Below are 55061 nucleotides of genomic sequence, written 5' to 3'. Positions count from 1 at the left end.
CTGATCACGGCGCGGATGGCGGCTGAACAGGGCCGCGAGGTGTTTGCGGTGCCGGGCTCGCCGCTCGATCCGCGCGCCGCCGGCACCAATGATCTGATCAAGCAGGGCGCGGCGCTGGTCACTGAAGCCGGCGACGTCATCAACGCCATTCAGCCGATCCTGGAGCGGCCGGTCGTGCTCGAGGCGCGTGAAGGCGATGACGAGCCGCTCGACTTCGACATCGATCCGGGCGTACGCAAACGCATTGTCGCGCTGCTCGGGCCGAGCCCGGTCAGCCTCGACGATCTGATCCGGATGTCGGGCCTCTCGCCCACCATCGTCCGCACGGTACTGCTCGAACTCGAACTGGCCGGCCGGCTGGAGCGCCATGGCGGCGGCCTGGTGTCGCTGCTCTAGAATCCCGTTTCGATAGAATCGAAACGGGACTCTAGATTCTTTGACGCGTTTTCTTAACGCGAACCGGTTCCCACCCCGGATCAAGTCCGGGGCAGTCTTTCGCTTGAAAACGCTCTAACCCTTCTCGTTGCGCGCGTCGAAATTCGTCCGCGCGCCCTCGATCTCCGGCAGGTGCGCGAACGCCCATTGACCGAGCGCCTGCACCGGCTGCGCCAGCCCGCGGCCGAGATCGGTGAGTTCATAATCGACCCGCGGCGGGATGGTCGGAAAGATCGTGCGCGTCACCAGCCCGTCGCGCTCCAACCCGCGCAAGGTGAGCGTCAGCATCCGCTGCGAGATGCCGCCGATCTTGCGCTTGAGCTCGTTGAAGCGCATCGGCCCGTCGATCAGCATCATGATCACCAACACGCTCCATTTGTCGCCGACGCGAGCCAGCACGGAAGCCACCGCACGGCAACTGCCCTCGGCATGCGGGCCCGGAGGCATGGCAGGCACTTTTTTGTGCTCGGGTCTCATGGATGTGCTCGGGTGTAAAAAATGTGCGTTCTTGCGGGGTTTTGCCACGGTCACTCATATAGCGCCAGTTACAAACCTATACCAAAGGGTGACATCAACCATGAAACTTCTGCACATCGACTCCAGCGTTCTCGGCCCCCACTCCGTCAGCCGCCAGGTTTCCGCCGCCATCGTCGAACGGCTGCGCCAATCCACTCCCGGCCTCGAAGTCAGCTATCGCGACCTCACGCTGACGCCCCTGGCGCATCTCACCGGTTCACACCTCGCTGCTGGCCAGGGGGCCACCCCGGAAGCTTCGCTGCGCGAGGATATCGCCGCCGGTCTGGCCGTGCTGGAAGAGTTTCTGGCCGCCGACGTCATCGTGCTCGGAGCTCCCATGTACAACTTCACGATTCCGAGCCAACTCAAGGCCTGGATCGACCGCATCCTGGTCGCGGGCAAGACGTTCAAATACTCAGCGCAGGGCGTCGAAGGTCTGGCCGGCAACAAGCGCGTCATCGTCGCGATCTCGCGCGGCGGCTTTTATGGCCCGGGCACGCCGGCCGCGGTCGGCGAGCATCTGGAAACCTATTTGCGCTGGGTGTTCGGCTTCATTGGTATCAAGAGCCCGGAATTCATTTCCGCTGACGGCATCCAGGTCGGTCCCGAGCATCGTGAAAAAGCCGTGGCCGGCGCGCTGAAGGCAGCGAGCGACCTGAACGCCGCCTGAGTTGAGGCGACAGCGGCTGCCGTCGCCCGGCGGCAGCCGCTTGCGTCCGATCGCGAAAAGCCAGTTCAGAAAATGCCGTTCATGCGGCAGAGAACGATAACGAGGGAAATCAAAAGACCGACGCCGGAGAACAGCGCAATTGAAACGAACTGAGCGGTGTCCGAATCCTGCAAGGCGGGTGAGGAGACGTCGACCTTTTTCGGCATGACTGCTCTCCAGTTCTCTTTGGTCAAAAAACTCCCATCCTTCGAATGTCCGGCAATGACGACCGACGTTCAATGCGCCCTTCCGGCTCAGCGCCAATCCGCCGCAGGGCGGCGGGCTGGCCGGATGTCAATTACGGAAGTCCGCGTCACCCCCGATAGATCGGCGCGCCGCTCGGAGAGGCGGTGGCGCCGCCGTCGACGAACAGTTCCTGGCCCTGCACATGCGCGGAATCGTCCGAGGCGAGGAACAGTACCGTCTTCGAGATATGATCGGGCTCGCCGATGCGGCCGAGCGGTGTCGAGAGCGCGATCCGCTTTTCAAAGGCCTTTTCGGCCTCAGGCGTGGCGATCGCCGCGCCCCAGATCGGGGTACGGATCGCGCCGGGCGCCACGACATTGACGCGGATGCCGCGCGGCGACAATTCGGAGGCCATGATCCGCGCCATTGCCCTCACGCCGGCCTTGGCCGCGCCATAGGCCGAATAGCCGGGGATGCCGAGCACGGAGATGACAGAGCCGTTGAGAATGATCGAGGCGTTGTCGTTGAGATGCGGCAGCGCGGATTGCACGGTGAAGAACACGCCCGTGAGGTTGGTGCTGATGACCTTCTCGAACGCCTCGACGGTCGAGCCGCCAAGCGGCGTGCCTCCCGCGATTCCGGCATTGGCGAACAAGATGTCGTACTTGCCGAACTTTTCGGCCCCCTTCCCGATCGCGGCGTCGGTGGCAGCGACATCTGTCGCGTCGGCCACCACCGCGAACGCGTTCGGACCCAGTTCCTTGGCGGCGGCGTCGAGCGTCGCCTGATTTCGCCCTGTTATGACGACCCTGGCGCCCTCGGCCACGAATACTCTTGCGGTCGCAAGACCGATCCCGCTGTTGCCTCCCGTGATCAGTGCCGTCTTGTTCGCGAGCCTCATGGCCGTCTCCGATGGTTGCATTATTAAACTAGATTGCCTAGCTAGAGCATCTGGTTTAATATTGCAACTACACAAGACGGTGATCGCCGCAAAAGCGTTTTCAAGCAAAAGCCTGCCCCGACTTGATCCGGGGCGGAGACCGGTTCGCGTGAAGAAACGCGTCAAATAAGGATTCGACGGAGCCCGCCATGGTGAAACGAACCAGCTTTGAGCACGACGATTGCCCGATCGCGCGCTCGCTGGATGCGATCGGCGACTGGTGGTCGATGCTGATCATTCGCGAGGCTTTGTTCGGCATCAGCCGCTTCGGCGAATTCCAGAAGAGACTCGGGCTCGCCAAGAACATTCTCACGATGCGACTGCGCGCGCTGGTCGATCAGGGCATCCTGAAGACCGCGCCGGCCTCGGACGGCAGTGCGTATCAGGAATATCTGCTGACGCCGAAAGGCCGCGGCGTATTCCCGATCCTGGTCGCCTTGCGGCAATGGAGCGAGGAGTTCGACGAGCGCCCGGAAGAAATCGCCACCATTCTCATCGACAAGGAAAAGGGTAAGCCGGTCCGCAAGCTCGAACTCTATTCGCAGGACGGGCGGCTATTGCGTGCGGGCGATACCGCGCTGAAGCCGCGGCCAGCGGGGAAGCAAGGCAGGCGCGTTACGGCGTAGCGAAGCCGCGCGACTCACGACAGCTTGTGCTTGCTCCTTGTGCGCAGCCGTTCTTCCGCCTCGAGCTGCGCCATGCCGAGCAAATGGCTGAGCACCTCGAGCCGATGGCGCTCCGCCAGCTTGACCAATTCGGCAACGGTCTCCGCGATAAAGGCAACGGCCTCGTCAGGGCCGCCCTCCTCGCCTCGTTCAGCGGTACGTTCATCGGTTGGCGAGTTCCGACGTTTGCCCGAAGCTTTCCGCTTCCGGCCGCCTCCAGCTTTGCTCAAAAAAATGGCACCTAACGACACAAAGTATTGCCCAGAAATAACCCCTTTGGTAACGCAACTCTAGGCAGCATTTCGTACCTTTGTGGATATAAAGTCGAAGCCAAAGGTTCCCTGCTCCCTTACTGCGGATTTGACAGGGGCCGCCTCACCACCCATGTTCGGGTCCAATCGGTAGGCCGCGAGTCTCGCGGAACCCACCTTTATCTTTTCCCGTAAGCCATTGGAATGACATGAATATCGTCATCGTGGAGTCGCCGGCGAAAGCCAAGACTATCAACAAGTATTTGGGCGCCTCCTACGAGGTTCTGGCCTCGTTCGGTCATGTCCGCGACCTCCCCGCCAAGAATGGTTCCGTCGATCCGGACGCGAATTTTCAGATGATCTGGGAGGTCGACCCCAAGGCGGCCGGCCGACTCAACGACATCGCCAAGGCGCTGAAGGGCGCCGACCGCCTGATTCTCGCAACCGACCCTGATCGGGAGGGCGAAGCGATCTCCTGGCACGTGCTGGAGGTGATGAAAGAGAAGCGCGCACTGAAGGATCAGAAGATCGAGCGCGTGGTGTTCAACGCCATCACCAAGCAGGCCGTGACCGACGCGATGAAAGCGCCGCGGCAGATCGATGGCGCGCTGGTCGACGCCTATATGGCGCGCCGCGCGCTGGACTATCTGGTCGGCTTCACGCTCTCGCCGGTGTTGTGGCGCAAACTGCCGGGCGCGCGCTCGGCCGGCCGCGTGCAGTCGGTCGCGCTGCGGCTGGTCTGCGACCGCGAACTCGAGATCGAAAAATTCGTTCCCCGCGAATACTGGTCACTGGTCGCGACGCTGACGACGCCGCGCGGCGACACGTTCGAGGCGCGCCTCGTCGGCGCCGACGGCAAGAAGATCCAGCGTCTCGACATCGGCTCCGGCGCGGAAGCCGAAGACCTCAAGAAGGCCATCGAGGCCGCGAACTTCACGGTTACGACCGTGGAAGCAAAACCTGCGCGCCGCAATCCGCAGGCCCCCTTCACCACCTCGACGCTGCAGCAGGAAGCCAGCCGCAAGCTCGGCTTTGCGCCCGCGCACACCATGCGGATCGCGCAGCGGCTCTATGAGGGTATCGACATCGGCGGCGAGACCACCGGCCTCATCACCTATATGCGGACCGACGGCGTGCAGATCGACGGCTCCGCGATCACGCAGGCCCGCAAGGTGATCGGCGAGGATTACGGCAGCGCCTATGTGCCTGACGCGCCGCGCCAGTACCAGACCAAGGCCAAGAACGCGCAGGAGGCGCACGAAGCGATCCGCCCGACCGATCTGTCGCGCCGGCCCACCGAGATGCGCCGCCGCCTCGATACCGATCAGGCCAAGCTCTATGAACTGATCTGGATCCGCACCATCGCGAGCCAGATGGAATCGGCCGAACTCGAACGCACCACCGTAGACATTGCGGCGAAGGCCGGCTCCCGCGTGCTGGATCTGCGCGCCTCGGGCCAGGTCATCAAGTTCGACGGTTTCCTTGCACTCTATCAGGAAGGCAAGGACGACGACGCCGACGATGAGGATTCGCGCCGCCTGCCCGCCATGAGCGCAGGCGAAGCGCTGAAGCGGCAGGATCTTGCTGTCACGCAACACTTCACCGAACCGCCGCCGCGCTTCTCGGAAGCGTCGCTGGTCAAGCGGATGGAAGAACTCGGCATCGGCCGTCCCTCGACCTACGCCTCGATCCTGCAGGTCCTGAAAGACCGGGGCTACGTCAAGCTCGAGAAGAAGCGGCTGCATGGCGAGGACAAGGGCCGCGTCGTGGTCGCTTTCCTGGAGAACTTCTTCGCGCGCTATGTCGAATATGACTTCACCGCCGCGCTGGAAGAGCAGCTCGACCGCATCTCCAATAACGAGATTTCCTGGCAGCAGGTGCTGAAGGATTTCTGGGTTGGTTTTGCCGGCGCGGTCAGCGACATCAAGGATCTGCGCGTCTCCGAGGTGCTGGATGCGCTCGACGACATGCTGGGGCCACACATCTATCCGCCCCGCGCCGACGGTGGCGACGTCAGGCAGTGCCCGACCTGCGGCACCGGCAAGCTCAATTTGAAGGCCGGAAAGTTCGGCGCTTTCGTTGGCTGCTCGAACTATCCGGAATGCCGCTACACCCGCCCGCTGGCCGCCGACAGCGAGGCCAGCGCCGACCGCGTCCTCGGCAAGGACCCGGAAACCGATCTCGACGTGACGGTGAAGGCCGGACGCTTCGGTCCCTACATCCAGCTCGGCGAGCAGAAGGATTATGCCGAGGGCGAAAAGCCCCGGCGCGCCGGCATCCCGAAGAACATGTCGCCGGGCGACATGGAGCTCGAACTCGCATTGAAACTGCTGTCGCTGCCACGCGAAATCGGAAAACATCCGGAGACCGGCGAGCCGATCACCGCCGGCATCGGGCGCTTCGGCCCGTTCGTGCGCCACGAAAAGACCTATGCAAGTCTCGAGGCCGGCGATGAAGTGTTCGATATCGGCCTAAATCGCGCGGTGACGCTGATCGCGGAGAAGATCGCAAAAGGCCCGAGCGGTCGCCGCTTCGGCGCCGATCCCGGCAAGCCGCTCGGCGAGCATCCGAGCCTTGGCGGCGTCGCAGTCAAGAATGGCCGCTATGGCGCCTACGTCACGGCCGGCGGCGTCAACGCCACGATCCAGAGCGACAAGACGCCGGACACCATTACGCTCGCCGAAGCCATTGCGCTGATCGACGAGCGTGCCGCCAAGGGCGGCGGCAAGCCGAAGCGCGGCGCGAAGAAAAAGGCCGCGCCGAAGAAGGCCGACGCCAAGAAAGCCGCTGATCCCGACGCACCAAAACCGGCCAAGAAGGCGGCCGCGAAGAAAGCCGCCGCGAAGCCAAAGTCGGAAGCCGTCAGCAAGGCGCGCGCGCCGGTCGCATCCGCGGCCAAGACATCGGCGGCGAAGCCCGCCACAGCACCCAAAACGCCTGCGAAGAAGAGCGCGGGCAAGGCCCGGGGATAAGTGAAGAGAAAACACGACAATGGTTTTCCAAGCCGGGACGCCATCGTCGCCTTTATCCGTGCGAATCCAGGCAAGATCGGCACGCGGGAAATCGCCCGCGAGTTCGGCCTGAAGAATGCCGACCGCGTCGAACTGAAGCGCATCCTGCGCGAACTCGCCGACGACGGCGCGATCGCCAAGCGCGGGCGGAAGATCCACGAGCCCGCCACCCTGCCCCCGACCGTCGTCGCCGACATCACCGGCCGCGATACCGACGGTGAATTGCTCGCCACTCCCACCGAATGGGACACCGAGGAAAGCGGCCCCGCGCCAAAGATCCGCATTCACGTGCCGCGACGGCCGCAACCGGGAACGGCTGCCGGCGTCGGCGACCGCGCGCTGATGCGCATCGAGAAGCTGGATGAGGGTGACGGCGCGCTGTATCGCGGCCGCGTCATCAAGGTGATCGACCACGCCCGCATGCGCCTGCTCGGCATCTTCCGGCCAGCTCCGGGCGGCGGCGGCAGGCTCGTCCCCGTCGACAAGAAGCAGGCCGGCCGTGAACTGAACATCGCGCCATCGGATACCGGCGGCGCCGAGGACGGCGACCTCGTCAGCGTCGATCTCGTGCGCGCGCGCGGCTATGGCCTCGCCTCCGGCAAGGTGAAGGAGCGGCTGGGCTCGCTTTCGAGCGAAAAGGCGATCAGCCTGATCGCGATCCACGCCCACGAAATCCCGCAAGCGTTCTCACCGAGCGCGGTGCACGAGGCCGAGGATGCCCAGCCTGCGAGTTTGAAAGGCCGCGAGGACTGGCGCGATTTGCCGCTCGTCACCATCGATCCGCCCGACGCCAAGGATCATGACGACGCGGTGCACGCCGCGCCCGATCCTGATCCGAACAACAGAGGCGGCTACATCGTCCATGTCGCCATCGCCGACGTCGCCTTCTATGTGCGGCCGGGCTCGGCGCTCGATCGTGACGCGCTGACGCGCGGCAACTCGGTGTATTTCCCCGACCGCGTCGTGCCGATGCTGCCCGAGCGCATCTCCAACGATCTCTGTTCGCTGGTGCCGGGCGCGCCGCGCGGCGCGCTCGCGGTGCGGATGGTGATCGGCCCCGACGGCCGCAAGCGTTCGCACAGCTTTCACCGCGTGCTGATGCGCTCGGCCGCCAAGCTGCATTACGCGCAGGCGCAGGCCGCGATCGACGGACGGCCCGATGATACCACCGGCCCGCTGCTGGAACCGATCCTGAAGCCGCTCTACGCGGCCTATGCGCTGGTAAAACTCGCGCGAGACGAGCGCGATCCGCTGGATCTCGATCTGCCCGAACGAAAGATCCTGCTGAAGGCCGACGGGTCAGTCGACCGCGTCATCGTGCCGGAGCGGCTCGACGCGCACCGCTTGATCGAGGAGTTCATGATCCTCGCCAACGTCGCCGCCGCCGAAATGCTTGAAAAGAAGGCGTTGCCGCTTATCTATCGGGTGCATGACGAACCGTCCCAGGAGAAGGTTCATAACCTCCAGGAATTCCTGAAAACGCTCGATCTGCCGTTTGCAAAAACCGGTGCGTTGCGCCCTGCGCTGTTTAATCGCGTGCTGGGCCAGGTCCGCGGCGAGGATTACGAACCGCTGGTCAACGAGGTGGTGCTGCGCTCGCAGGCGCAGGCGGAATACTCGGCGGAGAATTATGGCCATTTCGGCCTCAACCTTCGCCGCTACGCGCATTTCACTTCGCCGATCAGGCGATACGCCGACCTGATCGTGCATCGCGCGCTGATCCGCGCACTCGGCCTCGGCGAAGGCGCGTTGCCGGAAACCGAGACGCTGGAGACGCTCAGCGAAGTCGCGGCGCAGATTTCGGTGACCGAGCGCCGCGCGATGAAAGCGGAACGCGAGACGGCGGACCGGCTGATCGCGCATTTCCTCGCCGACCGCATCGGCGCGACGTTTCAGGGCCGTATTTCCGGCGTCACCCGCGCCGGGCTGTTTGTGAAGTTATCGGATACCGGCGCCGACGGGCTGATCCCGATCCGCACACTCGGCACGGAGTACTACAATTACGACGAGGCACGCCATGCGCTCGTCGGCTCACGCAGCGGTGCCATGCACCGGCTGGGTGACGTTGTCGACGTGCGTCTGGTAGAAGCAGCGCCAGTGGCCGGCGCGTTGCGGTTCGAGCTGTTGTCGGAAGGCCAGGTCATTCCGCGCAGCAGAAAACGCGACGGTTCGAAAGCACAGGCAAAGCCATCGAAATCGCATCCGGGCCGCAGCCCGCGCGACAAGGTTCGCAAGCCCCACAAGGGCAAGTCGGGCAAAGCGAAGCCCGGCAAATCGAAGAAAGGCAAGTCATGGAAACGGTAAGTCCCACGACATGGACCCGGGATACTGGACACGCCGAGAAGCGCGACCTCTGGACCGCGATGAAGCGCGGTTTCCGTTGCCGCTGCCCGCGCTGCGGCGAAGGCAAGATGTTTCGCGCCTTCCTGAAGACTGCCAATAATTGCTCGGCATGCGGGCTCGATTTCTCGCCGCACCGCGCCGACGATCTGCCAGCCTATCTCGTAATCGTCATCGTCGGCCACATCGTGGTACCGGCGGCGCTATGGATCGAAACCAACTACTCACCCGCGGTGTGGCTGCAACTGGCGATCTATTTGCCGATCACTTTCATTTCGTCGTTGCTGCTGTTGCAGCCGGTCAAGGGCGCGGTGGTCGGCTTCCAATGGGCCTTGCGCATGCATGGCTTTGACGAAAATGCTCCTGGCGACATTCCGCCGGTCTAGCTAAACCGAAAAGAACAAGAGCATCAAACGGGGATGGAATGAGCGAAGTCGCGACTGCCGTACAAGAAGGAAAAGAAGCCGATCACCATCCTTACTTTCGTCCGAAGGATGCCGCGACGCTGATCCTGATCGACCGCTCCGGCGACAAGCCGAAGGTGCTGGTCGGCAAACGCCACGACAAGGTGGTGTTCATGCCGGGCAAATATGTTTTCCCGGGCGGCCGCGTCGATAAAGCCGACAACCGCATTCCCGTTGCCGCTCCTATTTCGGCGGAGCTTGAGGCGAACCTGCTCAAGGGCAGCCCGAAGATCGCGCCTTCCCGGGCGCGCGCTCTCGCGGTCGCCGCGATCCGCGAAGCCTGTGAGGAAACTGGCCTGTGCCTCGGCCGCAAGGTCGACAAGCCGGTGAAGCTCGAAGGCGCCTGGACGCCGTTCGCGGATGCAGGCCTGCTGCCCGATCCGTCCAGCCTGTTCCTGATCGCGCGCGCGATCACCCCGCCCGGCCGCGTCCGTCGCTTCGACACGCGCTTCTTCACGGCTGATGCCTCCAGCATCGCCCACCGCGTCGAAGGCGTGATCCACGCCGATGCCGAACTGGTCGATCTGGTATGGGTCGAGATCGGCTCGCAACCGCTCGCCGACGCGCATGCCATGACCAAGAACGTGCTCGCCGAACTCGACCGTCGCCTCGCTACTGGCCCGCTGCACCATGATGCACCGGTGCCGTTCTTTCATTTCTACGGCGGCAAGATGCAAAAGGACGTGCTGGGGGCGTAAGGCTCCCCTCTCTCCCCGTCATTGCGAGCGTAGCGAAGCAATCCATCTCGACGCCTGGCGCGCTATGGATTGCTTCGCTACGCTCGCAATGACGGTATCGATGTCACGGCAAATATCCTCCTCCAGTCCCTTAAATTGCAAAATCCTTCTCGACGCTGCCCATTGGCGCTGCCCTAATCGCCTCCCTATCTCTTCCCCAACAATAACAGCTACGGAACGGGGCAATGGCACAGCGGCAACTCAAGCTCGGCGCGTTCATGCGGCCGGTCTCCATCCACACCGGCGCATGGCGCTATCCGGGCGCCTGGCCCGATGCCAATTTCAACTTCCCGCGCATCAAGCAACTGATCCAGAAGCTCGAAGCCGGCAAGTTCGACGCCTTCTTCATGGCCGACCATCTGGCCGTGCTGAACATGCCGGTCAATGCGCTCAAGCGCAGCCACACCGTGACCTCGTTCGAGCCGTTCACGCTGTTGTCGGCGCTGGCCGGCGCCACCGAACATATCGGCCTGATCGCCACGGGATCGACGACGTTCGATGAGCCCTATCACGTCGCCCGGCGTTTTGCTTCGCTGGACCACATCTCGGGCGGGCGCGCGGGCTGGAATATCGTCACCACCTCCAATCCGGATGCCGCGCTCAATTTCGGGCTCGACGATCACATGGAGCACGCCGAGCGCTACAAGCGGGCGCGCGAATTCTACGACGTGGTCACCGGTCTCTGGGACTCCTTTGCCGACGACGCCTTCGTGCGCGACGTCGAGGCGGGGCTTTATTTCGATCCCGCAAAGATGCACGTGCTCAATCACAAGGGCAAATATCTGTCCGTGCGCGGGCCGCTCAACATCGCCCGCCCCGTCCAGGGCTGGCCGCTGATCGTGCAGGCCGGCGCCTCCGAAGACGGCAAGCAGCTCGCGGCCGAGACGGCGGAAGCCGTGTTCACCGGCGGCGGCCCCCTCGCCGACGGGCAGAAGCTTTACGCCGACATCAAGGGCCGCATGGAGAAGATCGGCCGCAACCCCGAGCATCTAAAGATCCTGCCCGGCGCCTTCGTTGTGGTCGGCGACAGCGTCGAGGAGGCAAAAGAGAAGCGAGCAAAACTTGACAGCATGGTGCATTACGACAGCGCCATCGCCTCACTCTCGGTGCAGCTCGGCACCGACGCCTCCGGCTTCGATCCCGACGGGCAGTTGCCGCCGATCCCCGAAACCAACGCCAGCAAGAGCGGCCGCCAGCGGCTGGTGGATGTTGCCGCGCGCGACAAGCTCACGGTACGCCAGCTCGCCCAACGCGTCGGCGGCTATGGCGGGCTATCGTTCGTTGGCACGCCGCAAACCATCGCCGACCAGATGGAGGAATGGCTGATGAGCCTCGGCAGTGACGGCTTCAACATCATGTTCCCGTTCCTTCCCGCAGGGCTCGACGATTTCGTCGACAAGGTGGTGCCGGAACTGCAGAAGCGAGGGATTTTCCGGAAAGAGTATGAGGGCCGGACGCTGCGGGAGAATCTGGGGCTGCCGAGGCCGAAAAACCGGTTCTTTGAGGGTTAAGGCACGAACTTTCGACTTGTTGTGCTCCTCGAGCTCCCGTGAAATGATCGCCCGCAAGGGGCGAGAGAACGGTGACTCCAAAACTTCCCGGTGTAGGACCTGTGTCGGCGTTGTTGCTGGCCGCGGTGCTGGTCGTTTGGCTTGGAATAAGCGGTCCGATCAACATTGAGAGTTTGTACCGATGGCAGACTCTCTTAGCCTCGTTTGTTGCCGTCATAGCGGCAACCATCGCTTATATGGCTGCGATGGCAAAGGTGAAGCAGGACAGGCAAATATCCGACGAGCAGATCTTGAGGCGTTCGCTTGCTATCGTCTTGAAACTCGAGTTCGCAATTCAAATACTGCGGCAGGAGGCTAGGGATCTAGAGAAGAAAGTCGGAAACCGGAAAAACCAATCCTACAAGACCTCCGACCTTGCGATTTCCGACCCGCAAGAAATCCTGGAAGCGTGGGATTGTCTCGATCTGCTGCCGGCGGATTTGATCCAAGCGCTGCGCCTTTTGCGGGCATCGTTGATCCTCTACCGAACAGACCTCGCTAGATTTGATCCCCAGACCGATTGGGAAAGAAACACGTTCATGCCCGCCGAGGTTAACCCAACGAGCCGCGCAAACATCGCCGCAAAGATATTGATCGATCAAACGAACGATACTCTTACAACCCTTCGCGCCGGGATCGCTCGTCTGAGGGGCCTTTTGAAGCACTCATGATCCTTTCACGGACTAAGAGACGCGTATTTTGCGCTACAGGGCAAAAGCACGTCCTTTTTGGGCTAAAATGGGTAGATTCCGGCCGGTTTTTGCCCCGAAAACCTTGACTTTGGGCGATCAGAAGCTAGGTTGCGCGGCAAATGCAGGCTGATTTGGCCGGCGCCCGATATCCCCTATTTGAGGTTCTGAACATGGCCAAAGCGGTCACCATCAAGGTCAAGCTCGTTTCCACGGCGGATACCGGCTTCTACTACGTCGCCAAGAAGAACTCGCGCACCATGACCGACAAGCTGGTCAAGAAGAAGTACGACCCCGTCGCGCGCAAGCACGTCGAGTTCAAGGAATCGAAGATCAAGTAACGTCGCAAGCCATTGCTGACGATTTGAACGGGGTCCTTTCGGGCCCCGTTTTGATTCCGGGCTCTCGTGTCCCGGACGCGGCGCAGCGCTCTTCAGCGGTGCACCGCAGAGCCGGGACCCACGGACCCACGATGGACCCCGGATCAGCAGCGCACCACGCCGCAAGACATAGCGTGTCGAAGACGCGCGTGAACGCGCTGTTGGCGCTGCGCAGCATCCGGGGAACGAGCGCTACGCCGTCTGCATCCGCGGCGGCCCACTCGGCCGGATCAGCGCGAACGCGACCTGGATGATGCCACCTGCCAGCCCGAGCGCGACGCCGATCCGCCACGCCATGGTGTAGGAGCCGAGCGCGTCGTACAGCACCCCGCCGCCGAACGCGCCGAGGAAGCTGCCGACCTGGTGACTCATGAAGGCGAGCCCCTGGATCATTGCCTGCCATTTCAGGCCGAACATTTCCACGACCGCGCCCGCAACCAGAGGGCCGACCCCCATCCACAGAAAGCCCATGATGGCGCCGAACAAGAGTGTGGTGGCCGGCGTCGGCGGCAGCGTGAAGTACCATGCGAGCGCGATGGAGCGGAAGATGTAGATGCCGCCGAGCAGCGCCAGCTTGTTCCAGCGCTGGCCGGCCCAGCCGAAGAAGATGCTGCCGAGCACGTTGAAGCCGCCGATCATGCCGAGCGTCTGCGCGCTCAGCATCGGGTCCATGCCGCAGATCGCCAGATAGGACGGCAGATGCGTGGTGAGAAACACGAGCTGCATGCCGCAGACGAAATAGGCACCGGTCATCACCACGAAGGAGGCGTTGGAGAACGCGATCTTGGTGGCGACGCTGGCCGAAGAGTTGCCGATTTCGTCGTCCGCAGGCTTCGGCAACGGAATCTTGTCCACCCTGCCCGCGTACCAGGCCGCCGGAATCATCAGGAGCGCCAGCACCACGAAGCCGGCGAGACCCACGCGCCAGCCGTAGCCCTCGTTGAGGATCTGGCCGAGCGGCGCCGATAACAACGCACCGAGCGATCCCACACCCGACACCAGGCCGAGCACCGTAGAGCGCACCGACGCCGGCACCGCGCGCGCCGCGACCGACATCGCGATAGCCGCCGCGGTACAAGCCAGCGACGCGCCGATCAACACGCCGCCGCCGATCATGACGCTGAGAAAACCGTTCGCGCCCGCCATCAAAGCAAGGCCGGCGACATAGAGCAGCGCGCCTGCGACCATGATGGTCCGAAAACCATAGCGCACCGTCAGCGCACCGGCGAACGGCTGCAAAAATCCCCAGGCCAGATTTTGCACCGCGAGCGCCAGCGTGAAATCGGAGACCGAAATCCGGATATCCTGCGTCAGCGGCTGCATGAAAAGGCCGAGCGATTGCCGCAGGCCCATGCTGATGGTGAGCATGATGGAGGCGCCGATCAGGATGGGAAGCGTGGGCCGCAGGATTTGCAGCAGGGCCATTGTTTTTATTCTCCCGATCGGCCGCGGTTCGAAAGCCGCGTTCTGCAATTGATATCTGAAATAGGTACACAGATCTGTGTAACTAGGCTATAAAGGGGGTGCTGCTGTCAAGCCAAGGTGACCCGCGCATTCGCATGGCTACCCTGCCCGCCAAACCTGACATGAAGGACCGGATTCTGGAAACCGCAGATAGGCTGTTCTATCTGCAGGGAATTCGCGCGATCGGTGTCGACACCATCGCTGCCGAAATCGGCATCAGCAAGCGCACGCTCTACAATCATTTTCCGTCCAAGGACGCGCTGATCTCGGCCTATCTGGCGCGGCGCTTCGTGGCCCCACGGCCTTCCGAAAAATCCCCGGTCGAGCAGATTCTCGGCACCTTCGATTCGCTGGAACGGCGCTTTTCGGCGAAGGATTTTCGCGGCTGCCCCTTCGTCAATGCGGTTGCCGAACTCGGCGAAGACCGCTCGGTCCGAAAGGTTGCCATAGCCTTCAAGGAAAGCCGCCGCCTCTGGTTTCGCGACCTGCTGATAAAGCTCGGCGTCGCGCAGGCAGAAGCGCTTGCAACCCAGCTTGCCTTGCTTGTCGACGGCTCGATCGCGCAGGATCTCGTCCGCAACGATCCCGCGATGGCGCGCGCGGCAAAGGAAGCGGCGACGGTGCTGCTGAGGAATGCGGGGGTGAAGGTGGGCGGGAGTGCGTCGAAGAAGCCCCGGCCTTCGTCAACCGTTTGAGGCGATCAACCCTCCACATCGTCGTCCCTGCCTAGTGCGCAATTGCGCACGGCGCAGGGACACATACGCCGTGGCTTTTCAGTGAGGCGATGTGGTAGTTAGCTTCCCAAGATAATAAGCGCCGGTGGTTATGGGTCCCTGCTCCCGTGCGCAATTGAGCACTAGGCAGGGACGACGGAAAACGCTGCGCAAGAACATGACGGCAAAGGGAGCGACCATGGAAGACCTGAAAGTCACCGCCAACGGTTACGACTTCAAACCGGCGCAGGCGGCGATGCAGCGCTACATCGACAACAACCTGCTATCAGGCATTTCCTGGGCGGTCATGGTCGGGCGCGAGCTCGTGGACGTGAATTGCGTCGGGTGGGCCGACAAGGAAGCGCAGACGCCGCTCGGCACCGACCACATCTTCCGCGTCTTTTCCAATACCAAGCTGGTCACCTCCTGCGCGGCGCTGCTGCTGTTCGAGGAAGGCAAACTCGGGCTCGATGACCCCATTGAAAAATATATTCCGCAGCTCGGAAATCGCAAAGTGCTGCGCTCCGGCGCTACCTCGCTTGATGACACCGAGCCGGCCAGAAGCTCGATCACCGTCCGTCAGCTCCTGAGTCACAGCTCCGGTCTGAGCTACGGCTTTTTCGATCCGGGCACCGCCATCTATGAGGCCCTCAACGAGCGCGGGGTGCACGATCCGAGGACGACGCTGGCTGACATGGTGGACGTGCTGGCCGGCTTGCCGCTGATCTATCATCCCGGCACATCGTGGGAATATTCGCTCGCCACCGACGTGGCGTCGCGGCTGGTCGAGGTCATCAGCGGCCAGAGCTTCGACAAGTTCATTCAGTCGCGGATTCTCGGTCCACTCGGCATGGTCGACACCGGCTTCGTCGTGCCGGAAAAGGATCAGGGACGGCTCGTTGCGTACTACGCTGGCGCCGACCTGATGGAGCCGATGAAGCCGGGATTGACTCGAACCGACAACGCGCCCTTTCCCGGCGCCTATCTGCGCCCGATCGCGAGGCTCAGTGGCGGCGGCGGACTGGTTTCAACGCTGCCCGACATGGTCGCATTGATCCGAAGCCTGCTGCCCGGCGGCAAAACCCTGCTCAAGCCGGAGACGATTGCGCTGATGATGACCAACCAGTTGCCCGAGGGGCAGTGGATCCGCTTTGCCCTGATGGGACCACAGCCCGGCAAGGTGCACACGCTGGCCGGCGGCCTGATCCTGAAGCCTACGCCGTTCGATCACCCCGATTCAGCGGGTGAACTCTATTGGGGCGGCGTCGCGGGCACGCAATGGTGGATCTCGCCAAAGCGCAACATGGCCGGTGTGATGATGGCGCAGCGCCAGATGGCGTTCGTTCACCCGTTCTCATTCGAGTTCAAGCGGCTGGCGTATGAGGCGGTGAAGCAAGACGCCGAAGGGATGCGCGCGTCGGCGTAAGCATCCACACAAGGCTGTCGTCACCCGCCTTGTGCGCAATTGCGCACTGGAGCGGGTGACCCAGTATTCCAGAGACGTTAGTCGTCGAATTGAGAGGCCGCGGCGTACTGGATCACCCGCTTTCGCGGGTGATGACAGCGCGCCAAACTATAAAGAGTCGGGCGCTTACGCCGCCGTCGAAACCACCCTGTTGCGTCCGTCGTGCTTCGCCCGATAGAGCGCCATGTCGGCGCGCTTGAGCACGTCGGCGACCGGCTCGCCCTTGTGGTCCAGCGTCGCCAGCCCGATCGAGATCGTGACGTCGATGCGCTTGGTACCCTTGTTGACCGCGAAGGTTTCGCCGGCGATCGAGCGGCGCAGGCGCTCGGCGACCATGCCGGCGACCGTCAGGTCGGTTTCCGGCATCACGATCACGAACTCCTCGCCGCCATAGCGGCAGGCGAGATCGATGCCGCGGATCGACTTGCGGATGCGCACCGCGAATTCGCGCAGCACGTCGTCGCCGGCGTCGTGGCCGTAGGTGTCGTTGATGGACTTGAAGAAGTCGATGTCGAGGATCATCAGCGCGAGCGGCTTGCCGCGGCTCGAGGCCTGCTCGACCAGCGTCGAGAGATGGCTTTCCATGTAACGGCGGTTATGCAGGCCAGTCAGCGCGTCGGTGATCGCCATTTCGATCGAGTTCTGCACATTGTCGCGCAGATGGTCGGTATAGCGCCGCTTGCGGATCTGGGTGCGGGCTCGCGCCAGCAATTCGTTCTTGTCGACGGGACGCAGGAGATAATCGTTGACGCCGATTTCGAGCCCGCGCAGCAGCCGCGCATTGTTGTCGGCATCGGAGATGGCGAGGATCGGCAACTGGCGAGTGCGCTCCAGCGAACGCGCCTGGCTGCACAGCCGCAGGCCGTCGTAATTTTCAAGGCCGAGCGAAACGATCAGCAAATCGTAATTGCCCTCGGCAGCGTGAAACAGCGCCTCCGCCGGATTGATCTCGACATCGACGGTATGCTCGGCAGAAAGGATCGGCGCCAGCCGCTCGTAGGACGATGGCCGGTCGTCGACCAGCAGGATCCGCCCGCCGACGCCCTTGTCGGCGATCGCGCTGCGTTCGGGCGCCTCCATGCCGATCTCGAGCGAGGTGATGGCGCGCATCCGCAACTCATCGGTCATCATCTTCAGCCGCGTTAGCGACCGAACGCGTGCGATCAGAACGATGTCGGACACCGGCTTGGTGAGAAAATCGTCGGCTCCGGCTTCCAGCCCGCGAACGCGATCCGACGGGCTGTCCAGCGCGGTGACGATCACGACGGGAATGAAATGGGTGGCCGGGTTCGACTTCAGCCGGCGGCAGACCTCGAAACCGTCCATGTCGGGCATCATGACGTCGAGCAGGATGATGTCGCATTCGGAGCGCGAACAGAGGTCGAGCGCCTCGGCACCGTTGGAAGCCGTCAGCACGTCGAAATATTCGGCCGACAGACGGGCTTCCAGCAGCTTGACGTTTGCTGGAACGTCGTCGACGACAAGGATACGCGCAGACATCGAAACTCACTCCTACCCGATAAAACGCCGCACTGTTTCGATAAACTTGCCGACAGAAATTGGCTTGGACAAATATGCCTCGCAGCCGCCCTCGCGGATGCGCTCTTCGTCGCCCTTCATCGCAAAGGCGGTGACGGCAACCACCGGAATGGCGCGCAGCTCCGGATCGTCCTTGATCCAGCGCGTCACTTCGAGGCCCGACACTTGCGGAAGCTGAATATCCATCAGGATCAGATCGGGGCGCAGCTTGCGGACGAGATCGAGCGCCTCGAAACCATTACTGGTGCCCGAGGTCTGATAGCCGTGCGCTTCCAACAGGTCGCGAAAGAGCTTCATGTTGAGCTCGTTGTCCTCCACGATCAGGACGGTTTTTGCCATCCCGTCCCTCCCCTCATCTTAAGGAAACAAGTCCAGCCTGACAGTACGTCGAACACCCCGGCCGGGCTTGTCGAAAAGTGAATTCAAACTAGCGTCAGTTTCGCTCTAAGCAGTTAAATCGATGCGCCAAGTTTTATGAAGCGGTTTCCAATTGCTTGAACGCACTCAACAGACTCGGGCATGATGGTTCCAAATTAGAGCCTATAAGTTAACGGAAAGGCAAACCCGCTGTTGAAAAAGCCTGTTCACAACCCCCGCGAAGTAGCTGAAATCGTTGCAGTTCAGGCGCTGAGTTTTATTGCCAGCGATCCTGAAAGGCTAGGCCTTTTCCTGGCCGAAAGCGGGATCGGGCCGGAGACGCTGCGGACGGCCGCGGCCGACCCGCAATTTCTGGCCTCGGTGCTCGATTTCGTGATGCGCGACGACGCCACCGTGAAGGCGTTTGCGAGCGCCTCGCAACTGCATCCGACCAATATCGCCGCCGCCCGCCAGGTGCTGGGCGACCCGCATTGGGAGCGCGACGTGCCGTGAGCGTGCCCGCGGTGTCCATTGATGGTCCGCGGGCTTTCTGCCGGGATTGCCTCGGCGACCTCGATATCAAGGCCAGGCGATGCGGCGAATGCGGTTCCCCTCGCCTCGTTCGCCACCACGCGCTGCCCTCGCTGACGCTGGCGCATATCGATTGCGACGCGTTTTACGCCACGGTTGAGAAGCGCGACAATCCGGAACTCGCAGACAGGCCCGTGATCATCGGCGGCGGCAAGCGCGGCGTGGTGTCGGCCGCCTGCTACGTCTCGCGCACCTATGGCGTGCGCTCGGCAATGCCGATGTTCAAGGCGCTGGCGCTCTGCCCCCAGGCTGCCGTAATCCCGCCCGACATGGCGAAATATGTCCGCGTCGGCCGCGAGGTGCGCCACGCCATGCAGACGCTGACGCCGCTGGTGGAACCGCTGTCGATCGACGAGGCGTTCCTGGATCTGGCCGGCACGCAACGCGTTCACGGCATGATCCCGGCAAAAGTGCTGGCGCGCTTTGCCCGCGACGTCGAGCGCGATATCGGGATCACGGTGTCGGTCGGCCTGTCCTGCAACAAGTTCCTGGCCAAGATCGCCTCCGATCTCGACAAGCCGCGTGGCTTTGCCGCCCTCGACCAGATCGAGGCGCGCGAGATGCTGGCGGACAAGCCGGTCGGCTTCATCTATGGCGTCGGCCCCGCGACCCAGGAGAAGCTGGTGCAGCGCGGCTTTCGCACCATTGCGGACCTGCAGCGCGCCGACGAGGTCGAGCTGATGAAGCAGTTCGGCGGCGAAGGCCGCAGGCTGTGGCGGCTGGCGCGCGGCATCGACGACCGCAGCGTGGTGCCGGACCGCGGCGCCAAGACCATTTCCAACGAGACCACGTTCGACAACGACATCAAGGATTTTGCAACGTTGGAAAAGGTGTTGTGGCGGCTGTCCGAAAAAGTGTCGTCGCGGCTGAAGAGCGGCGATCTGTCAGGTCTCACCATTACGCTGAAGCTGAAGACCGCGGATTTCAGGCAGCGCACGCGCGCGCAATCGATCCATGCGCCGACGCAACTCGCCGCGAAGATTTTTGCGGTGTCGCGCGAAATGCTGGCGAAGGAGATCGACGGCACGGCTTTTCGCCTGATCGGCACCGGCGTCAGCGCGCTGCGCGAGGGATCTCAGGCCGACGACACCGACATGCTCGACCGCCGTTCGGCCCATGCCGAACGCGCGATGGATAATTTAAGGAAGAAATTTGGCAACGCCGCTGTGATCAGGGGCATTGCGTACAAGGGGCCGGCGAAGGAAGAGGACGAGGAGGAATAGACCGCTCTCTCCCCGTCATTGCGAGCGAAGCGAAGCAATCCACCTCACCACCCGGGGATAGATGGATTGCTTCGTCGCTTCGCTCCTCGCAATGACGGAAAAAAACATCAATCGACGACGGCCACTGCCTCAATCTCGATCAGCCATTCAGGGGCCGCAAGCGCCGTTACGCCGACGAGCGTGCTCGCCGGCGGCTCCATGCCTTCAAAGAAGGCCGAGCGCGCCTTGCCGATGATGGGACGGAGCTCCGGCTTGTAGCCGACGACGAAGGTCGTGATCTTCACGATGTTGCCATAACTCGCACCGGCGGCTTTCAGCGCCAGACCAATATTGTGCATCACCTGCGTCGTCTGCGCGGCCAGATCACCCTCGCCGACCACCCGTCCCTCATCGTCGGTGGATACCTGTCCCGCGATGTAGATCGTGCGCGCACCTGACGCGACGACGACGTGAGAGTAAGCCGGATTGTGGTGAAGTCCGCTTGGCCTGATATGTTCGAGCTTGCTCATGTTTGCGCCTCCCTGACGTGCATGATTGGGGCCGAAGCGTATCCGGGTCCGGCGCTCTCGACCAGACCGATCCTCGCCGATGGCATGACGGAAGGCCAGGCCGCGGCTTGAAGGGATGGTCGAACCGCGCAGCGGCCGTCAGAGCATCTTGCCGACAACCTTGGTCATGTCCGCCGCCGAGAAGGCACGCAACGACTCGGTGCGAACATTGCCAAGGGCGCCAAGACTGAGGCTAAGCGTCATGGCGGAAAATTCATCCGGCGCATCGAGGACTGTCACAACATCATATCGTCCCTGCGTCCAGAACAGCTCCTTTACGGTGATCCCGAAGGTCTCGGCCATTTTCTTGAAAGCCTCTGCCCGCTTCGGTGAGTCCTTGGCAGCGCGGATTCCCTGGTCAGTGAAGTTGCCAAGCACGACATAGGTTGCCATCGTGGCTCTCCCTGGTTGGCGGATTCAGCCGAACTTTCTAGCCGATTGTCGGGCTGCATCGATAGATCAGCGATCTTGACCCGTCGGGCGACATCACGCGATTGGCTTGTTGCCGGCAACAACCAAAGTCACGTTGCTTCGTTCCGCCGCTGGGTCATATGGCCAAGCAAATCCATCGGCAGCGGAAAGACCACGGTCGAGGATCGCTCGCCGGCAATGTCGTGCAGCGCCGCGAAATAGCGCAGCTGCATCGCCTGCGGCTCCCGCGCAAGCGTTCGGCCGGCCTCGACGAGCTTCTCGGCGGCCTGCTGCTCGCCCATTGCATTGATCACCTTGGCGCGCCGCAACCGCTCTGCCTCGGCCTGCTTGGCAATCGCGCGCACCATGGTTTCATTGAGATCGATATCCTTGATCTCGACGGTGGTGACCTTGATGCCCCAGACGTCGGTCTGCTGATCGAGGATCTCCTGGACGTCGGCGTTAAGCCGGTCTCGTTCGGCAAGCATCTCGTCCAGTTCGTGCTTGCCTAGCACCGAGCGCAGCGTGGTCTGCGCCAGTTGGCTGGTCGCGGCCATGTAATCGCCGACCTTGATGATCGCGCGTTCGGGATCGATGATGCGGAAGTAAAGAACGGCATTGACCTTGACCGAAACGTTGTCGCGCGAAATTACGTCCTGCGGCGGCACGACCTGCACCATCACCCTGAGATCGACCTTCACCATCTGCTGCACGACCGGAATCAGGATGATGAATCCCGGGCCCTTCACACCGGTGAAGCGGCCGAGCGTGAACACGACGCCGCGCTCGTATTCGCGCAGGATGCGAATGGCCGAGGCCAGAAACAGGACCACGACGACCGCGAGCGCCCCATAAGTCAAATAATCAAGTATCATGACGTATCTCCTTCGCGGATGGTGAGCGCCGGTCGACGCCGTACCACCAGCGTCAAATCTTTGATGTTGGCCACCTCGACCACCTCTCCGGGCTTGAAGGCTTCGGTGCCGCGCGCCTGCCAGCGCTCACCATGGGCGAAGACGTGGCCTTCGCTCTCGGACCAGTCGAGGATTTCGGCAGTCAGGCCGCGCATGGCTTGCGCGCCGAGGCGCACAGGGCCTTTTTGGGCACGTCGAAGCGAGCCGAGAACAACCAGGATCAGGCCGATGAAGATCGCCGCCGTGACGCCGATCACCGGCCATGACAGCCGGAATCCGGGCGCTTCGGGCTCGAACAACATCACTGCTCCGAGCACGAATGCGACGATCCCGCCGAGGCCGAGCACCACGGTCGGATTGAAGACTTCGATGACCAGAAGCGTGATCCCCAGCAGGATCAGACCGAGGCCCGCATAGTTGACGGGCAGCATGTTGAGCGCATAAAGGCCCAATAACAGACAGATCGTGCCGATCACCCCCGGCGCGACCGCACCGGGCGAGGAAAGTTCGAAAATCACGCCGTAGATGCCGACCAGCATGAGAATGAAGGCGACGTTGGGATCGGTGATCACCCTCAGAAATCGCAAGATCAATCCGGGATCGACCGCTTCACGCCCGGCGTCCCTGGTCGCCAGCTGCCGCGTCTCGCCACCCGCAACCTCGACCGTGCGGCCATCGATCTGCCTGAGCAGGTCGGCCGGATCGCGTGCGACGAGGTCGATGACGTTCGCCTGCAATGCGGCATTGGCGGACAGGCTGGCGGCCTCCCGCACCGCTTTCTCCGCCCAATCGGCGTTGCGGCCGCGCATCTCGGCAAGACTGCGGATCAGGGCGACGGCGTCGTTCGTCGCCTTCGCCGTCATGGCATCCTTTGTCTTCGGCTGCTGGTCGCCGCCGTCCTTCTTGTCCTTACCGCCCTTGTCTGGGGTAGCGTCAGGCAGACCCGGCAGCGGACCGCCGATCTGCACCGGCGTCGCCGCTCCGAGATTGGTGCCCGGCGCCATGGCCGCGATATGCGTGGCGTAGAGGATATAGGTTCCGGCGCTGGCCGCATGGGCTCCGGAGGGGGCAACGTAGCCGACGACAGGAACGCGCGACGCCAGCACGTCCGCGATAATCTCGCGCATGCTGGTTGAGAGACCGCCGGGTGTATTCAAACGCAGAACGACAATTTCGGCATGTCGCTCGCTTGCCTTGGTCAGAGCGTCTTTCACGTAACGGGCCGTTGCCGGCCCGATCGCGCCTTCGACCGAGACGGTCAGCGCAAGGTTGTTGCTGGCTTCCCCCGCCGGGGCGGCAAGGGAAGAGACAACCAGAGCTACCGCTGCAGCGGCCGCAACAAGAGTCGCCTGTACGTTCTGCACAGCAAGGACTCCCTTATCGAGATGATATGGGGGTGTCCTCCTCGAACCTCAATATATCAGGGATTGGCGGTCCGCAGCGTTTCCCGGTGAATCGGGCTCGCGGAGATCAGCTTTCACCGTCGTGGAAACGGCACCGCGTCAGTGGTATATCAAGCCATGGCAAATGGTCAGGTTGTCCTCGTAACAACTGAACCGTTGGGAGGCGGTTCGCCCGTTCGCTCGGTCTACTTTGTGGCTGAACAGGATCCGGCAAAGGCCGAGGCAATTATCGCCGCCATGATGGCCCCGAACGAAAGGGTCGAAGCCTGGGGGCCGCTTCCGGAGCCAGCTGTCAAGGCGCTCGGATTGAAGCCCCGCGACTTCACGCGCGGATGACCGGCAGCCGGTGCCGTCACTTACACGGCTTGGAATCCCTGACGTCGAACCGGCCCATCGCGCCCGCGATCACGAAATCGTTGTAGTCGAGCACCAGCGCGCGGGAGACGCCATTCTCGAACAGCTCGAACGACATCGCGTAAACCGGCGTCTGTTCGCCGTCCTTGGCCTTGGCGTCGCGATCGTAATAGCTCACGGTCACGGGCCAGCGGGTCAGCGTCTTCATCTGGTCGTTGGCGGTCGAGGGATCGGGGGAAGCGATGCTGCGGGTGCCCGGAATCGGCTGCCCGATCACCGACAGCGTATTGTAGACCTTCTCGCCATTGTCGGAGCCGTCATAGACCATCAGCTCCAGCACCGATTTGCCCGCGCGCGCGGCGGCGATGATGTGCTGGATCTGCTCGGTCGGGAATACGGTCTTGCCGTCGAGCTCGAACGTCTTCGCAACGGGCTGTTTCAGCTTGACCGTGATGCGGTCGCCGACACGCTCCGCCATGCCATCGATCGGGGTGGAATCGGCATCGTTCATCCGCGTATCGATCTTGAAACGGTAGCTCTTGCCCGCGCCATCTTCCCAGGAATGCGAGCGCAGATCGCTCAGCGTCAGCTTGCCCTCGCCACTGTCGAGCTCCGACACCTGGCGAAATTCGGACGTGTAGCCCTCGCAGGCGCTGCCCGAAAAATTGTAGAGGATGCGCCCGCGCGCACCCGATATCGCGTTGGACCCGCGCGACTTGACCAGCTTCAATTCATACAGCGCCTGATGGGAGAGAAACGGCCCGCTGGCGCCGGCCATCGCCGGTCCGCTTGCGAAGCCGGATATCAGGGTCGCGGCGGCTGAGAACACCAAAGCACGGACCGGAATCGGGAACGAGCTAGCCATGTCCAGTTTTTTCCTCGAGGGAGATTCGGTCACATTAGTGATGGCTCCATTGCGTCGCAACTAGGGCGGGGTCACGAAAACGCAAGAATTAGATGCCGAAGCACCGTGTTTTCCGGCATTTTCGGCAGGATCCGCCTCGATCGCGGCGCGGGACGCGGATCCACCGTCACTTGCAAGAGAAAGCGCGATGCGCGAAACAATGCGCGCCTGACGGTTGGTCAGGAACGGTCACATCAAGCGGGGACGGAAAACAATGGCGGGTACGGTCGAACAGAAGCTGACGGCGCAAGGCATCGTCCTGAACGAGCCGCGCACCCCGATGGCGAATTACGTCGGCTTCGTACGATCAGGCAATTTGCTGTTCATCTCCGGCCAGGTGTGCGCCAACGCGGAAGGCAAGCTGATCGCCAAGGGCAAGTTAGGCGCCGGCGTCACCATCGAACAGGGCTACGCCGCGGCGCAGGGCTGTGGCGTCAACCTGCTGGCCCAGGTCAAGGCCGCGCTCGGCGATCTCGACAAGGTGGTCCGCGTGGTCAGGCTCGGCGGCTTCATCAATTCCGCGCCCGACTTCCTCGACGGACCCAAGGTGCTCAACGGCGCCTCCGACCTGATGGTAACGGCTTTCGGCGACAAGGGCCGGCATGCCCGCACCACCGTCGGCGTCGCTTCGCTACCCTCGGATGCCGCCGTCGAGGTGGACGCCATCTTCGAGGTGTCCTGAGCGGAGCGCCCCTGATGCGTGCTCCGGACTGGCTGACGGCGCGTCCGGTCGCCCACCGCGGCCTTCATGATATTTCGCGCGGCATCGTCGAGAACATGCCGGCGGCCGCGCAGGCCGCCGCCGACGGCAATTTCGCCATCGAATGCGACATCCAGCTTTCGTCTGACGGTGAGGCGATGGTGCATCATGACAATGCACTCGGCCGCCTCACCGAGGGCTCCGGCGCGTTGCTCGGCAAGACCGCGGCCGAACTGAAGGCGGTTGCGTTCAAGAACACGCCTGAGCGGATGATGACGCTCGGCGATCTCTGTTCGCTCGTCGCCGGCCGCGTGCCGCTGGTGATCGAGGTCAAAAGCCATTTCGATGGTGACCGCCGGCTGGTGAAGCGGATGGCGGAGGTGCTTCGCTCCTATTCCGGACCTGCGGTCGGCATGTCCTTCGATCCGGACCAGGTAGTGGCGCTGCGCGAATTGATCCCGGGCCGCGCGCGCGGCATCGTGGCGGAGCGCGAATATACCGCCGAGGAGTGGCCGGAAGCCTCCGCCGAACAGCGCCACGGCATGACGCATCTGCGCCACGCCTTCCACAGCCGGCCGCATTTCGTCGCCTATTGGGTGGACGAGCTGCCGGCAGCCGCCCCCTGGATCACCCGCAACATTTTTGGGCTGCCGCTGCTGGCCTGGACCGTGCGCACGCCGGAGCAGCGCGCTCGCGCCATGCGCACCGCTGACCAGATGATCTTCGAGGGGTTCCTGCCGGGAACCTGATGCGCAGCCGCCCACCTTGAACTCGCCCGCCCGATGCACGATCTTTGAAACGTTGGCCACCATGCGCGATGGCTGATCGCACAATGGGACCGGTTTTGAATTTCTAGATGGCGTCATCCGAAATCACTCTCGAAGCTGTCCCCTCCGCCAGCGACATCAAGGCTGCGGATTGGGACGCCTGCGCCAATCCTCCTGGCGACCCGAACGGGCTCGAAAATCTCGACACGCTGGCTGCGAGCGGGTCTCAAAGCGATGCCTGCAAGCCTGCCTATAACCCCTTCGTTTCTCACACCTTTTTCGCAGCCGCCGAAGCCTCCGGCTCGGCCTGCGCCCGCACCGGCTGGGGTCCGCGACATCTGCTGGCACGGCTCGATGGCGAGATCGCCGGTATCGTGCCCTGCTACCTGAAATCGCATTCGCAAGGCGAATATGTCTTCGACCGCGGCTGGGCGGATGCCTATGAGCGTGCCGGCGGACGCTATTACCCGAAGCTGCAGGCCTCCGTCCCCTTCACACCTGCCACCGGACCACGGCTGTTGATCCGCAGCGACGTTGATCGCGAGCGGATCGGAACCGCGCTGGCGAGCGGACTGATGGCGCTCTGCAACGCGACCAACGCTTCCTCCGTGCATGTAACCTTCGCCCCGGAGACGGAAGCGAAGTTTTTAGGCGAACACGGCTTCCTGCTGCGCAACGATCAGCAGTTTCACTGGCACAATGAAGGCTACGGGACTTTTGACGATTTCCTGACCTCGCTGAACTCGCGTCATCGCAAGGCGATCAAGCGCGAGCGGCGCGAGGCTACGTCCGCCGGAATCACGATCCATCATCTGACCGGCAGTGACATCACCGAGGACGCCTGGGACGCGTTCTTCGCGTTCTACATGGAGACCGGCTCGCGCAAATGGGGCCGGCCTTATCTCACGCGGAAATTCTTCTCGCTGATCGGCGAGAGCATGAGCCGCGACGTGCTGCTGGTGATGGCCAAGCGCAACGGCCGCTGGATCGCCGGCGCCATCAATTTCATCGGCTCGGACACATTGTTCGGCCGCAACTGGGGCGCCGTCGAGCATCACCCATTCCTGCATTTCGAGGTCTGCTACTATCAGGCGATCGATTTCGCGATCCAGCGCGGCCTCAAGGTCGTGGAGGCCGGCGCGCAGGGCGAGCACAAGCTGGCCCGCGGCTACCTGCCGCAAACCACCTACTCCGCGCACTTCATCGCCGATCCCGACCTGCGCCGCGCGATCGCCGATTACCTGAAGCGCGAGCGCGCCTACGTGGCGGCCGCCGGACGCGAACTGACCGAAGCCGGACCATTCCGCAAGGCCGCCGACGAGGCTTGACCTACAAGGCTGGCGACGTGAAATTGAGATCAAACCTCGAGGGAAGAAACCATGCCCGCCTATGACACCAACAACCCCTTCGCAAAAATCCTGCGCGGCGAGTTTCCCTGCCACAAGGTTTACGAGGACGACCATGTACTGGCCTTCCTCGACATCATGCCGCGTTCGCCGGGTCATACGCTGGTGATTCCAAAAGCCCCTGCCCGCAACATCCTCGATATCACCCCCGACGACTACGCCCACGTCGCGCGCGCCGCCCACAAGATCGCCGCCGCCGCCATGAAGGCCTTCAAGGCCGACGGCATCACCGTGCAGCAATTCAACGAGCCCGCCGGCGGGCAAGTCGTGTTCCACCTGCACATGCACGTCATGCCGCGCCATGACGGCGTAGCCCTGCTGCCGCCCGCGAGCCGGAAGGAAGACGTCAAGGTGCTGGAGGACAACGCGACCAAGCTGGTCGCGGCGCTATAGCGCGCTTCCGTAGCCCGGATGGAGCGAAGCGCAATCCGGGGAATTATGCGACGTTTGCGACACCTTCCCGGATTACGCTTCGCTCCATCCGGGCTACGAATTCGTCATTGCGAGCGCAGCGAAGCAATCCATAGTGCCGCAAGTGGAGAAGTGGATTGCTTCGCTACGCTCGCAATGACAGGGAGAAGTCTACTCCGTCTCGAAATCCCCCGGCTGCGGCGGCGCCAGCGGCGTAAACTCGCAGCGGTCGGGTTTGACGTCGAGCAGCGGCGTTTCGTCGAGACAGTCGAGGCCGCGCACCAGGATGACGTTGCCTTCGACCTTGACGAACTTCACGATCGAGGTCCCGATCGGATTGGGCCGCACCGGCGAGCGCAGCGAGAAGGTGCCGCGGGTTTTCTGGTTGTTCTTCGGGCTCTGCAGCACCAGGTCGCGGCGCGACTGGTGCAACCAGTAGATCACTTCGAGATTCTCATAGAAGTCGACGCCCTTGAGCGCGGGCACCCAGGGCTCGAAAATCTCCAGCCGACACACCGGGCCATCCTGGCGGCCCTGCCGAGGCGTCTCCAGCCGCGATTTCCAGGGCGTACGGATGCGGCCGACGAACACGAGCCCGGCATCGCGAGCCGGTGGCATGTCGACGGTGATTTCGCCCTCGCGGACTTCGCTTTCTCGAACCATGTCCTAATCCAGATGTCCTAATCCAATGAGATGTTGAGGGCTTTTATCACGCCCGCCCACCGCGCGCGATCGGTCGCGACGAATTTGTCGATCTCGGCCTGGCTCTGCGGCCGCAGCGGCGGAAAGCCGACCTTGTCGAGCGAAGCCCGGAACGCGTCATCACTCAGCGCCTTGTTCAAACTGGCGGTGAGTTTCTGCGCGACGTCATCAGGCAGTTTGGCCGGCGCGGAGACGCCATACCAGACGCTGACGCCGTAGTCCGGATAGCCGCTCTCGGCCATGGTCGGCACGTCAGGCAGATCGGGGATGCGTTGCGCCGAAGAGACCGCCAGCGCGCGCAGCAACCCGCCCTTGACCGGCGGCAGCGCGGTGCCGAGCGTATCGAACATCAACTGGATATTGCCCGACAGCAAATCGGTCAGCGCGGGGCCTGCGCCCTTGTAGGCGACATGGACCATGTCGACGCCGGCCATCTGCTTGAACATTTCGCCGGCCAGATGAATGGTGCCGCCGGTGCCGGCCGATCCGAAATTGAGTTTTCCCGGGTTCTGCTTGGCGTAGGCCACGAACTCCGCGACCGTCTTGGCGGGCACGGACGGATGAACCTCCATCACGACAGGCAGATCGGTGACCAGCGCAAGCAGGCGGAAGTCCCGCGTGGGATCGTAGGGCAGCTTCTTGTAGAGCAGCGGGTTGAGCACGAAGATCGACGCCGCCGTGAAGAACAGCGTGTAACCATCGGGCTCGGAACGCGCCGCTGCTTCGGCGCCGATCGCGCCCTGCGCGCCGGCCTTGTTCTCGACCACGACAGCCTGTTTCAGGTCGCGGCTCAGATATTCGCCGACCATGCGGCCGAGCACGTCGGTCGGGCCGCCGGCGGCATAGGGCACGATCAGCTTGATCGGACGTACCGGATATTCCGCCGCATGGGCCAGTGGCGCGGCCCAGACGAGCGCGCCCACCAGCGCCGATAATTTCAGCCAGTTCATTGCGTTTCCTCGACGTTTCCCGGTGCGCCGGACAGTAGCGGATTATGCGCTGCCTGCAATCAACCGAGCCACCATTTCCCGGCCAGCAGGACGATCTCGCCGCAGACCACGCCGGCAAAGATCGAGCGCTGCGTCAGCATGAACACCGCAAAGCCCGCCGCAACCGCGCCGTAGCGCAGCCCGTCAGGCACGCCGGCCAGCGCGCCCGGCGGCTGCAGCAGGATTTGCGCGATGACGCCGGCGAGGATCGCGGTCGCCACCGCCCTCACCCACACCAGAACTTCCGAACCCTCGTCGACGCCGGCGCCGAACCACAGCCCGGCCATGCGCCAGACTTCGTTGGGCAGAAAGCCCGCGAGCACCAGGATCAACAGCGAGTGCGGGCTGCCGAAAAACTCGCTCATGCGCGCGCCCTCTCCCGCCACCAGTGCACGCCATAGGCGATGGTGCCGGCGGTGACGCCGCTGATCAGGATATCGACGCCGGTATGCAGCATCGACACCAGCGGAAACAGCGCGATCCCAAGCACCAGCGCCAATATGTCCGATATCTGCCGGCAGTTGCGCGCCGTCGAAAGCAGGAACGCCAGCGGCGTCAGCAGCAGGATCGCTGCTGCAAACAGCGGTGGCAGATTGGCGGCAAGCCCATAGCCGAGCGTGGTGGCGACCATGCAGACGGTGACAAGCCCGCAGCCGAGCCCGTGCGTGAACGCGATGCGGCGCTCGCGCGGCACTTTTGGCAGCAACCGGTAGCATTCGACCCACAGCGTGACCGCGATGAAATGCGTCACCAGCACCAGGTGGCGCCGCTTGGTCTGGGGCGTCTTCATCAGCGGCAACACCGACACCACCATCGGAAACAGCCGGATCGCACTCACCGTCACCGCAATCGCCGCCTGCACCGCGGTCGCGCCGGAGCCCAGCGTCGAGATCAGGATGATCTGCGCCGGGCCCGCCCAGACCAACAGCGTGCTGCCGAGCACCCAGCCCAGGCTGAAATGGCTGTCATGGGCCAGCGCACCAATGCCGAGATAGGTCGCAAACAGCACCAGCGTCAGCACCGTGGACGCGACCGAGCTCATGCCCCATGCGAAGGCGCGGAGCGAGCTTTTCCATTGGGGGGAGTCGAGTGGAGGTAGCGCCACGGGTGACCGATGGAGATTTGAATCGTCGAGGGCATAGGGCTGGCGAAAGCAACCCGCGTCAAGCAAGCGCCGCTCAGGGCGGCTATGCAGTAGTCCCGTAGCCCGGATGGAGCGCAGCGTAATCCGGGAATCTCACAAGTGGACAAACCGGTCCCGGATTGCGCTGCGCTCCATCCGGGCTACGGTATTTGGTACATTCCACCAAAGGCCATGATCCAATCGCGCTGCTCATCGGTATCCGGCACCGTCAGGCCGCGTGCGGTTTTGATCCGTGCGAGCGCATCACTGGCTTCGATTCCGGAGCAAATCAGCGCGCATGCCGCGATCATGGATGACCTGCCGATCCCTGCCCGACAATGAATCGCCACGGACCGGCCGTCAGCAATGCCGCGGGCCATAGAACTCGCGATCCGCAACACGTCGGCCCCGTTTTCAGGCACGCCACGATCTGGAATCGGAAAGGACAGAAATTCGATGCCGTTCGATCGGCAAAGCTCGGCTTCGCGCTGCAATCCAAGCTCGGAAACCTCATCACGTTCGAGAAGGCTTACGATCATATCCAGGCCGGAAGCCTTCCACTCGTCGACCTCCGTCTCCAGCCAATCATCGGCCCGCGGTCGAGCGGAAATCGCTATCCGCCCGGCTGCAGATAACTCAATCCAATGTAATCGGGACATCCTGAAAGCTTCAAACAGCGCAAATGACTTTGCAAGCCCTGTAGCAGTAGTCCCGTAGCCCGGATGGAGCGCAGCGTAATCCGGGAATCTCACAAGTGGACAAGCCCGTCCCGGATTGCGCTGTGCTCCATCCGGGCTACGACTTGTGCATCACCCCGGCACGCCCCTGTTGCGCAGCACGAAGCATGCCCCGCCCGCTTTGCGGATGCGGTTGCAGAGGTCGTCGGCGGCGGGCCGTGTGTCGGCGCCGATCCGCACCTGGTAGAAGGCGCGCGTGCCGCGGCTGCGCATCACCGATGAGAGCAGGCTCGGATCCTGGTCGCCGATCACGGCGCTGAGCCGCTTCATGGCGCGGGCGTACATCGCGAGCGCCCTGTCGCGGCTGAAGCCGGCGGCGAGCTGAACGCCCCACACTTTGGCGGCACCGAGCGTGATGCGGCTCTCGAGTTCGGTGATGAAGGGACTGGGGGCCTGCTTCAGCAGCGCCATCAAGTCGCGACAGCTCGACGTCGGTATCCGCTCCGGTGTCCTGCCGCCCTTCTGCGCCTTCGCCCAATCCTCGACGGTGGAGCCGGTGATGGCGAGAACGTAGCTGCGCGTCTCCTGCGGCATCCCTCCGGTGCCGGCGAGCCACTCCTGAACCCGGCGCGGGCCGGCATTGTAGGCGGCGGCCGCCAGTCCCAGATTGCCAAACTGGTCGCGCAGCTCGGCCAAAAACTCCGCCGATTTCGGCAGCGCCTGCACGGGATTGAAGGGATCGAGCAGGCCGCGCTCGTTCGCGGTGCCGGGCATGAACTGCGCAATCCCCTGCGCGCGCTGGCCACTGCGCGTCACCGGCCCGATCGCGTCGGAGCGGAAGCGGCTCTCCTGCCAGATCACGCGGGCGAAGAACTCGAGCGGCAGGCTTGAGGCTTTCGCGGCCGACTCGATCATCAGGCACATCGCCTCGCGCGTGTCGCTCTCCCGCGTCGCTTCAGCCGGCGTCTCGGCCGGTATCGCGCGTGGCTCGGCGCCCAACCGGGTAGCCTCACCCGCATCCTCGGCGCCGGCAGTCGCAACCGAAGACAAAAGCGACACCGTGCAGCATAAGGCGCGAAGAAATCGGGCTCTTTGCATGACCGTTGCAATCCGAGCGTGCATAGCGGTGAAAACGTTCAGTCAAACGGTCACGGCTGGCAGGTGGATCCGCGGTTCCACCGCCTTTTTGCGCTGCAATTGTTCCGAAATCCGCGCCATCGGAACCCCGTAAATTTACGTTAATGCCGCATTTTGCGCCAGGCGGACTTTCACGAGGAACAAAGCGGGGTAAAAGTCTCCATCTTTCTTGGGAGACTTTCAATGCGTGAACGACGCGAGAGCGTGCGCGACAAGGTGATGTATGGCGGCGTCGCCGAGATCGGTGAGCGCGGCGCGACGCGCGAATGCATCGTCCGCAATATTTCCGATCGCGGCGCGACCATCGAATTCAGCGATGACATCCAGTTGCCGAAAGAACAGCTCTCGCTGCGCGTCGCGCGCAAGGGACGCTCCTTCCTGGCAAAGGTAATCTGGTGGCGCGACAATTTTGTCGGCGTCGCCTTCAGGGCGGAAAGCCCTGCCGCGCCGGTCTCCGATCTCGCGGAACGGCTGCGCCGAAGCGAGATCAAGAAGCGCCAACTCGAGCGCCGCATCGACGAACTGCTCGGCGAGCGCTGAAGCCTTTTGGCGATCTACTCAGCAGCAAGCTTCGCCGCTGGCGCCGCGCATCAAAAAGCCGGCGGTCTTGCGACACGCCGGCTCTCCGTTTTGGATTGAGGCTGCTTACGCCTTGACCAGCGGGCCCTTTGAGGCCGGTCCCTTGGACCCGCCACCCCCATTGGGGCCGCCCGATTTCGGCTTGCGCTTGCGGGCGCCGGGCAGCTTCTCCGGCTTCGGCGTGACCGGTCCCTCGACGAACTCGAAGCCGATTTTGTCCTTGCCGTCCGCGCTCGCCTCGTCCTTGACCAGCACGACGCGGACATGGCCGCCGCCCTTCAGGTGACCGAACAGCACTTCATCCGCCAGCGGCTTCTTGATGTGCTCCTGGATCACGCGCGCCATCGGACGCGCACCCATCTGCTCGTCGTAACCATGTTCGATCAGCCAGGCCTTGGCGGTCTCCGACAGCTCGATGGTGACGTCGCGGTCGGCGAGTTGCGCCTCGAGCTGGAGGACGAACTTCTCCACCACCATGCCGATGACGTCGGCATTGAGATGGGCGAACGAGACGATCGCATCCAGCCGGTTGCGGAATTCCGGCGCGAACTGGCGGTTGATCGCCTCGTGATCGTCGCCTTCCCGCTTGTTGCGCGTGAAGCCGAAGGCCTGGCGCGCGAGATCGGCGGCGCCCGCATTCGTGGTCATGATCAGGATCACGTTGCGGAAATTGACCTGCTTGCCGTTGTGGTCGGTGAGCCGGCCGTGATCCATGATCTGCAGCAGCACGTTGTAGAGATCCGGATGCGCCTTCTCGATTTCGTCGAGCAGCACCACACAGTGCGGATGCTGGTCCACGCCATCGGTCAACAGGCCGCCCTGGTCGAAGCCGACATAGCCGGGAGGCGCGCCGATCAGGCGCGACACCGTATGCCGCTCCATATATTCGGACATGTCGAAGCGAAGCAGCTCGACCCCGAGCGAGGCCGCAAGCTGTTTGGCGACTTCAGTCTTGCCGACGCCGGTCGGACCGGAGAACAGGTAGGAGCCGATCGGCTTCTCCGGCTCGCGCAAGCCGGCGCGTGCCAGCTTGATCGACGCCGACAGCGACTCGATCGCCTTGTCCTGGCCGAACACCACCCGCTTCAGGGTCTGCTCGAGATGCTTGAGCACCTCTGCATCGTCCTTCGACACGCTCTTGGGCGGAATCCGCGCCATGGTCGCGATCGTGGTCTCGATTTCCTTGATGCCGATGGTCTTCTTGCGCCGGTTCTCGGCGACCAGCATCTGCGCCGCGCCCGACTCGTCGATCACGTCGATCGCCTTGTCCGGCAGCTTGCGGTCGTGGATGTAGCGCGACGACAATTGCACAGCCGCCTCGATCGCCTCGTTGGTGTATTTCAGCCGGTGGTAGTCCTCGAAATAGGGTTTCAGACCTTTGAGGATCGCGATGGCGTCTTCCACCGTCGGCTCGTTGACGTCGATCTTCTGGAACCGGCGCACCAGCGCGCGGTCTTTTTCGAAATGCTGGCGGTATTCCTTGTACGTCGTCGAGCCCATGCAGCGGATCGTGCCGGAGGCCAGCGCCGGCTTGAGCAGGTTGGACGCGTCCATCGCGCCGCCGGAGGTGGCGCCGGCGCCGATCACGGTATGGATTTCGTCGATGAACAGGATGGCGTTCGGATGCGCCTCCAGTTCCTTCAAAACCTGTTTCAGCCGCTCCTCGAAATCGCCGCGGTAGCGGGTGCCGGCGAGCAGCGTGCCCATGTCGAGCGAGAACACGGTGGCGGCCGCCAGCACTTCCGGCACTTCGGAATCGACGATGCGCTTGGCGAGCCCTTCGGCGATCGCGGTCTTGCCGACGCCGGCCTCGCCCACGAACAGCGGATTGTTCTTCTGGCGGCGGCACAGCACCTGGATCGCGCGGTTGATCTCGGAATTACGCCCGATCACCGGATCGATCTTGCCGTCACGCGCCTTCTTGTTGAGGTTGACGCAATAGGTCTCGAGCGCCTCGCCCTTCTTCTTGGCGTCCTCGTTGCCCTTGGTCTCGGTCTCCTCGTCGACGCCGCGCACGGGGCGCGCTTCGGAGACGCCCGGCCGCTTGGCGATGCCGTGGCTGATATAGTTGACCGCGTCGTACCGCGTCATGTCCTGCTCCTGCAGGAAATAAGCGGCATGGCTTTCGCGCTCCGCGAAGATCGCGATCAGCACGTTGGCGCCGGTCACTTCTTCGCGACCGGAAGACTGGACGTGAATCACCGCGCGCTGGATCACGCGCTGGAATCCGGCGGTCGGCTTGGCGTCGTCGGCGCCGTCAGTCACCAGATTTTCGAATTCGGTTTCGAGATAATTGACGAGGCTCGTGCGCAGCTTGTCGAGGTCGACGCTGCAGGCGCGCATCACCGCCGCCGCATCCGAGTCATCGATCAGCGAAAGCAGAAGGTGTTCGAGCGTCGCGTATTGATGGTGCCGCTCGTTCGCAATCGCCAGCGCGCGATGCAGGGATTGTTCAAGGCTTTGGGAAAAAGTTGGCATTCGCGTCCTCTATGGCCCCCGGTCATCATGATCGCCATTACCCGGTCAGGCAACAACAACCTTCGTCATTAGCTGTCATATAGTTACGCACGATCGTGGCGAAAGACCGGTTCCGGAAAGGTGGTTTTCCTCTAAATTCACGCACCCTTCCCCCGAAAAACTACCGGGAATACGATCGGCTTTCTTCAACGCGGTCAATGCAGGACCCGTTCCCCTCTCCGGCCGGGTCTAGAGCCGTGCGCGGCTATTTCTTTTCCATCACGCATTGCAGGGGATGCTGGTGCTTGCGCGCGAAATCCATCACCTGCGTGACCTTGGTCTCGGCAATCTCGTAGGTGAACACGCCGCACTCGCCGATCCCGTGATGATGCACATGGAGCATGATCTTGGTGGCCGCTTCGGCGTCCTTCTGGAAGAACTTCTCCAGCACATGAACGACGAACTCCATCGGCGTGTAGTCGTCGTTCAGAATCAGGACACGATAAAGGTTCGGACGCTTGGTCTTCGGCTTGACCTTGGTGATGACCGACGTCGACGGCCCACTGGTTCCGGTATTGCGGTTCTCGTCATTGCCCATTCGGGGCGCAAAAGCAGATGACGTTACCGGCACGGACAAACAAGCTTTGAAGGTTGACTGCAACATGGCTCAGGCGTTCGAAATTCCAAAAAGGGGTGATACCGGAGCGCATCCTGGCGCACTCGCGATCGGCTCTGGCCGTGAGCCGCCGCAAAGCACCCAGCAACGCATTTTTCCAGATCGCCGCTCCCGGTCCGACCCGTTGGCCGGATCGGCACCTGGAATATGGGTCTGCCGCCGCATCGCCGCAAGCGCATTGACACTGCCCTCGCGCGACCCGCGACCGGCCCGATTCCCGGCTCGGCTATCCGAACCAAGGTTAATCGTTTCTGCCGCATTTGACAAAGGACAGCGACCGCCCGTTTAGCCGCTATTGACGATAGCAGGCGCTTTTGGCGGCCGGTTCGGCGATGCGCAGGTTTTTTCCTGTCTTTTGCGGAACCGGCTTACCGCCTGCTTAGCCACCCAGGCGGAAATGCCCCGCAGAAATCACATTTGCGGTGAGAGCCATGCTCGACACAGTCGTTTTCGGTCGTCTTCGCGCGGCCGCATGACGGCAATATCGCGATCCTCTTTGGGATCGCGGTCATCCCGATCATCAGTTTCGTCGGGGCGGCGGTCGATTACACCCGCGCCGTCAACGCCCGATCCTCGATGCAGGCCGCCCTCGACTCCACCGCCCTGATGCTGGCGAAGGACCTGACCGAGGGCACCATCAATACCTCGCAAATCTCCACAAAGGCAGACGAGTACTTCAGGGCCCTCCACACCAACCCGGAAGCCAAGTCGGTCACGGTCACCGCGAGCTACACGCAGACTTCCGGCAACGGGTCGACCATACTGGTCGACGGTTCCGGCGCCATCGACACCGGCTTCATGCGGGTCGTCGGCTTCCCGACCATGGATTTCAAGACCAGTCCCACCTCGGCCTGGGGCAACGTCCGCATGCGGGTCGCCATGGAGCTCGACGTGACGGGATCGATGAAAGACGACGGCAAGATGCCGGCGATGCAGGAGGCCTGCCAAGAGCCTGGTCGATCAATTGAGCAAGCTCGAAAATAAAGGCGACATGTGCATTTCGATCATTCCCTTCGCCAAGGACGTCAACCTCGGCACCAGCTACAAGGATGAGAGCTGGATCGACTGGGATTTGTGGAGTGATCAGAACGATACCTGGGGGACGTGCAGCAACACCAGCAAGAAAAACAAGAGTGACTGCCTCTCCAATGCCAGCAGGGTCTGGACGCCGGACAAGACCAAGTGGACCGACTACGTCACAGACCGCACCAAGGATTTCGACACCACGAACACGCTGACGATGGTTGTCGCCGGAGTGCGGGTTGCGGTGGACGCGAGGCGCCCGCGCGCGCGAGGCATTGCAGGGCGGCCTCAAGCTTGGTCTTGGGGCTGTGAGCGATTGATCCGCGCAAGACGAGCGGCGCAGTTCGCGTACGGCAAAAGCGTGTGGTTCTGGCACCCGTGGCTGGTGTCAAGCTGGCGGAGGCTGATCGAATCCAACCGGGTTCGTTGGGCCGTTAATCCGGCAGCGACGGAGGCAAGAGGAATTCGTCTCCGGGAAGAGCGCGCCATAAGCCGTCAAACCATTGCGCAGGGAAGGCCGGATGCTCTCCACTGGACCTGTATGCTCGTGTGCGCACTTCTTGTGCCCATTGCACACGAGACCGCGGGTGCAGCGCGCACCCGGCCTTCCCTGCGCCCTCACGATGGAGAGGGACAAGAGATCACCCAAAACTCGGGCGCTTCGCGCCGCGAGATCGAGGAACCATGTGCCCTGCTCTTTCAAAGATGGCGACGCAGCGACCGGCGATGCAAATACCGCAAGAAAAAGCCCGGCCGCAACGGCCGGGCTTTTTTATTGTCGAAATATCAGATCGCGGAAGTATCAGATCGCGAACGAATTAGCGCGCGGCCGGGTTGAACTTCGCGACCAGGCCTTCGTAGGGCTTGAAGGTCTGCTTGGCGAGATCGGTGTAGAGGCCTGCGATCTTCTGCGATTCCGCGACGAAGGTCTCGTAGGAAGAGCGCGCGAATTCGGTCTGCGCTTCGATCGCCTTGTCCACCGACTTCACGCCGGAGAGCTTTTCAACGAACGACTTGGTGTCTTCGAACGACTTCTTGGCGTAATCGCCATAGGCAGTCGCGATCGCCTGAACGCCGCTCTGCACGTTGCTCGCGGAAGCGGCAACCGATTCGAGATGCTCTTTGCCGTAGTTCTGAATGTCTTCAACCTTGACCATCAATGGAGTCCTTTCCCAGACTGCAGGTGTAAACCGATTGCCGGGAGGTCCCGGCCCCCTGACCACCATCCGTATATGTGCACCGCACAATAAAGTCAAGAAATATTGTGCGACGCACAAATGCGGCGTATTAGCGGAAAAATCCGGGGTCTTACGCAACGGTTAATTAATCTTTTGGAAACTCGCTCGGCCTAACCTGATTCCTGGACTTGTTCGCCTTCCGACACGCAGCCTGAAAGCTGTTTGTGAACAGTAGCTTAGATAGAAAAGCGATCTGATTGGCCAACCGGGCCGCGCGTAATGGCCGGATCGGTGGTCCGAACAGGGAAACGGCAGTGGTTGGTGAGCACAATTTTGCCTCACGAGCCGGTGATCAAGACAGAAATTGGGACGGGGAAGTAAATGCTTCGTACAACCTTGGCTTCCTCGCGCGCGTTGCGCGTGTGCGCCCTCGGGCTCATTACCTTCACGACCGCGATCCTGATCTCAAGCGAGAGCGCCGAAGCGCGTCGCTACAAGCATCGTCGCCATCACGTCGTCCGAGAAAGCTACAGCCCGCAGTTCTCCTCGATCATCGTCGACGGCAATTCCGGTGCGGTGCTCTCCTCGAACAATCCCGACGGCGTCAGGCGCCCGGCTTCGCTGACCAAGATCATGACGCTCTATCTGCTGTTCGAGCGCCTCGAATCCGGCAAGATGAAGCTCGACACCGAAATGGAAGTGTCGGAGTTCGCTTCCGAACAGGCGCCGACCAAACTCGGCCTGAAGCCCGGCCAGACCATCAGGGTCGAGGACGCCATCAAGGGCCTGGTGACGCGCTCCGCCAACGACGCCTCCGTGGTGATCGCGGAGGCCATTGCCGGCAATGAAGCCGATTTCGCCAGGATGATGACGCGCAAGGCGCGCGCGCTCGGCATGAGCAAAACCACCTATCGCAACGCGTCCGGCCTGCCCAACGACGAACAGCTGACCACGGCGCGCGATCAGGCCACGCTCGGCCGCGCGATCCAGGACCGCTTCCCGCGCTACTATCGCTACTTCTCGACCTCCGTGTTTGCCTATCGCGGCCAGTCGATCCGCAACCACAATCGCCTGCTCGGCAATGTCGAAGGCGTCGACGGCATCAAGACCGGCTACACCCGCGCCTCCGGCTTCAACCTCGTGAGCTCGATGCGCCGCGGCAACCGCCATCTCGTCGGCGTGGTGCTGGGCGGCCGCAGCGGCGGTTCGCGCGACGCCACCATGCGCAACCTGCTGGCCGAGAACCTCGAAAAGGGCGCGACCAAGCGCACCGTCGCCGCGATCACCGAGCGCAATCCCGCCGACGGCACCGTCGATGTGGCCGAAGCCGAAACGGCTCAGTCCGGCAGCGCCCTCGCCGCGGCCGAACCGGGGCTCGCAGCGATGCCCTTGACCCGCTCGATCGCGCCGGCAAAGCCATCGCTGATGGCGGCAGCCGCCGCTGCGCTGCCCGCGCCTCCGGCCAAGGTCGAGCAGAACAAGTTCGAGCAGCAAGCCAAGCCCGAGCCCGCACCATTGACCAGCGGCGTCCTCCAGACCCAGGCGATATCGGCAATCCCGGGCTCGGCCGAGCCGATGAAGCCGGTCAAGGTCAAAACAGTTCAGGTCAAGGCCGGGCCGATGAAACTGGCGTCCGCCGGTCCCTCGCAGCCAGCGGCACCACCGATCACCAACGCCATCCCTGCCCGCCCCGAAGTCGCCGAAACCTCCAGCGCCGTTGTCGCAAACGCCGCCGAGGCCAGGGCCGAAGCCGCCAAGGAAGCCCTCAGGGCAGCCATGCCGCAGCAGCCGGCCGGTCACGGTACCGGAAACGGCGTGCTCGGAGTGCTACCCGCTTCCAGCCTGAGCCACGCTCCGTCGCATGCCTCGCACGCGCAGACGCTGGCCTATGCCGATCCGGCGCCCCGTGCCCAGCCGCAGCAGGCCGCGCAACAGAACGACGCCGTCAAGCCGTCCGCGCCGGCGGTGGTTCGCACCGGCTGGATCGTCCAGGTCGGCGCCCTCGAAAGCGAAAGCGAAGCCAAGCAGCGGATCGATCTCGCCCGCACCAAGGCCAGCGCCCTGCTCAGCAAGGCCGATCCCTTTACTGAAACGACCGTGTCCAAGGACAACCGCACGCTATACCGCGCCCGTTTCGCCGGTCTCGATCGCGATTCTGCCGAAGCGGTATGCCGCACACTCAAGCGCGCCGACATTTCCTGCATGACCGTTCGCAACTGATCCGGACTTTCCCGTTGAAGTTCGCAAAGCCGGCGCCGCAAGCGCCGGCTTTGTTGTTTTCCAAACACAGTCGCAACGGCTCTCGCGCAATCACGTCCCATGCGGCCGACGAAAACTTCTCGTCAAGAATTTACGGTTAGGTTTACCGGCAATGAACGATCGACCACGCCGGACAACGGCGGGCGATATGGGGCGTCAGTCAGAGAACAGAAGCAACTCTCGGTTTGTAGCGTCGGTGGCGTGAGCCGGAGTGAGCTAGAGATGCGTGCGAAGAAGGGTATCCTTGGCCTCGTTTACACGGGCAGCGAGGTACGTCGAGCCCCCCTGGTCGGGATGCAGTTTCTTCATCAGGGCGCGGTGCGCCCGGCTGATGTCGTCACGTCCCGCCCCCGGCTGCAGGCCAAGGATCTGATAGGCCTCCTCGTCCGTCATTTTTCCACTCGGCGCCGCGCGGCGGTGCCCCCCTGCCGTGTCGCCCTGCGCGTTCTGACGCCAAGCGGGAAACCGGCGGTCAAGATAGCTTTCAAGTAAGGCGACGCTCTCGGCGTCGAAGGCCGCTATCATCGCAATCAACTGCGGCAGGTCGAATTCGTCGAGCGAGCGCCCGGCATTCGGTCCGTCCACGATCTGGCCCGACAGTTCGCCGCTGTCGTGATCGAGGCTCATATCTAGAAATTGCGAGCGGACGCGCGAGGCCTGCCCCGACGAACGTTGCGCGCCGCCGCCGAAGAGCCCGCCGATATTGCTGAAGCTACCCGGCCCGAACGGCGACCAGCCGAGCAGCCCGGCGCCGAAGATGCCGAGCGGGATTGCAACCGCAAGCTCGCCGCGCAGGCCGGTGAAGGCTGCGACCGCCAGCGCCACCACGCCGCCTGCGATCTTGATCCCGCGCGCGAGCACGACCGGGTTGGCTGCACGAAACATCTGCAGCAGCAAGTAGAGAAGGACAACGGCGACGACGCCGGCAATCAGGGTTGGCATGGCTCTAATATAGCGATACCGGCGCCGAAAAGCATGGTGCCCGGCGCCCGGTGGCAACCAAAGTCGTAATCACTTCATCTGGCCGATCAGCGCGGCCGCCCCACTTGCGGTTTTCGACAGCGCCAGCAGCGCTTCGCGCCCGCCGGCGGCATAGGCTGCGGCGGCGCGCAGGAGTTCGCGCAATTGCGCCGCGGCGCCGGGATCGAACCTGCACCACGCGCCGCCGGTGAGCCGCGCAATCTCGCGGAACGCCTGCTCGGCGGTGGCGTCGTGGCCTTCCTGAAACATGAACACCGGCACCTTGAGCAGGCCGAGCTCGCCGGCCTTGGCGCAGAGATCGTCGACCGCCTCCTCCATGGCGTCGCCGACGAACACCACGGCGCGCACACCGGACGCCACCGCCTCGCGGCGCGCCTCCGACAGCACCTTGCCAATCTGGGTGTTGCCGCCCTGGCAATCGATCTTGCCCATCAACCTCGCCAGTTGCGCGGAATCGGAGATCCAGCCGGTGGCGCGGCATTCGTTGAAGCCGCGGTAATAGACCAGCCTTATATCGAGGCTGCCGAGCGAAGCCGCCTCGCGAAACATGTCGGCCTGCAGCGCGCAGGCCATATCCCAGGTCGGCTGCCGGCTCATGGTGGCGTCGAGCGCAAACACCAGCCTGCCCCTGGCGCCTGCTCGGTGCGGCGACATCGCGCGCGCTTTCGCCACGAAGGCCGCGATGTCGTCCGACGCCGACGGCTTGGTCTCCGGCAACGGACCGCCTTTACGCGCCTCGGCCCTTGCCGACGCAACATCGCCTGCCGATCTCGGTTTGGTGGGTTCGCCGGCCATGAGCGCTCGCTTGTAAGCAGCAAGCTCTATGTGGGACGGCGCCAGGCGCCGGTCAATGCGCCGGACGCAGCCGCAAACGCTGGACGACCGCCGGCCGCCTAGTTCGTAACCGGCTTGTTGGGCGTCGGATTGCTGGCCAACGGGACGGACAGCGGCACCGGTCCCGGGCTGGCGGTCAGAACGTCGGGCACCTTGGTCGGCACGGACTTCAACGCGCCGCTCTTGTCGGACTCGTCGAGGAACTTGTCGAGCATCGACTGGATCGAGGATTTGGCTGCGTCAGGCCCGGTGTCCCGCATGTCGTTATGCTGGAAGCCGGTGTTCACGACCGTGATCCCGGACTGCTCGCACTGCTCGTCGTCAGGCACGACGCCGGGGTCCGGCTTGAAATGCGTATCCTTGGAGCGGAACGACAGGATCTTGAACTTGCCGTCGGTCAGGAACGGCACGCGCAGATTGTCGAGCGTCACGACCTTCTTGATCTCGTCGGGATACTCCTTGGCGAAATACATCGAGATGTCGCCGCCCATCGAATGCCCGACCATCGTCACCTTGTCGTAGTCGGCGTTGGGCTGGACCTTCTTCATTTCGTGGATGGCGAAATGGATGTTGGCAACGCCGCGCTGAATCTGCGGCAGACGGCCGACATAGAGCTCACCGACCTTGGTGACCATTGGCGGATCGGTCGGCAGGTCGTGCTGCGGGCTGATGGAGAGGTAGCCGCGCGCGGCAAAAATGTTGGAGAGGAATGAGTATTCGGTGTGCTTGACGGTGTTGCCGTGATTGAGGATCGCCACCGGCAGCTTGATCAAGCCGGCATTGGCCTGCATTTCCTTGTCACGGCGAACGGCGACGTTGACTGCCACCAGACGGTTGTCGCGGTCGGGATCATGAAACGCAATGGTCTCGTGCCGGATCGCCCACTTGCTCGCGGTGAAATACGCGACAGCGACCAGCACGGAGAGTGAAAGCAGAACGAGAATTCCACGTTTCATTTTCGTCTTCGTCCTCGCGCCCCGCTAGGGGCCAACCCTGTTTGAGACTCTTCGGTCTCTTCTTGATGATATATGTCACGATGGCGTGACATAAAGGCCAAATGTTGTGTGTTGACCGCCTGATCATTGTGCGATGCACCTATCCATTGTGCAGCCGCTCAATTCCCACAAATTCGACCCGTTTTTACTTATGTTGCCTCCAATCAAGTTTCGGTTCGAGCGTTAGATAAAAGTCTAATGAAAACGGGATGCTGCAGGACTAGTTCCGGGAACCTGCCGGCGTACAGGTACGGCAATACCGGCAACCCCAAAATTTATACTCTCGTGTAGATGACGAGCTTCAATGCCGGATCCTCATTGGCCTGAAAGTTCGCATACTCCAGTTTGAGCCGGCCTTGTTTGGGATGGATCAAGGATTTTCGTCCTGCCGCGACGCCACCAGCCTGCAAATTCGGGACAGCCTTCGCGCAGACGTGCCGGTCGAGATCACCGCGTTTGGGCTCGACCGCGCCAGCGAAGCGGTGGCGCATGCCGCCAACAGCGGCCCTTTCAAAATGACGGTGATAGAGCCGCGATAGGCCAAGGCGCAGATCAAGGCTCAGGCGCTGATGATGTCGCCGATGATGTCGTGGACTTCGAGCGGCTTGTCGACCTGGGTGAACCATTCGGCACGGTTGGCGGCGCGGCGGCGGCCACGCTCGTCGAGCGGCAGTTTCAACTGACGCAACAGGCTCGTCACTTCCTCGCGGGCCGTGACATGGCCCATGCTGGGGCGGGTACCGAGGGTGGCCTCGTCGATGTCGTCCAGCGCCGTCAGTCCGCGCGGGAAGAATTCGCGGTAGACCACCCGCTCGGCAAATCCGTCGATCGAACGGAAGCCGAGCCGCAGCGAAAGGTCCTTCAGGCTGTCGGCGACCAGCTGCTTGTTGCGCGAGCCGATCATCGACAGGCGGTTGCGCACCACGATCCAGTCGGTGGTGGCGCCGTCGATCTGGCGGCGCTTGCGCCTGACGTCGCGCACCATCTCCGCATAATGGCTCTCGCCGGTCACCGAATAGGTCGCGGGATCGACGGTGCCGAGCACGTCGAAATCGAGGAAGCTGTCGTTGATCGGGGTCACCAGCGTGTCGGCCATCGAATGCGCCAGACGCATCAGATAGGAGTCGGAACCCGGCGTATCGATCACGATGAAATCGAAGGCGCGCTCGATTGCGCTCACCGCCTCCATGAACTGCTGGAACTCGGAATTTTCATTGTCGGCAATCTGCATCGTTTCGCCGAGCTTGACGCAGTAGTGCACGGGGATTTCGAGGTCGAGACCGGTGCGGCGCGCCCACGCGCTCCGGTTGGCGATGTAGCGGGTGAAACTCTGCTGGCGGCAGTCGAGATCGATAGTGGCGACACGCTGTCCGGCCTTCATCAGGGCAACGGCGATATGCAGGGCGGAGGTGGATTTTCCCGACCCGCCCTTCTCGTTGCCCAGCACCACGACGTGCGCCGAACCGAATTGACCCTGACTCGCCTGAACCAACATGATTCAACCCCCGCACGATATCTTCAAATCACGCGCGGCTGCGCGTCAAGTGAAATGCGCGACGACGCATTCAATTCGCTCGCAGCGTGTCTTTAATGATGAATCTCGACGGTTGCGATGTCGCTTCCGGACTCGCGTCAGCTGCCGCAGGCGCGCCATACCCAAGCAAACTTGGCGGCAATGCTCTGGCCTTATAAGGTCAGCGCGCCCACCGAAAGGTTCGGGGCCGCCGGCCCCTCACCCCGTTCAGAAACCGCAAGAGATCGAGGCCAGATGTCGCGAAGTCCGATGGTCGTCCGTACCGTTCCCGCATTGCGCCGCGCCGTCGAGGCCTTGCGCGCCCGAAAGGCCGCCGTCGCGCTGGTGCCGACCATGGGAGCGCTCCATGACGGGCATGTGTCGCTGGTGCGGCTCGCCAAGCGCCGCGCACAAAAAGTCATCGTCTCGATCTTCGTCAACCCGACGCAGTTCGCACCGACGGAGGATTTCGGTTCGTACCCGCGCACCTGGAAAGCCGACGTCGCCAAGCTTGCCGCCGAGAAGGTCGACCTGATCTGGAATCCCGACGTCAAGGCGATGTACCCGGACGGCTTCGCCACGCGTGTCGTGCCCGAAGGTCCAGCCATCGCCGGCCTCGAGGATCGCTTCCGGCCGCATTTCTTCGGCGGCGTCGCCACCGTGGTCGGCAAGCTGTTCACGCAAGTCCGGCCGGACGTGGCGATCTTCGGCGAGAAGGACTTTCAGCAATTTCGGGTGGTGACGCAGATGGCCACCGATCTCGACCTCGGCGTCAAGGTGATCGGCTCGCGCACCGTGCGGGAACGCGACGGGCTGGCGATGTCCTCGCGCAACGTCTACCTCTCGCCGGAGGAACGGCAGACGGCGCCGACCCTGTACCGCGCCATGAAGGAAAGCGCCAAGCGGCTGAAGGCCGGCGAGGATGTGGCGGCCACGATGCAAGCCGGCCGCGAATTGATCAGCGCCGCCGGCTTCGCGCTGGACTATTTCGAGGCCCGGCACGCCGGGACGCTGGCGCCGATCACCTCGATGAAGGACGGGCCGGTGCGGATCCTCGTCGCCGCGAAACTCGGCACCACGCGCCTGATCGACAATATCGGGGTCTAGACGGGTAGCTTGGTCAGAGCAGCCCCAGATCGCGCAATTCGCGCCGCATCGGTTCCGGCATCGCCGCCACGCTGGCGGCTGAGGATTTGGTGAGGTCCAGCGGCGCGGCGTCCTCGGCGAGGTAGCGCCAGCCCTGAAACGGGCGCATCGGCCGCGGCGAGACCGCAAACACCTTGGGCTGCATCACCAGGCGGCACCGCCCGATACCGTCCTTGTCGCGGAACGGCTCGATCGCGATGATCTTTTCGCGCGCGGCGATTTCGCCCTTGATCACCCAATAGAGCGATCCGCCGGCGAGGATTTCCGCGTCGCGCTTCGGCGTCATCCGCGTGATGTGGACGTGACGAAGCGGCAGGCCCTTTTTCTTGGCGGTTGCCATGCGTTCGGCAACCCAGCCCTTGAGTTCCTTGACTGACTCGCAGCCGACGGCAAGCTTGATGAGATGAAGCGGCATGATCCCGCCGATGTAGCGGCCCGTGCGCGCTTTGAAAAGATCACTCGTTGTTATCAGCTGTGGGCGCCGAACCCGACGGCGCGAGCTGGACCGGCGCTCCGTTGGACGGCCGCTTTGGCGCCGGCGGCGGCTTCTTGGCGGCAGTCTGTGCCGGCGGCGATGCTGGCGGTGTCGCCGGTGTCGCCGCAGCCGGACGCGGCGCGGCAGGTGACGCCGGCGCAGCCGCGGTTGCAGACGACGGCTTCGCTGCCCCTGCCGGCGGCTCGGGCGTCATGATGCTGACCGGCGGGGTGGAGGCCGAGGTCGGGAATTCGGCGTTGGTGGGCTTGCCCGTGGGGAGCGACGGCGGCAGCGCTGCGAGCATGCCTGCCGCGGCCTGCGGTGCGTTCCAGGACGCCGCGTAGCGCATGATCAGGCTTTCATAGGCGCGCTCTTCCATGTTGGCCGCAATCTGGCGCGTCTCAGTCAGCGAGCGGAACGCGCGGCAGGCCGATGGCGTGCAACGGTCCCGCGCCATCAGTACATAGGCCATCAACCCGTAACGGTCGCGCTCGATGGCGCGGCGCAGCGCCAGCAAGTCGGAGCCGGCTCCCTTGTTCGCGGTGGCGACATCTCCGAGCGAGGTCAGCAGCGTGATCTGCGAGGCGGCGTAGGCCACGGCCGCAGCCACCGACTCGGCCGAACCGAACAGCACCTTTTCGCACGCGACGAGGACTGCATCGCCGGCCAGCTCGTCAATGCAGGAAAGCTGCGGCAACGGCGCGGTAGCCGTCTGAACCTGACGCGGCGTCTCCGTCGACTGAACCGCGCTTGCCGTGCCGAAGCCGCGGAAGGTCACGGCCCCCGCGACACCGATCGCGAGCAGCGTGACGAGCGCAAGCACGCCGTTGGCCACGGATCTCTCCGAACGCAGCAGCGTGATCATAACGATGATCCCGACAAATCCGGCCGTGGCCAGCGTCAGGTACAACGGAAGGTTCGGCGAGCTCCAGATCTGATCCAGCGAAGCAGCCCAGTTCATGCGCGGTGTCCCTCAACGCAGCATCAAGCGCGATCGAAAAACGAATGCGTCGTTTCCGCATTCGCTTTTCGGCAGATTGGTTCTGCGAACGGGGCCTTTTGACGGCAGTCGAAGTGGAACCTCGTCAGCCGGCTGCTTGCACACAACTGATTCAGGAAATCGCGAGCTGGCTTTCCTTGGCGACCCGTTCGAAAGCTTCGGTCGAGCTTTTGATACGATACTGACAGTCGTCGCCATCGGTCGGAAGCAGCCGGATCACCTCATAGGTGCCGGTGGCGGCCGGACGGGCAACGTTGCTGGCAGTAAAATAGACAGTCTCTCCAACGGAGTACTTATGCTTCAACGCCCTCTCCATTACGCAAGAACGCCGGCCGCGCTCACGGTCCCGCTAGCTTTCGGCCGACTTGAGAACCCCGCGACAACCTAGCACAGCCGGCCTCCCAAAAGCCAGCAGCATCGAGGCATGGCAAATGCCCAATTTCTGCATGTTTTTCAGGGCGATAAGTGGGAATTCTTGCGGTTCCCGAGAATCCGTTTGCCTAGGCTTTTCCCAAAATCGGACAGTCGCTTATAATTTATCCAATGCTGCGGGACGCCCTGGCCCACCCCCGACCGCCGGCCCTCCCCCCGAAATCAGACCGTCTCGAACCGTTCGATGACGATCGTTTCGGCAAGGCCTGCGCGGGTCCATTCCTGGAATGCCGGCAAGGACAACATCGCATCGAAATAAGGCCGCGCCTCGTCCCTCACCTCGATCGCATAGGTGCGAAAGCGATGCACCACCGGCGCAAACATCGCGTCCGCGCCGCCAAACGCGCCGAACAGGAACGGCCCTTCCTTGCCGTAACGGCTGGCGCAATCGGCCCAGATCTCCTGAATGCGCGCCACATTGGCGCGCGCGTCGTCCGACAGATCAATCGCGCCGACTGGGCGGTGCAGGTTCATGCCGCATTCATTGCGCAGCGGCATGAAGCCCGAATGCATCTCCGCCGAGATCGAACGCGCATGGGCGCGCGCCGCGCGGTCTTCCGGCCACAGCTTCGCCTGCGGGTATTTCTCGGCGAGATACTCGATGATCGAAAGCGAATCCCACACCGTGAGGTCGCCATCGACCAGCGCCGGCACCTTGCCCGCGCGGGAAAAGCTTAGAATCCGGTCCTTGTCCGCCTTGTCGTCGGTATAAAGCGGGATGAACACTTCCTCGAACGGAATGTCGTTGCCGCGCAGCGCCAGCCACGGCCGCATCGACCATGACGAATAGTTCTTGTTGCCGATGACCAGTTTCAACATTTGCGGGGAAATCCTGTTGGGACCGTGATCTTGCCATAGTGCACCGCACGCGTTCAACCTGTACATCACGATTCCAAGCCATCATCGGGGATCTCGCCGCATGGGCGCCTATTGGGTCGATATCGCCGCCGTCGCGTTCTTCGTCGTGGAGTGGCTGGCCTACGGCTTCACGCTCGAGCACACGGCCTATGGCCGCGACAGCCTGTCGGCGCGCATGAACCGATATCGCGAGGTATGGGTACGGAACATGCTCGACCGCGAGGCGCGCATGGTCGACATGCAGATCATGGCCTCGCTGCAGAACGGCACCGCCTTCTTCGCCTCCACCAGCCTGATCGCGGTCGGCGGCGCGCTGGCGCTGCTGCGGGCGACCAACGATGCGCTGGCCGTGCTGCGTGAACTGCCGGTCGATCTCACCCCCTCGCCCGCATTGTGGGAAATCAAATGCGTCGGCCTGATCCTGATCTTCATCTACGCCTTCTTCAAATTCGCCTGGTCGTATCGCCTGTTCAACTATGTCGCGATCCTGCTCGGCGCGATGCCGCCATCGTCGCAGCGCGACACCGCGGAAGCCGAAGCCCATGTGATGCGCACGACGCGGCTATTCGAGGCGGCGGGGCGGCACTTCAACCGCGGCCAGCGCGCGTTCTTCTTCGCGCTCGGCTATCTCGGCTGGTTCGTCAGCCCCTGGGTATTGCTGCTGACGACCGCACTCGTCGTCATCGTGACCTGGCGGCGGCAGTTCGCCTCGAACGCCTGGAGGGCGATGGGGAGCTAGGGGCGGCTTCAAAATTCAGCTGGTCGCCCCGGCAAGCAAGAAAGCGGCGCCAAGCGCGACCAGCGCAAGCCCGGGCCAGTTCGATTTGAGCCCGAAGCCGCCAGCCGGTCTTTCAGGTTCCAGGGTGTCGCCGGGTTGCCCCGCGCGAAGCCGCCTTCTACCGCTCAGCCGGCCATGCCAGATTGGCTGAAAGGCCATCTGCAACACCCCGCCGAAAACAAGAAGCACACCTAGCCATATGAGTGTCATGCTCGTCTCCCGCCAGTGAATGGACCGCGAGATTGCCGCCAGCCGAGGGCTCGACGTTTCCTGGTCGATTGTCTTTCAACGTCCGGCCGGTGCTCTCGTTTCGCCTGCCGTAGTTCCATTTGGCCCTAAGAGAGCGGCCTCCACCCCTTCCTCTCTTGGCACCGTGATGATCGAATGATCGAGCGGTCGTGAGTTCACTAGCTAGCCGCTCGTAAAATCCTGCGGCGTAAAGCTGAGATCGAGCACTTTCCATTCGCCGTAGCGGTCCTTCGGCAGCATGGCGTAGGGCTGGCAGGCCGCGAGCGCGCGGATGGCGCCCTGCATCAGCAACGGACCCTTCATGGAGGCGCTGGCCTCGATCAGGATCGGCTCGCCAGCGAGCCTGCCCTCCGGTGTCATCAACACGCGCAGCTTGACCTTCACGTCGTCGGTGCTCGACAGCGAGGCTGGCAGTTTCGAGCAGATCTTGAGGTGACGCCGGAATGCCGCGACCAGCGTGCTCGCGATATCGGCGGCCTCGGTCGCCGGCGCATCGAAATTGTCCTCGCCCTTGTTGCGGGCCTGCGTGAGAGCCGGCGGCAGCGGCGAGAGGTCGGGCGGCAGGCCGAGCAACACCTGATACTTGATCGAGACATCCGGCTCGGGCGGCTTGTAGGCAGGCGCTGCCGGTTGTGATGGCGGCTGCGGCGGGGCACCACGCGGGTTGGCGAGCGCAGCCTGCTGCTGCCGTTGCGGCCATAACTGCCCGGACGGCGGGGGTGTGCTGGCGGCAGCGGCCTTGTCCAGCAGCGAGAAATCAGGCTGCGGCGTTGGCGCAGGTTCCGGCCTGGTCTCGGCAACTTGTTGATCGGCCGGCTTGGGCGGCTCAGGCACGTCCTGCGGCGTGACGATCGCGACCGGGATCTGCTCGGCGGTCACCGTGCCGAACGGATGCACCTCGGAAAACAGAACGACCAGCGTCAGCAGCGACACATGTGCGATCGCCGACGCCGTGATATCAGTGGGTATAATCTGCCGAAGGTCCATCGTATCTGAACGATGTTCGATATTTTCCCTGCCCGCCAGCATAGCTTCCGGCGCCGCAAATCCTCAATCCCATTTCGGTGCGAGACCGAAATCCGTCAGCCGGCCGCCGGCGCTCCCCATGCCGGAAATCTGCTGCATGTCCTCTTCCGACAGCTCGAAATCGAAGATCTCGATGTTCTCCGAGAGCCGCTCGAGTTTCGACGTTCGCGGAATCGCCGCCACGCCCTGCTGCACCAGCCAGCGCAGGCAAACCTGCGCCGCCGTCTTGCGATAGCGGTCGCCGATTCGCAGCAGCGCGCGATCGTTCTTGATGCGGCCCTTGGCGACCGGACTATAGGCCACCACGGCCATGCCGTGGCGCGCGCAGGCCTCCCTCACCTTGCTCTGGTCTAGATAGGGATGGAATTCGACCTGGTCGCACGCCAAAGGCTCGGGGCACGCCGCCACCGCTTCCTCGGTCAGGGCCACGGTGAAATTGGACACGCCGATATGGCGGGCGAGCCCCTGCCGCTTGACCCGCGCCAGCGCGCCCAGCGTCTCCACCAGCGGCACCTGCGGGTTCGGCCAGTGCAGCAGCAACAGGTCGACCTCGGTCAGGCGCAGTCGCACCAGGCTTTCCTTGGCCGAACGCTCCAGATCGTGGGGCGCGAAATGCGAGGGCCAGATCTTGGTGGTGAGGAAGACCTGATCGCGCTTCACGCCCGAGGCGCGCAGGCCCTCGCCGACCTCGCGTTCGTTCTCGTACATCTGCGCGGTGTCGATGTGGCGATAGCCGAGCCGGATCGCCTGCTCGACGAGCCGCGCGCAGGCGCGTCCGCGCAGCTCCCAGGTGCCCAACCCGATCGCGGGGATTTTTGCGCCATTGGCTTCGACAAATAGCATAGGTTGTATCCGCGGACCGGCCCCCCATTATGGGGTGCGGAAACAGTCCTGCCAACAGATAGCGTTTTCGGGCGAAGCATGCCCCGGACTTGATCCGGGTGGACACCGGTCCGCCTGAAGAAAACGCGCCAAACGGTTAGGCGGACGACGGTTCTGTGGCGAGAGCTTCGAAGACCGTTTCCGGCGAATGGGCGATCACGGCGAGCAGCGCCCGTGCCGGTCCGCGCGGCGCACGCTTGCCCTGCTCCCAGTTCCGGATGGTTTCCACGGGCACGCCGAGCCGTGCCGCGAATTCGATCTGCGTCAGGCAGGCCCGGCGGCGCAGGTCGCGCACGGCCGGCAGCGTGCCGGTTTCGCCTGGCGTTGCGTCAGGCATATCGGGTGAAATTGAAGGCATCGCTTGCGCGAGCCCGGGCGTCGCGAGTACGGGCTCGGGCTCGGGCATTGCCGGCGCGAGCGGGAACTCCTGCCCGTCCCGCAGTTCGACGATCCGTCCGTCCGCTTTCAGCCGCAAGCGCTGCATGTTGACCTCGTGAGCCAACATCATCGGCCAAGCGCGTTAAGGCCCGATTAACGATAAAACGGGCAGCAAAGGCACGCTACTTCAGCCCGAACCACAGCGTGGCGATGCCGAGGAACGAGAAGAAGCCGACCACGTCGGTGATCGTCGTGACGAAGGTCCCCGACGCCACCGCCGGATCGGCGCGCACCCGGTCCAGCACCATCGGGATCAGGATGCCGCCGAGCGCGCCGGCCACCAGGTTGCAGATGATGGCAAGGCCGATCACGATGCCGAGGCCCGGGATCTTGAACCAGGCCACCGCGGCGACGCCGGTGATCACGGCAAAGGCGAGCCCGTTGACAAGGCCGACCATCGCCTCGCGCATCACTACGCGAAACGCATTTTTGGAGCCGAGTTCGCGGGTGGCCAGCGCCCGCACCGCCACCGTCATGGTCTGGGTCGCGGCGTTGCCGCCCTGGCTCGCCACGATCGGCGCCAGCACGGCGAGCGCCACCATCTTCTCGAGCTGGCCCTCGAACAGGCCGAGCACGGAGGACGCCAGAAACGCGGTCGCCAGATTGACCAGCAACCAGTTGAAGCGGGCGCGCGCGATGGTCCAGACACTGTCGGACAATTCTTCGTCGCTGGTGACGCCGCCGAGTGCCTTCAGGTCCTCGTCGGCCTCTTCCTCGATAACGTCGACGACGTCGTCGATGGTGATGACGCCGACCAGGCGGTTGGTGGTGTCGACCACAGGAGCCGCGACCAGATTGTACTTGCCGAACATCCGCGCGACCTCTTCCTGGTCGTCCAGCACGGAGACACGGCGGCGGTCTTCATCGATCAGGTCGGCGAGCGGCACCGGCCGCCGCGCCCGCAGCAGCGTGTCGAGCGAGACCGCACCCTGCCAGTGCTTTTCGGAATCCACCGCGTAGATCTCGTAAAACCGCTCCGGCAGATCGGGGGTGTCGCGCATGTAGTCGATCGCCTGGCCTACAGTCCAGTCCGGCGGCACCGCGATGAACTCGGACTGCATCCGCCGACCGGCGGAGTTTTCCGGATAAAGCAGGCTGCGCTCCAGCGGCTCGCGCTCGGCCGGCGGCAGCTTTTCGAGGATCTCTTCCTGGTCCTCCTCATCGAGGCCCTGGAGCAATTCGACGGCGTCGTCGGATTCCAGCTCGCGCACGCCCTCCGCGACCGTCTCCGGTTCGAGTTCCTCGAGGATTTCCTCGCGGACGGAATCATCGACCTCGTTCAGCGCCGAGAAGTCGAAATCGGTGCCGGTCAGTTCGACCAGCGTGACGCGGTCGTCGGGTTCGAGGGCCCCGATCAAATCGCCGAGATCGGCCTCGTGCAGTTCCGCCACCACCTCGCACAATAGCGGCCGGTCGGCGGCATGGATGGCACGCGTGATCTCTTCGACAAACTCGTGGCGGAGCTGCCCTTCTTCATCCCGCATCAGCAGATGGTCGAGTACCGAACCCTGGGCGGACAGAGCTTCGGCGGCTTGGGCAACGTCGACATTCTCGGCCATGCCGCGCCTCGCCGGTTTGACAGAATGAGAGAACTCGTCTGAGCTATAGCTGCACGCATTACCCAATCGGCTGCGCCCTGCGCAATGCCAAAAATCACCAACGGCAAATGACCCGAAATTTCAGCGCGGCGCTCTGCTCGGCCGTCGCAGCATGGATGACCTTCGTTGCGGCGGCGTCGGCTGCTGAATGTCCCCGCAAGGACGCGCTCGGCACCTCACGCGTTCTCGCGGTGGACGCCGCTACCTACCCGCGCGTGGGCCTCAAGAGCTTTCCACAAACGCTTCCGCTTGACGACCGCGAGGTGGTGCTGACCTTCGACGACGGGCCGTGGGCTGCGACGGACCAGAAGATACTGGCGGCGCTGGCGCATGAATGCGTGCGCGCCACCTTCTTCCTGATCGGAAAGCCAGCCTCTGAACATCCCGAACTGGTGCGGAGAATAGCGGCGCACGGCCATACCATCGCGCATCACACCTGGACCCACCACAATCTGAAATACATGAAGCCGGAGGCGGCCATCGGCGAGATCGACAAGGGCATCACAGCGGTCGAAGCTGCGCTTCACGGAAAGGCCACCGCGACCCCGAGCACGCCTTTCTTTCGCTTTCCCTTCTTTGAAATGACGCCCGCGACGCTGGACGCCTTGCAAAAGCGCGGCATCGCCGTGTTCGGCGCCGACCTCTGGGCCAGTGACTGGAATCCGATGACGCCGGCGCAGCAGTTGAAACTGCTTACCGAGCGCCTGCAAGTTGCCCGCAAGGGCATCATCCTGCTGCACGATCCCAAGGCGCAGACCGCTGCCATGCTGCCGGCTTTCCTGCGCTACCTCCGCGACAACCGTTACCGCGTGGTCCATCTGGTCCCGGCAGGTGCCAAAACCGTGTCCGACAAAGCACATTAGATCACGATCTCTTTGGCTGACGCGGTTCTGTGGTCCGGATCACGCCCCGAAGCCAAAATTAGGTGTAGAAATCAGGTGATTAAGGCGGCATTCATGACGCCAGTTGTAAGCCGTTGCGTGCTCTTGGAATGAAGCCGGGGTTCTATGATC

60 protein-coding genes (1 of these 60 running past the window's edge) are annotated in these 55061 nt (G+C 63.1%); 26 read left to right on the top strand and 34 right to left on the bottom strand.

The features are described 5' to 3' along the window. Positions 1-396 carry the 3' portion of a DNA-processing protein DprA gene (gene dprA / locus KIP88_RS37175; protein WP_214493125.1) on the top strand. 729 nt of this gene lie to the left of the window's left edge, so 396 of the gene's 1125 nt are visible here — the last part of the coding sequence; its start codon lies off the left edge, out of view; its stop codon occupies positions 394-396. 114 nt (positions 397-510) lie between these two features. Here the strand turns inward: dprA and KIP88_RS37170 are convergent, their stop codons facing one another. Beyond that, positions 511-912, bottom strand: a complete 402-nt coding sequence (locus KIP88_RS37170; RefSeq protein WP_214493124.1) for a helix-turn-helix domain-containing protein — start codon at positions 910-912, stop codon at positions 511-513. 100 nt (positions 913-1012) lie between these two features. Between KIP88_RS37170 and KIP88_RS37165 the strand changes: the two genes are divergently transcribed. Then, the gene (locus KIP88_RS37165) at positions 1013-1621 is read left to right on the top strand and encodes an FMN-dependent NADH-azoreductase (RefSeq protein ID WP_214493123.1); all 609 of its coding nucleotides are present in this window, start codon (positions 1013-1015) and stop codon (positions 1619-1621) included. Positions 1622-1686: 65 nt separating this feature from the next. On the opposite strand, the gene KIP88_RS37160 is transcribed toward KIP88_RS37165, so the two are convergent. After that, positions 1687-1827: a hypothetical protein gene (locus KIP88_RS37160; protein WP_214493122.1), complete on the bottom strand. Its 141-nt coding sequence runs from the start codon at positions 1825-1827 to the stop codon at positions 1687-1689. A 146-nt stretch (positions 1828-1973) separates the two neighbouring features. Then, positions 1974-2747, bottom strand: coding sequence for an SDR family oxidoreductase (locus KIP88_RS37155; RefSeq protein ID WP_214493121.1), 774 nt, complete (start codon positions 2745-2747; stop codon positions 1974-1976). A gap of 188 nt (positions 2748-2935) precedes the next feature. Between KIP88_RS37155 and KIP88_RS37150 the strand changes: the two genes are divergently transcribed. Then, positions 2936-3412 (top strand): helix-turn-helix domain-containing protein, encoded by a 477-nt coding sequence (locus KIP88_RS37150; protein ID WP_214493120.1) that lies wholly within the window; start codon positions 2936-2938, stop codon positions 3410-3412. 14 nt (positions 3413-3426) lie between these two features. Here KIP88_RS37150 and KIP88_RS37145 read toward each other — a convergent pair whose 3' ends face one another. Beyond that, positions 3427-3681, bottom strand: a complete 255-nt coding sequence (locus KIP88_RS37145; RefSeq protein ID WP_214493119.1) for a hypothetical protein — start codon at positions 3679-3681, stop codon at positions 3427-3429. 230 nt (positions 3682-3911) lie between these two features. Here KIP88_RS37145 and topA point away from each other — a divergent pair, with 230 nt between their 5' ends. From topA to rpmG, 7 genes are all read left to right on the top strand, one after another. Beyond that, a complete protein-coding gene (gene topA / locus KIP88_RS37140) occupies positions 3912-6674 on the top strand; it encodes a type I DNA topoisomerase (protein ID WP_214493118.1) in 2763 nt (920 codons plus the stop codon). Beyond that, positions 6675-9017 carry a ribonuclease R gene (gene rnr / locus KIP88_RS37135; RefSeq protein ID WP_214493117.1) on the top strand — a complete coding sequence of 781 codons (2343 nt, stop codon included), beginning with the start codon at positions 6675-6677 and terminating at the stop codon, positions 9015-9017. Continuing rightward, positions 9005-9439 (top strand): DUF983 domain-containing protein, encoded by a 435-nt coding sequence (locus tag KIP88_RS37130; RefSeq protein WP_214493116.1) that lies wholly within the window; start codon positions 9005-9007, stop codon positions 9437-9439. The genes rnr and KIP88_RS37130 overlap by 13 nt, the downstream gene beginning before the upstream one ends. A 38-nt stretch (positions 9440-9477) precedes the next feature. Beyond that, the gene (locus KIP88_RS37125; RefSeq protein WP_214493115.1) at positions 9478-10215 is read left to right on the top strand and encodes an NUDIX hydrolase; all 738 of its coding nucleotides are present in this window, start codon (positions 9478-9480) and stop codon (positions 10213-10215) included. 224 nt (positions 10216-10439) lie between these two features. Beyond that, positions 10440-11765 carry an LLM class flavin-dependent oxidoreductase gene (locus KIP88_RS37120; RefSeq protein WP_214493114.1) on the top strand — a complete coding sequence of 442 codons (1326 nt, stop codon included), beginning with the start codon at positions 10440-10442 and terminating at the stop codon, positions 11763-11765. 71 nt (positions 11766-11836) lie between these two features. Beyond that, positions 11837-12475, top strand: a complete 639-nt coding sequence (locus KIP88_RS37115) for a hypothetical protein (RefSeq protein WP_214493113.1) — start codon at positions 11837-11839, stop codon at positions 12473-12475. A gap of 191 nt (positions 12476-12666) precedes the next feature. Beyond that, positions 12667-12834: a 50S ribosomal protein L33 gene (rpmG, locus tag KIP88_RS37110; protein WP_027537094.1), complete on the top strand. Its 168-nt coding sequence runs from the start codon at positions 12667-12669 to the stop codon at positions 12832-12834. 231 nt (positions 12835-13065) lie between these two features. Here the strand turns inward: rpmG and KIP88_RS37105 are convergent, their stop codons facing one another. Next, entirely contained in the window at positions 13066-14298 is a 1233-nt protein-coding gene (locus KIP88_RS37105; protein ID WP_214493112.1) for an MFS transporter, read from the bottom strand. Positions 14299-14432: 134 nt separating this feature from the next. Here KIP88_RS37105 and KIP88_RS37100 point away from each other — a divergent pair, with 134 nt between their 5' ends. Both KIP88_RS37100 and KIP88_RS37095 read left to right on the top strand, forming a co-directional pair. Next, complete coding sequence (locus KIP88_RS37100) at positions 14433-15032, top strand: TetR/AcrR family transcriptional regulator (protein WP_374226553.1); 600 nt, start codon at positions 14433-14435, stop codon at positions 15030-15032. Positions 15033-15249: 217 nt separating this feature from the next. Then, positions 15250-16476 (top strand): serine hydrolase, encoded by a 1227-nt coding sequence (locus KIP88_RS37095; RefSeq protein ID WP_249791306.1) that lies wholly within the window; start codon positions 15250-15252, stop codon positions 16474-16476. Positions 16477-16641: 165 nt separating this feature from the next. On the opposite strand, the gene KIP88_RS37090 is transcribed toward KIP88_RS37095, so the two are convergent. After that, on the bottom strand, positions 16642-18015 hold the full coding sequence (locus KIP88_RS37090) for a PleD family two-component system response regulator (protein WP_214493111.1): 1374 nt from the start codon (positions 18013-18015) through the stop codon (positions 16642-16644). A 12-nt stretch (positions 18016-18027) separates the two neighbouring features. After that, positions 18028-18393: a response regulator gene (locus KIP88_RS37085; protein WP_027538546.1), complete on the bottom strand. Its 366-nt coding sequence runs from the start codon at positions 18391-18393 to the stop codon at positions 18028-18030. 231 nt (positions 18394-18624) lie between these two features. Between KIP88_RS37085 and KIP88_RS37080 the strand changes: the two genes are divergently transcribed. Together KIP88_RS37080 and KIP88_RS37075 are read left to right on the top strand one after the other, a co-directional pair. Further along, complete coding sequence (locus KIP88_RS37080; protein WP_214493110.1) at positions 18625-18924, top strand: DUF3572 domain-containing protein; 300 nt, start codon at positions 18625-18627, stop codon at positions 18922-18924. A gap of 2 nt (positions 18925-18926) precedes the next feature. Continuing rightward, complete coding sequence (locus KIP88_RS37075) at positions 18927-20225, top strand: DNA polymerase IV (RefSeq protein ID WP_374226555.1); 1299 nt, start codon at positions 18927-18929, stop codon at positions 20223-20225. Positions 20226-20332: 107 nt separating this feature from the next. On the opposite strand, the gene KIP88_RS37070 is transcribed toward KIP88_RS37075, so the two are convergent. From KIP88_RS37070 to KIP88_RS37050, 5 genes are all read right to left on the bottom strand, one after another. Then, positions 20333-20734, bottom strand: a complete 402-nt coding sequence (locus KIP88_RS37070; RefSeq protein WP_214493108.1) for a RidA family protein — start codon at positions 20732-20734, stop codon at positions 20333-20335. Positions 20735-20872: 138 nt separating this feature from the next. Continuing rightward, on the bottom strand, positions 20873-21166 hold the full coding sequence (locus tag KIP88_RS37065) for a GYD domain-containing protein (protein ID WP_214493107.1): 294 nt from the start codon (positions 21164-21166) through the stop codon (positions 20873-20875). Positions 21167-21294: 128 nt separating this feature from the next. Then, positions 21295-22059, bottom strand: coding sequence for a slipin family protein (locus KIP88_RS37060; protein WP_214493106.1), 765 nt, complete (start codon positions 22057-22059; stop codon positions 21295-21297). Continuing rightward, positions 22056-23462 carry a nodulation protein NfeD gene (locus KIP88_RS37055; RefSeq protein WP_214493105.1) on the bottom strand — a complete coding sequence of 469 codons (1407 nt, stop codon included), beginning with the start codon at positions 23460-23462 and terminating at the stop codon, positions 22056-22058. Before KIP88_RS37055 ends, KIP88_RS37060 begins: the two co-directional genes overlap by 4 nt. A 391-nt stretch (positions 23463-23853) precedes the next feature. Continuing rightward, positions 23854-24720 carry a cell envelope integrity EipB family protein gene (locus tag KIP88_RS37050; protein ID WP_214493104.1) on the bottom strand — a complete coding sequence of 289 codons (867 nt, stop codon included), beginning with the start codon at positions 24718-24720 and terminating at the stop codon, positions 23854-23856. 253 nt (positions 24721-24973) lie between these two features. Here KIP88_RS37050 and KIP88_RS37045 point away from each other — a divergent pair, with 253 nt between their 5' ends. The 4 genes from KIP88_RS37045 to KIP88_RS37030 all read left to right on the top strand — a co-directional run bounded on the left by KIP88_RS37045 (position 24974) and on the right by KIP88_RS37030 (position 28025). Further along, positions 24974-25441, top strand: coding sequence for a RidA family protein (locus KIP88_RS37045; RefSeq protein ID WP_214493103.1), 468 nt, complete (start codon positions 24974-24976; stop codon positions 25439-25441). A 14-nt stretch (positions 25442-25455) separates the two neighbouring features. Next, a complete protein-coding gene (locus KIP88_RS37040; protein ID WP_214493102.1) occupies positions 25456-26208 on the top strand; it encodes a glycerophosphodiester phosphodiesterase family protein in 753 nt (250 codons plus the stop codon). Between the two features lie 107 nt (positions 26209-26315). Further along, positions 26316-27554 carry a GNAT family N-acetyltransferase gene (locus tag KIP88_RS37035; RefSeq protein WP_214493101.1) on the top strand — a complete coding sequence of 413 codons (1239 nt, stop codon included), beginning with the start codon at positions 26316-26318 and terminating at the stop codon, positions 27552-27554. Between the two features lie 51 nt (positions 27555-27605). After that, positions 27606-28025 carry an HIT domain-containing protein gene (locus KIP88_RS37030; RefSeq protein WP_214493100.1) on the top strand — a complete coding sequence of 140 codons (420 nt, stop codon included), beginning with the start codon at positions 27606-27608 and terminating at the stop codon, positions 28023-28025. Between the two features lie 189 nt (positions 28026-28214). Here KIP88_RS37030 and tsaA read toward each other — a convergent pair whose 3' ends face one another. The 6 genes from tsaA to KIP88_RS37000 form a co-directional block, all read right to left on the bottom strand. Next, on the bottom strand, positions 28215-28706 hold the full coding sequence (tsaA, locus tag KIP88_RS37025) for a tRNA (N6-threonylcarbamoyladenosine(37)-N6)-methyltransferase TrmO (protein ID WP_214493099.1): 492 nt from the start codon (positions 28704-28706) through the stop codon (positions 28215-28217). Between the two features lie 17 nt (positions 28707-28723). Continuing rightward, positions 28724-29695, bottom strand: a complete 972-nt coding sequence (locus KIP88_RS37020; RefSeq protein ID WP_214493098.1) for a tripartite tricarboxylate transporter substrate binding protein — start codon at positions 29693-29695, stop codon at positions 28724-28726. 59 nt (positions 29696-29754) lie between these two features. Beyond that, on the bottom strand, positions 29755-30099 hold the full coding sequence (locus KIP88_RS37015) for an AzlD domain-containing protein (RefSeq protein WP_214493097.1): 345 nt from the start codon (positions 30097-30099) through the stop codon (positions 29755-29757). Continuing rightward, complete coding sequence (locus tag KIP88_RS37010) at positions 30096-30839, bottom strand: AzlC family ABC transporter permease (RefSeq protein ID WP_214493135.1); 744 nt, start codon at positions 30837-30839, stop codon at positions 30096-30098. Before KIP88_RS37010 ends, KIP88_RS37015 begins: the two co-directional genes overlap by 4 nt. 179 nt (positions 30840-31018) lie before the next feature. Further along, the gene (locus tag KIP88_RS46940; RefSeq protein ID WP_214493096.1) at positions 31019-31609 is read right to left on the bottom strand and encodes a protein-tyrosine phosphatase family protein; all 591 of its coding nucleotides are present in this window, start codon (positions 31607-31609) and stop codon (positions 31019-31021) included. A 57-nt stretch (positions 31610-31666) separates the two neighbouring features. Further along, positions 31667-32632: a lytic transglycosylase domain-containing protein gene (locus KIP88_RS37000; RefSeq protein ID WP_214493095.1), complete on the bottom strand. Its 966-nt coding sequence runs from the start codon at positions 32630-32632 to the stop codon at positions 31667-31669. Between the two features lie 222 nt (positions 32633-32854). On the opposite strand from KIP88_RS37000, the gene KIP88_RS36995 reads away from it, so the two are divergent. Next, on the top strand, positions 32855-33211 hold the full coding sequence (locus KIP88_RS36995; protein ID WP_214493094.1) for a PilZ domain-containing protein: 357 nt from the start codon (positions 32855-32857) through the stop codon (positions 33209-33211). A 105-nt stretch (positions 33212-33316) separates the two neighbouring features. Here KIP88_RS36995 and clpA read toward each other — a convergent pair whose 3' ends face one another. Both clpA and clpS read right to left on the bottom strand, forming a co-directional pair. After that, on the bottom strand, positions 33317-35728 hold the full coding sequence (gene clpA, locus KIP88_RS36990) for an ATP-dependent Clp protease ATP-binding subunit ClpA (protein WP_214493093.1): 2412 nt from the start codon (positions 35726-35728) through the stop codon (positions 33317-33319). A gap of 244 nt (positions 35729-35972) precedes the next feature. Further along, positions 35973-36305, bottom strand: a complete 333-nt coding sequence (clpS, locus tag KIP88_RS36985) for an ATP-dependent Clp protease adapter ClpS (RefSeq protein WP_214493092.1) — start codon at positions 36303-36305, stop codon at positions 35973-35975. A 561-nt stretch (positions 36306-36866) separates the two neighbouring features. Between clpS and KIP88_RS46930 the strand changes: the two genes are divergently transcribed. Together KIP88_RS46930 and KIP88_RS36980 are read left to right on the top strand one after the other, a co-directional pair. Continuing rightward, on the top strand, positions 36867-37367 hold the full coding sequence (locus tag KIP88_RS46930; protein ID WP_374226554.1) for a TadE/TadG family type IV pilus assembly protein: 501 nt from the start codon (positions 36867-36869) through the stop codon (positions 37365-37367). Beyond that, positions 37348-38244 carry a hypothetical protein gene (locus tag KIP88_RS36980; protein ID WP_249791303.1) on the top strand — a complete coding sequence of 299 codons (897 nt, stop codon included), beginning with the start codon at positions 37348-37350 and terminating at the stop codon, positions 38242-38244. The genes KIP88_RS46930 and KIP88_RS36980 overlap by 20 nt, the downstream gene beginning before the upstream one ends. On the opposite strand, the gene KIP88_RS36975 is transcribed toward KIP88_RS36980, so the two are convergent. Continuing rightward, entirely contained in the window at positions 38225-38563 is a 339-nt protein-coding gene (locus tag KIP88_RS36975; RefSeq protein ID WP_214493091.1) for a phasin family protein, read from the bottom strand. The genes KIP88_RS36980 and KIP88_RS36975 overlap by 20 nt on opposite strands. A 402-nt stretch (positions 38564-38965) precedes the next feature. Here KIP88_RS36975 and KIP88_RS36970 point away from each other — a divergent pair, with 402 nt between their 5' ends. After that, positions 38966-40804 carry a D-alanyl-D-alanine carboxypeptidase gene (locus KIP88_RS36970; RefSeq protein WP_214493090.1) on the top strand — a complete coding sequence of 613 codons (1839 nt, stop codon included), beginning with the start codon at positions 38966-38968 and terminating at the stop codon, positions 40802-40804. A gap of 255 nt (positions 40805-41059) precedes the next feature. On the opposite strand, the gene KIP88_RS36965 is transcribed toward KIP88_RS36970, so the two are convergent. From KIP88_RS36965 to KIP88_RS36955, 3 genes are all read right to left on the bottom strand, one after another. After that, a complete protein-coding gene (locus KIP88_RS36965; protein WP_214493134.1) occupies positions 41060-41785 on the bottom strand; it encodes a DnaJ domain-containing protein in 726 nt (241 codons plus the stop codon). Between the two features lie 69 nt (positions 41786-41854). Continuing rightward, positions 41855-42619 carry a VWA domain-containing protein gene (locus KIP88_RS36960; RefSeq protein WP_214493089.1) on the bottom strand — a complete coding sequence of 255 codons (765 nt, stop codon included), beginning with the start codon at positions 42617-42619 and terminating at the stop codon, positions 41855-41857. 98 nt (positions 42620-42717) lie between these two features. Continuing rightward, positions 42718-43614: an alpha/beta fold hydrolase gene (locus tag KIP88_RS36955; protein ID WP_214493088.1), complete on the bottom strand. Its 897-nt coding sequence runs from the start codon at positions 43612-43614 to the stop codon at positions 42718-42720. 404 nt (positions 43615-44018) lie between these two features. Here KIP88_RS36955 and KIP88_RS36950 point away from each other — a divergent pair, with 404 nt between their 5' ends. Then, positions 44019-44192 (top strand): hypothetical protein, encoded by a 174-nt coding sequence (locus tag KIP88_RS36950; RefSeq protein ID WP_214493141.1) that lies wholly within the window; start codon positions 44019-44021, stop codon positions 44190-44192. A 20-nt stretch (positions 44193-44212) separates the two neighbouring features. On the opposite strand, the gene KIP88_RS36945 is transcribed toward KIP88_RS36950, so the two are convergent. Then, positions 44213-45148 (bottom strand): division plane positioning ATPase MipZ, encoded by a 936-nt coding sequence (locus KIP88_RS36945; RefSeq protein WP_214493087.1) that lies wholly within the window; start codon positions 45146-45148, stop codon positions 44213-44215. 273 nt (positions 45149-45421) lie between these two features. Here KIP88_RS36945 and panC point away from each other — a divergent pair, with 273 nt between their 5' ends. Further along, positions 45422-46273 (top strand): pantoate--beta-alanine ligase, encoded by an 852-nt coding sequence (gene panC, locus KIP88_RS36940; protein ID WP_214493086.1) that lies wholly within the window; start codon positions 45422-45424, stop codon positions 46271-46273. Positions 46274-46286: 13 nt separating this feature from the next. Here panC and KIP88_RS36935 read toward each other — a convergent pair whose 3' ends face one another. The 4 genes from KIP88_RS36935 to KIP88_RS36920 all read right to left on the bottom strand — a co-directional run bounded on the left by KIP88_RS36935 (position 46287) and on the right by KIP88_RS36920 (position 49038). Then, positions 46287-46727, bottom strand: coding sequence for a DUF1489 family protein (locus tag KIP88_RS36935; protein ID WP_214493085.1), 441 nt, complete (start codon positions 46725-46727; stop codon positions 46287-46289). Between the two features lie 40 nt (positions 46728-46767). Beyond that, entirely contained in the window at positions 46768-47748 is a 981-nt protein-coding gene (locus KIP88_RS36930) for a hypothetical protein (protein ID WP_214493084.1), read from the bottom strand. 151 nt (positions 47749-47899) lie between these two features. Further along, positions 47900-48103 carry a hypothetical protein gene (locus KIP88_RS36925; protein WP_138839284.1) on the bottom strand — a complete coding sequence of 68 codons (204 nt, stop codon included), beginning with the start codon at positions 48101-48103 and terminating at the stop codon, positions 47900-47902. A gap of 278 nt (positions 48104-48381) precedes the next feature. Then, positions 48382-49038, bottom strand: a complete 657-nt coding sequence (locus KIP88_RS36920; protein WP_214493083.1) for a glutathione S-transferase family protein — start codon at positions 49036-49038, stop codon at positions 48382-48384. 100 nt (positions 49039-49138) lie between these two features. Here KIP88_RS36920 and KIP88_RS36915 point away from each other — a divergent pair, with 100 nt between their 5' ends. Next, positions 49139-49816, top strand: a complete 678-nt coding sequence (locus tag KIP88_RS36915) for a DUF599 domain-containing protein (protein ID WP_214493082.1) — start codon at positions 49139-49141, stop codon at positions 49814-49816. A gap of 15 nt (positions 49817-49831) precedes the next feature. Here KIP88_RS36915 and KIP88_RS36910 read toward each other — a convergent pair whose 3' ends face one another. The 5 genes from KIP88_RS36910 to mgtE all read right to left on the bottom strand — a co-directional run bounded on the left by KIP88_RS36910 (position 49832) and on the right by mgtE (position 54009). Further along, positions 49832-50065, bottom strand: coding sequence for a hypothetical protein (locus KIP88_RS36910; protein ID WP_214493081.1), 234 nt, complete (start codon positions 50063-50065; stop codon positions 49832-49834). Positions 50066-50266: 201 nt separating this feature from the next. Beyond that, positions 50267-51091 carry a hypothetical protein gene (locus tag KIP88_RS36905; RefSeq protein WP_214493080.1) on the bottom strand — a complete coding sequence of 275 codons (825 nt, stop codon included), beginning with the start codon at positions 51089-51091 and terminating at the stop codon, positions 50267-50269. Positions 51092-51154: 63 nt separating this feature from the next. Then, positions 51155-51973 carry an aldo/keto reductase gene (locus KIP88_RS36900; protein WP_214493079.1) on the bottom strand — a complete coding sequence of 273 codons (819 nt, stop codon included), beginning with the start codon at positions 51971-51973 and terminating at the stop codon, positions 51155-51157. 136 nt (positions 51974-52109) lie between these two features. Next, on the bottom strand, positions 52110-52496 hold the full coding sequence (locus KIP88_RS36895) for a DNA-binding transcriptional regulator (protein ID WP_214493078.1): 387 nt from the start codon (positions 52494-52496) through the stop codon (positions 52110-52112). A gap of 76 nt (positions 52497-52572) precedes the next feature. After that, positions 52573-54009 (bottom strand): magnesium transporter, encoded by a 1437-nt coding sequence (gene mgtE / locus KIP88_RS36890; protein ID WP_214493077.1) that lies wholly within the window; start codon positions 54007-54009, stop codon positions 52573-52575. A gap of 107 nt (positions 54010-54116) precedes the next feature. Here mgtE and KIP88_RS36885 point away from each other — a divergent pair, with 107 nt between their 5' ends. Next, complete coding sequence (locus KIP88_RS36885; RefSeq protein WP_214493076.1) at positions 54117-54911, top strand: polysaccharide deacetylase family protein; 795 nt, start codon at positions 54117-54119, stop codon at positions 54909-54911. Positions 54912-55061 lie beyond the last annotated feature (150 nt).

The sequence above is a fragment of the Bradyrhizobium sp. SRL28 genome (genome assembly GCF_018596315.1).
In the GTDB taxonomy this organism is placed as follows: Bacteria; Pseudomonadota; Alphaproteobacteria; order Rhizobiales; family Xanthobacteraceae; genus Bradyrhizobium.
This window is presented reverse-complemented; position numbering and strand designations above follow the sequence as displayed.

Excerpts from the sequence above, each read along its gene's own strand:
- KIP88_RS37125 (WP_214493115.1), top strand. The coding sequence starts at position 9,478 with ATGAGCGAAGTCGCGACTGCCGTACAAGAAGGAAAAGAAGCCGATCAC.
- rpmG (WP_027537094.1), top strand. The coding sequence starts at position 12,667 with ATGGCCAAAGCGGTCACCATCAAGGTCAAGCTCGTTTCCACGGCGGAT.
- KIP88_RS36885 (WP_214493076.1), top strand. The coding sequence starts at position 54,117 with ATGACCCGAAATTTCAGCGCGGCGCTCTGCTCGGCCGTCGCAGCATGG.
- KIP88_RS37065 (WP_214493107.1), bottom strand. The coding sequence starts at position 21,166 with ATGGCAACCTATGTCGTGCTTGGCAACTTCACTGACCAGGGAATCCGC.
- KIP88_RS37100 (WP_374226553.1), top strand. The coding sequence starts at position 14,433 with ATGGCTACCCTGCCCGCCAAACCTGACATGAAGGACCGGATTCTGGAA.
- mgtE (WP_214493077.1), bottom strand. The coding sequence starts at position 54,009 with ATGGCCGAGAATGTCGACGTTGCCCAAGCCGCCGAAGCTCTGTCCGCC.
- KIP88_RS36910 (WP_214493081.1), bottom strand. The coding sequence starts at position 50,065 with ATGACACTCATATGGCTAGGTGTGCTTCTTGTTTTCGGCGGGGTGTTG.
- KIP88_RS36970 (WP_214493090.1), top strand. The coding sequence starts at position 38,966 with ATGCTTCGTACAACCTTGGCTTCCTCGCGCGCGTTGCGCGTGTGCGCC.
- KIP88_RS37030 (WP_214493100.1), top strand. The coding sequence starts at position 27,606 with ATGCCCGCCTATGACACCAACAACCCCTTCGCAAAAATCCTGCGCGGC.
- clpA (WP_214493093.1), bottom strand. The coding sequence starts at position 35,728 with ATGCCAACTTTTTCCCAAAGCCTTGAACAATCCCTGCATCGCGCGCTG.
- KIP88_RS37060 (WP_214493106.1), bottom strand. The coding sequence starts at position 22,059 with ATGATACTTGATTATTTGACTTATGGGGCGCTCGCGGTCGTCGTGGTC.
- clpS (WP_214493092.1), bottom strand. The coding sequence starts at position 36,305 with ATGGGCAATGACGAGAACCGCAATACCGGAACCAGTGGGCCGTCGACG.
- KIP88_RS37085 (WP_027538546.1), bottom strand. The coding sequence starts at position 18,393 with ATGGCAAAAACCGTCCTGATCGTGGAGGACAACGAGCTCAACATGAAG.
- KIP88_RS37155 (WP_214493121.1), bottom strand. The coding sequence starts at position 2,747 with ATGAGGCTCGCGAACAAGACGGCACTGATCACGGGAGGCAACAGCGGG.
- panC (WP_214493086.1), top strand. The coding sequence starts at position 45,422 with ATGTCGCGAAGTCCGATGGTCGTCCGTACCGTTCCCGCATTGCGCCGC.
- KIP88_RS36955 (WP_214493088.1), bottom strand. The coding sequence starts at position 43,614 with ATGAAACGTGGAATTCTCGTTCTGCTTTCACTCTCCGTGCTGGTCGCT.
- KIP88_RS36935 (WP_214493085.1), bottom strand. The coding sequence starts at position 46,727 with ATGCCGCTTCATCTCATCAAGCTTGCCGTCGGCTGCGAGTCAGTCAAG.
- KIP88_RS36915 (WP_214493082.1), top strand. The coding sequence starts at position 49,139 with ATGGGCGCCTATTGGGTCGATATCGCCGCCGTCGCGTTCTTCGTCGTG.
- tsaA (WP_214493099.1), bottom strand. The coding sequence starts at position 28,706 with ATGGTTCGAGAAAGCGAAGTCCGCGAGGGCGAAATCACCGTCGACATG.
- KIP88_RS36995 (WP_214493094.1), top strand. The coding sequence starts at position 32,855 with ATGCGTGAACGACGCGAGAGCGTGCGCGACAAGGTGATGTATGGCGGC.
- KIP88_RS37015 (WP_214493097.1), bottom strand. The coding sequence starts at position 30,099 with ATGAGCGAGTTTTTCGGCAGCCCGCACTCGCTGTTGATCCTGGTGCTC.
- KIP88_RS37000 (WP_214493095.1), bottom strand. The coding sequence starts at position 32,632 with ATGCAAAGAGCCCGATTTCTTCGCGCCTTATGCTGCACGGTGTCGCTT.
- topA (WP_214493118.1), top strand. The coding sequence starts at position 3,912 with ATGAATATCGTCATCGTGGAGTCGCCGGCGAAAGCCAAGACTATCAAC.
- KIP88_RS37105 (WP_214493112.1), bottom strand. The coding sequence starts at position 14,298 with ATGGCCCTGCTGCAAATCCTGCGGCCCACGCTTCCCATCCTGATCGGC.
- KIP88_RS36920 (WP_214493083.1), bottom strand. The coding sequence starts at position 49,038 with ATGTTGAAACTGGTCATCGGCAACAAGAACTATTCGTCATGGTCGATG.
- KIP88_RS36900 (WP_214493079.1), bottom strand. The coding sequence starts at position 51,973 with ATGCTATTTGTCGAAGCCAATGGCGCAAAAATCCCCGCGATCGGGTTG.
- KIP88_RS36925 (WP_138839284.1), bottom strand. The coding sequence starts at position 48,103 with ATGGAGAGGGCGTTGAAGCATAAGTACTCCGTTGGAGAGACTGTCTAT.
- KIP88_RS37130 (WP_214493116.1), top strand. The coding sequence starts at position 9,005 with ATGGAAACGGTAAGTCCCACGACATGGACCCGGGATACTGGACACGCC.
- KIP88_RS37040 (WP_214493102.1), top strand. The coding sequence starts at position 25,456 with ATGCGTGCTCCGGACTGGCTGACGGCGCGTCCGGTCGCCCACCGCGGC.
- KIP88_RS36950 (WP_214493141.1), top strand. The coding sequence starts at position 44,019 with ATGGATCAAGGATTTTCGTCCTGCCGCGACGCCACCAGCCTGCAAATT.
- KIP88_RS37095 (WP_249791306.1), top strand. The coding sequence starts at position 15,250 with ATGGAAGACCTGAAAGTCACCGCCAACGGTTACGACTTCAAACCGGCG.
- KIP88_RS36975 (WP_214493091.1), bottom strand. The coding sequence starts at position 38,563 with ATGGTCAAGGTTGAAGACATTCAGAACTACGGCAAAGAGCATCTCGAA.
- KIP88_RS37170 (WP_214493124.1), bottom strand. The coding sequence starts at position 912 with ATGAGACCCGAGCACAAAAAAGTGCCTGCCATGCCTCCGGGCCCGCAT.
- KIP88_RS37165 (WP_214493123.1), top strand. The coding sequence starts at position 1,013 with ATGAAACTTCTGCACATCGACTCCAGCGTTCTCGGCCCCCACTCCGTC.
- KIP88_RS37035 (WP_214493101.1), top strand. The coding sequence starts at position 26,316 with ATGGCGTCATCCGAAATCACTCTCGAAGCTGTCCCCTCCGCCAGCGAC.
- KIP88_RS36905 (WP_214493080.1), bottom strand. The coding sequence starts at position 51,091 with ATGGACCTTCGGCAGATTATACCCACTGATATCACGGCGTCGGCGATC.
- KIP88_RS36930 (WP_214493084.1), bottom strand. The coding sequence starts at position 47,748 with ATGAACTGGGCTGCTTCGCTGGATCAGATCTGGAGCTCGCCGAACCTT.
- KIP88_RS37070 (WP_214493108.1), bottom strand. The coding sequence starts at position 20,734 with ATGAGCAAGCTCGAACATATCAGGCCAAGCGGACTTCACCACAATCCG.
- KIP88_RS37045 (WP_214493103.1), top strand. The coding sequence starts at position 24,974 with ATGGCGGGTACGGTCGAACAGAAGCTGACGGCGCAAGGCATCGTCCTG.
- KIP88_RS37160 (WP_214493122.1), bottom strand. The coding sequence starts at position 1,827 with ATGCCGAAAAAGGTCGACGTCTCCTCACCCGCCTTGCAGGATTCGGAC.
- KIP88_RS36895 (WP_214493078.1), bottom strand. The coding sequence starts at position 52,496 with ATGCAGCGCTTGCGGCTGAAAGCGGACGGACGGATCGTCGAACTGCGG.
- KIP88_RS37150 (WP_214493120.1), top strand. The coding sequence starts at position 2,936 with ATGGTGAAACGAACCAGCTTTGAGCACGACGATTGCCCGATCGCGCGC.
- KIP88_RS37050 (WP_214493104.1), bottom strand. The coding sequence starts at position 24,720 with ATGGCTAGCTCGTTCCCGATTCCGGTCCGTGCTTTGGTGTTCTCAGCC.
- KIP88_RS37020 (WP_214493098.1), bottom strand. The coding sequence starts at position 29,695 with ATGAACTGGCTGAAATTATCGGCGCTGGTGGGCGCGCTCGTCTGGGCC.
- KIP88_RS37090 (WP_214493111.1), bottom strand. The coding sequence starts at position 18,015 with ATGTCTGCGCGTATCCTTGTCGTCGACGACGTTCCAGCAAACGTCAAG.
- KIP88_RS36960 (WP_214493089.1), bottom strand. The coding sequence starts at position 42,619 with ATGGCCGGCGAACCCACCAAACCGAGATCGGCAGGCGATGTTGCGTCG.
- KIP88_RS36945 (WP_214493087.1), bottom strand. The coding sequence starts at position 45,148 with ATGTTGGTTCAGGCGAGTCAGGGTCAATTCGGTTCGGCGCACGTCGTG.
- KIP88_RS36965 (WP_214493134.1), bottom strand. The coding sequence starts at position 41,785 with ATGCCAACCCTGATTGCCGGCGTCGTCGCCGTTGTCCTTCTCTACTTG.
- KIP88_RS37120 (WP_214493114.1), top strand. The coding sequence starts at position 10,440 with ATGGCACAGCGGCAACTCAAGCTCGGCGCGTTCATGCGGCCGGTCTCC.